Source organism: Phaeobacter sp. CC-HEC084 (assembly GCF_059429255.1).
Map to the genome: position 1 here is coordinate 222,746 of NZ_JCAIJQ010000002.1, position 57,453 is coordinate 280,198.

General features: G+C 59.5%; 49 protein-coding genes and 2 tRNA genes (2 of these 51 only partly in view). 25 read left to right on the top strand and 26 right to left on the bottom strand.

All coding sequences use genetic code 11. The features are described 5' to 3' along the window. The 3 genes from AC5SSZ_RS01505 to AC5SSZ_RS01515 form a co-directional block, all read right to left on the bottom strand. Positions 1 to 299, bottom strand: partial view of an ABC transporter ATP-binding protein gene (locus tag AC5SSZ_RS01505; protein ID WP_495436416.1) — the start only. The gene continues 775 nt to the left of window position 1, outside the view; only the first 299 of its 1,074 coding nucleotides appear in the window; it begins with the start codon at positions 297 to 299; the stop codon falls past the left edge of the window. 9 nt (positions 300 to 308) lie between these two features. Next, positions 309 to 1,385 carry an ABC transporter ATP-binding protein gene (locus AC5SSZ_RS01510; protein ID WP_495436418.1) on the bottom strand — a complete coding sequence of 359 codons (1,077 nt, stop codon included), beginning with the start codon at positions 1,383 to 1,385 and terminating at the stop codon, positions 309 to 311. A 175-nt stretch (positions 1,386 to 1,560) separates the two neighbouring features. Further along, positions 1,561 to 3,294, bottom strand: a complete 1,734-nt coding sequence (locus AC5SSZ_RS01515; protein ID WP_274839877.1) for an ABC transporter substrate-binding protein — start codon at positions 3,292 to 3,294, stop codon at positions 1,561 to 1,563. A gap of 300 nt (positions 3,295 to 3,594) precedes the next feature. On the opposite strand from AC5SSZ_RS01515, the gene AC5SSZ_RS01520 reads away from it, so the two are divergent. From AC5SSZ_RS01520 to AC5SSZ_RS01535, 4 genes are all read left to right on the top strand, one after another. Next, positions 3,595 to 4,737, top strand: coding sequence for a THUMP domain-containing class I SAM-dependent RNA methyltransferase (locus AC5SSZ_RS01520; protein WP_495436422.1), 1,143 nt, complete (start codon positions 3,595 to 3,597; stop codon positions 4,735 to 4,737). 110 nt (positions 4,738 to 4,847) lie between these two features. Further along, positions 4,848 to 5,240: a carboxymuconolactone decarboxylase family protein gene (locus AC5SSZ_RS01525; RefSeq protein WP_369000992.1), complete on the top strand. Its 393-nt coding sequence runs from the start codon at positions 4,848 to 4,850 to the stop codon at positions 5,238 to 5,240. A 71-nt stretch (positions 5,241 to 5,311) separates the two neighbouring features. Further along, positions 5,312 to 6,553 carry a lytic murein transglycosylase gene (locus tag AC5SSZ_RS01530; protein ID WP_495436426.1) on the top strand — a complete coding sequence of 414 codons (1,242 nt, stop codon included), beginning with the start codon at positions 5,312 to 5,314 and terminating at the stop codon, positions 6,551 to 6,553. A 298-nt stretch (positions 6,554 to 6,851) separates the two neighbouring features. After that, a tRNA-Met gene (locus AC5SSZ_RS01535) sits at positions 6,852 to 6,928 on the top strand. A gap of 212 nt (positions 6,929 to 7,140) precedes the next feature. Here AC5SSZ_RS01535 and AC5SSZ_RS01540 read toward each other — a convergent pair. From AC5SSZ_RS01540 to AC5SSZ_RS01565, 6 genes are all read right to left on the bottom strand, one after another. Continuing rightward, the gene (locus AC5SSZ_RS01540) at positions 7,141 to 7,914 is read right to left on the bottom strand and encodes an SH3 domain-containing protein (RefSeq protein ID WP_082996023.1); all 774 of its coding nucleotides are present in this window, start codon (positions 7,912 to 7,914) and stop codon (positions 7,141 to 7,143) included. A gap of 16 nt (positions 7,915 to 7,930) precedes the next feature. After that, a complete protein-coding gene (gene csgH, locus AC5SSZ_RS01545) occupies positions 7,931 to 8,302 on the bottom strand; it encodes a curli-like amyloid fiber formation chaperone CsgH (protein WP_274832729.1) in 372 nt (123 codons plus the stop codon). A gap of 12 nt (positions 8,303 to 8,314) precedes the next feature. After that, positions 8,315 to 8,923, bottom strand: coding sequence for a hypothetical protein (locus AC5SSZ_RS01550; RefSeq protein ID WP_274832730.1), 609 nt, complete (start codon positions 8,921 to 8,923; stop codon positions 8,315 to 8,317). Between the two features lie 57 nt (positions 8,924 to 8,980). Then, positions 8,981 to 9,655, bottom strand: coding sequence for a hypothetical protein (locus AC5SSZ_RS01555; RefSeq protein ID WP_274837371.1), 675 nt, complete (start codon positions 9,653 to 9,655; stop codon positions 8,981 to 8,983). 82 nt (positions 9,656 to 9,737) lie between these two features. After that, a complete protein-coding gene (locus AC5SSZ_RS01560; protein ID WP_495436430.1) occupies positions 9,738 to 10,796 on the bottom strand; it encodes a CsgG/HfaB family protein in 1,059 nt (352 codons plus the stop codon). Positions 10,797 to 10,861: 65 nt separating this feature from the next. Further along, positions 10,862 to 11,317, bottom strand: a complete 456-nt coding sequence (locus AC5SSZ_RS01565) for a curli assembly protein CsgF (protein ID WP_065271213.1) — start codon at positions 11,315 to 11,317, stop codon at positions 10,862 to 10,864. A 682-nt stretch (positions 11,318 to 11,999) separates the two neighbouring features. Here AC5SSZ_RS01565 and AC5SSZ_RS01570 point away from each other — a divergent pair. The 6 genes from AC5SSZ_RS01570 (at position 12,000) to AC5SSZ_RS01595 (ending at position 20,674) form a co-directional block, all read left to right on the top strand. Further along, entirely contained in the window at positions 12,000 to 13,295 is a 1,296-nt protein-coding gene (locus tag AC5SSZ_RS01570) for a hypothetical protein (RefSeq protein ID WP_495436432.1), read from the top strand. A 79-nt stretch (positions 13,296 to 13,374) separates the two neighbouring features. Then, positions 13,375 to 14,811, top strand: a complete 1,437-nt coding sequence (locus AC5SSZ_RS01575; RefSeq protein WP_495436434.1) for a hypothetical protein — start codon at positions 13,375 to 13,377, stop codon at positions 14,809 to 14,811. A gap of 106 nt (positions 14,812 to 14,917) precedes the next feature. Continuing rightward, positions 14,918 to 16,303 (top strand): hypothetical protein, encoded by a 1,386-nt coding sequence (locus AC5SSZ_RS01580; protein ID WP_495436436.1) that lies wholly within the window; start codon positions 14,918 to 14,920, stop codon positions 16,301 to 16,303. A gap of 148 nt (positions 16,304 to 16,451) precedes the next feature. After that, positions 16,452 to 18,005, top strand: a complete 1,554-nt coding sequence (locus AC5SSZ_RS01585; RefSeq protein ID WP_495436438.1) for a beta strand repeat-containing protein — start codon at positions 16,452 to 16,454, stop codon at positions 18,003 to 18,005. Between the two features lie 79 nt (positions 18,006 to 18,084). After that, the gene (locus tag AC5SSZ_RS01590) at positions 18,085 to 19,197 is read left to right on the top strand and encodes a hypothetical protein (protein ID WP_495436441.1); all 1,113 of its coding nucleotides are present in this window, start codon (positions 18,085 to 18,087) and stop codon (positions 19,195 to 19,197) included. Positions 19,198 to 19,282: 85 nt separating this feature from the next. Next, entirely contained in the window at positions 19,283 to 20,674 is a 1,392-nt protein-coding gene (locus AC5SSZ_RS01595) for a hypothetical protein (RefSeq protein WP_495436443.1), read from the top strand. Between the two features lie 380 nt (positions 20,675 to 21,054). Here the strand turns inward: AC5SSZ_RS01595 and AC5SSZ_RS01600 are convergent, their stop codons facing one another. The 5 genes from AC5SSZ_RS01600 to AC5SSZ_RS01620 form a co-directional block, all read right to left on the bottom strand. Further along, complete coding sequence (locus tag AC5SSZ_RS01600) at positions 21,055 to 21,210, bottom strand: hypothetical protein (RefSeq protein ID WP_274839873.1); 156 nt, start codon at positions 21,208 to 21,210, stop codon at positions 21,055 to 21,057. 171 nt (positions 21,211 to 21,381) lie between these two features. Continuing rightward, entirely contained in the window at positions 21,382 to 22,392 is a 1,011-nt protein-coding gene (locus tag AC5SSZ_RS01605; protein WP_065271206.1) for an AraC family transcriptional regulator, read from the bottom strand. Between the two features lie 636 nt (positions 22,393 to 23,028). Beyond that, positions 23,029 to 24,225 carry a UbiH/UbiF family hydroxylase gene (locus tag AC5SSZ_RS01610; RefSeq protein ID WP_065271205.1) on the bottom strand — a complete coding sequence of 399 codons (1,197 nt, stop codon included), beginning with the start codon at positions 24,223 to 24,225 and terminating at the stop codon, positions 23,029 to 23,031. A 74-nt stretch (positions 24,226 to 24,299) separates the two neighbouring features. After that, a complete protein-coding gene (locus AC5SSZ_RS01615; protein ID WP_495436447.1) occupies positions 24,300 to 24,548 on the bottom strand; it encodes a hypothetical protein in 249 nt (82 codons plus the stop codon). A gap of 188 nt (positions 24,549 to 24,736) precedes the next feature. Next, positions 24,737 to 25,381, bottom strand: coding sequence for a pyrimidine 5'-nucleotidase (locus tag AC5SSZ_RS01620; protein WP_495436450.1), 645 nt, complete (start codon positions 25,379 to 25,381; stop codon positions 24,737 to 24,739). A gap of 144 nt (positions 25,382 to 25,525) precedes the next feature. On the opposite strand from AC5SSZ_RS01620, the gene AC5SSZ_RS01625 reads away from it, so the two are divergent. Then, a complete protein-coding gene (locus AC5SSZ_RS01625) occupies positions 25,526 to 26,176 on the top strand; it encodes a GntR family transcriptional regulator (RefSeq protein WP_065273565.1) in 651 nt (216 codons plus the stop codon). A 28-nt stretch (positions 26,177 to 26,204) separates the two neighbouring features. Here the strand turns inward: AC5SSZ_RS01625 and AC5SSZ_RS01630 are convergent, their stop codons facing one another. After that, complete coding sequence (locus AC5SSZ_RS01630) at positions 26,205 to 28,229, bottom strand: glycosyltransferase (protein ID WP_495436452.1); 2,025 nt, start codon at positions 28,227 to 28,229, stop codon at positions 26,205 to 26,207. Between the two features lie 97 nt (positions 28,230 to 28,326). Then, positions 28,327 to 29,490, bottom strand: a complete 1,164-nt coding sequence (carA, locus tag AC5SSZ_RS01635) for a glutamine-hydrolyzing carbamoyl-phosphate synthase small subunit (RefSeq protein ID WP_065271201.1) — start codon at positions 29,488 to 29,490, stop codon at positions 28,327 to 28,329. A 181-nt stretch (positions 29,491 to 29,671) separates the two neighbouring features. Here carA and AC5SSZ_RS01640 point away from each other — a divergent pair, with 181 nt between their 5' ends. Next, positions 29,672 to 30,145 (top strand): GatB/YqeY domain-containing protein, encoded by a 474-nt coding sequence (locus AC5SSZ_RS01640; RefSeq protein WP_065271200.1) that lies wholly within the window; start codon positions 29,672 to 29,674, stop codon positions 30,143 to 30,145. A gap of 78 nt (positions 30,146 to 30,223) precedes the next feature. On the opposite strand, the gene AC5SSZ_RS01645 is transcribed toward AC5SSZ_RS01640, so the two are convergent. The 3 genes from AC5SSZ_RS01645 to AC5SSZ_RS01655 all read right to left on the bottom strand — a co-directional run bounded on the left by AC5SSZ_RS01645 (position 30,224) and on the right by AC5SSZ_RS01655 (position 33,547). Then, on the bottom strand, positions 30,224 to 30,979 hold the full coding sequence (locus AC5SSZ_RS01645; RefSeq protein ID WP_065273564.1) for a prephenate dehydrogenase: 756 nt from the start codon (positions 30,977 to 30,979) through the stop codon (positions 30,224 to 30,226). 209 nt (positions 30,980 to 31,188) lie between these two features. Continuing rightward, the gene (locus AC5SSZ_RS01650) at positions 31,189 to 31,683 is read right to left on the bottom strand and encodes a DUF2244 domain-containing protein (protein WP_495436458.1); all 495 of its coding nucleotides are present in this window, start codon (positions 31,681 to 31,683) and stop codon (positions 31,189 to 31,191) included. 160 nt (positions 31,684 to 31,843) lie between these two features. Continuing rightward, positions 31,844 to 33,547 carry a cytochrome c oxidase subunit I gene (locus AC5SSZ_RS01655; RefSeq protein WP_065271198.1) on the bottom strand — a complete coding sequence of 568 codons (1,704 nt, stop codon included), beginning with the start codon at positions 33,545 to 33,547 and terminating at the stop codon, positions 31,844 to 31,846. Positions 33,548 to 33,787: 240 nt separating this feature from the next. Between AC5SSZ_RS01655 and AC5SSZ_RS01660 the strand changes: the two genes are divergently transcribed. Continuing rightward, positions 33,788 to 34,210 (top strand): HIT family protein, encoded by a 423-nt coding sequence (locus AC5SSZ_RS01660; RefSeq protein WP_495436461.1) that lies wholly within the window; start codon positions 33,788 to 33,790, stop codon positions 34,208 to 34,210. A gap of 363 nt (positions 34,211 to 34,573) precedes the next feature. Here AC5SSZ_RS01660 and lipB read toward each other — a convergent pair whose 3' ends face one another. Then, positions 34,574 to 35,257: a lipoyl(octanoyl) transferase LipB gene (lipB, locus tag AC5SSZ_RS01665; RefSeq protein ID WP_274829651.1), complete on the bottom strand. Its 684-nt coding sequence runs from the start codon at positions 35,255 to 35,257 to the stop codon at positions 34,574 to 34,576. 133 nt (positions 35,258 to 35,390) lie between these two features. On the opposite strand from lipB, the gene AC5SSZ_RS01670 reads away from it, so the two are divergent. From AC5SSZ_RS01670 to AC5SSZ_RS01685, 4 genes are all read left to right on the top strand, one after another. Next, positions 35,391 to 37,022: a peptidoglycan-binding domain-containing protein gene (locus AC5SSZ_RS01670; RefSeq protein ID WP_495436465.1), complete on the top strand. Its 1,632-nt coding sequence runs from the start codon at positions 35,391 to 35,393 to the stop codon at positions 37,020 to 37,022. A gap of 170 nt (positions 37,023 to 37,192) precedes the next feature. Next, positions 37,193 to 37,279: transfer RNA gene (locus AC5SSZ_RS01675), tRNA-Leu, on the top strand. A gap of 298 nt (positions 37,280 to 37,577) precedes the next feature. After that, the gene (locus AC5SSZ_RS01680; protein WP_495436467.1) at positions 37,578 to 38,555 is read left to right on the top strand and encodes an ABC transporter substrate-binding protein; all 978 of its coding nucleotides are present in this window, start codon (positions 37,578 to 37,580) and stop codon (positions 38,553 to 38,555) included. 3 nt (positions 38,556 to 38,558) lie between these two features. Continuing rightward, positions 38,559 to 40,268 (top strand): ABC transporter permease, encoded by a 1,710-nt coding sequence (locus AC5SSZ_RS01685; RefSeq protein ID WP_495436469.1) that lies wholly within the window; start codon positions 38,559 to 38,561, stop codon positions 40,266 to 40,268. A 13-nt stretch (positions 40,269 to 40,281) separates the two neighbouring features. Here AC5SSZ_RS01685 and AC5SSZ_RS01690 read toward each other — a convergent pair whose 3' ends face one another. The 3 genes from AC5SSZ_RS01690 to AC5SSZ_RS01700 all read right to left on the bottom strand — a co-directional run bounded on the left by AC5SSZ_RS01690 (position 40,282) and on the right by AC5SSZ_RS01700 (position 42,677). After that, positions 40,282 to 40,800, bottom strand: coding sequence for an HD domain-containing protein (locus AC5SSZ_RS01690; protein WP_495436471.1), 519 nt, complete (start codon positions 40,798 to 40,800; stop codon positions 40,282 to 40,284). Beyond that, complete coding sequence (locus AC5SSZ_RS01695; protein WP_495436473.1) at positions 40,787 to 41,860, bottom strand: ABC transporter ATP-binding protein; 1,074 nt, start codon at positions 41,858 to 41,860, stop codon at positions 40,787 to 40,789. Before AC5SSZ_RS01695 ends, AC5SSZ_RS01690 begins: the two co-directional genes overlap by 14 nt. A gap of 106 nt (positions 41,861 to 41,966) precedes the next feature. Beyond that, positions 41,967 to 42,677 carry a GntR family transcriptional regulator gene (locus AC5SSZ_RS01700; protein ID WP_368948005.1) on the bottom strand — a complete coding sequence of 237 codons (711 nt, stop codon included), beginning with the start codon at positions 42,675 to 42,677 and terminating at the stop codon, positions 41,967 to 41,969. A gap of 237 nt (positions 42,678 to 42,914) precedes the next feature. Here AC5SSZ_RS01700 and AC5SSZ_RS01705 point away from each other — a divergent pair, with 237 nt between their 5' ends. The 5 genes from AC5SSZ_RS01705 to AC5SSZ_RS01725 all read left to right on the top strand — a co-directional run bounded on the left by AC5SSZ_RS01705 (position 42,915) and on the right by AC5SSZ_RS01725 (position 47,623). Then, positions 42,915 to 43,898: an ABC transporter ATP-binding protein gene (locus tag AC5SSZ_RS01705; protein ID WP_274832752.1), complete on the top strand. Its 984-nt coding sequence runs from the start codon at positions 42,915 to 42,917 to the stop codon at positions 43,896 to 43,898. Between the two features lie 57 nt (positions 43,899 to 43,955). Then, positions 43,956 to 45,221, top strand: a complete 1,266-nt coding sequence (locus AC5SSZ_RS01710; RefSeq protein WP_274829808.1) for an ABC transporter substrate-binding protein — start codon at positions 43,956 to 43,958, stop codon at positions 45,219 to 45,221. A gap of 71 nt (positions 45,222 to 45,292) precedes the next feature. Continuing rightward, the gene (locus tag AC5SSZ_RS01715) at positions 45,293 to 46,141 is read left to right on the top strand and encodes an ABC transporter permease (protein ID WP_495436476.1); all 849 of its coding nucleotides are present in this window, start codon (positions 45,293 to 45,295) and stop codon (positions 46,139 to 46,141) included. A 3-nt stretch (positions 46,142 to 46,144) separates the two neighbouring features. Then, a complete protein-coding gene (locus AC5SSZ_RS01720) occupies positions 46,145 to 46,981 on the top strand; it encodes an ABC transporter permease (protein WP_065271180.1) in 837 nt (278 codons plus the stop codon). Between the two features lie 3 nt (positions 46,982 to 46,984). After that, a complete protein-coding gene (locus AC5SSZ_RS01725) occupies positions 46,985 to 47,623 on the top strand; it encodes an aspartate/glutamate racemase family protein (RefSeq protein WP_495436478.1) in 639 nt (212 codons plus the stop codon). 807 nt (positions 47,624 to 48,430) lie between these two features. Here the strand turns inward: AC5SSZ_RS01725 and AC5SSZ_RS01730 are convergent. Continuing rightward, complete coding sequence (locus tag AC5SSZ_RS01730) at positions 48,431 to 51,544, bottom strand: efflux RND transporter permease subunit (protein ID WP_495436480.1); 3,114 nt, start codon at positions 51,542 to 51,544, stop codon at positions 48,431 to 48,433. A 12-nt stretch (positions 51,545 to 51,556) separates the two neighbouring features. After that, positions 51,557 to 52,705, bottom strand: coding sequence for an efflux RND transporter periplasmic adaptor subunit (locus AC5SSZ_RS01735; RefSeq protein ID WP_495436483.1), 1,149 nt, complete (start codon positions 52,703 to 52,705; stop codon positions 51,557 to 51,559). 1,221 nt (positions 52,706 to 53,926) lie between these two features. On the opposite strand from AC5SSZ_RS01735, the gene AC5SSZ_RS01740 reads away from it, so the two are divergent. Genes AC5SSZ_RS01740 through AC5SSZ_RS01750 form a run of 3 tightly spaced genes read left to right on the top strand, consistent with a single transcriptional unit; the run spans position 53,927 to position 57,086 of the window. Beyond that, on the top strand, positions 53,927 to 55,123 hold the full coding sequence (locus AC5SSZ_RS01740) for an efflux RND transporter periplasmic adaptor subunit (RefSeq protein WP_495436485.1): 1,197 nt from the start codon (positions 53,927 to 53,929) through the stop codon (positions 55,121 to 55,123). Beyond that, positions 55,120 to 55,854 carry an ABC transporter ATP-binding protein gene (locus AC5SSZ_RS01745; protein ID WP_369001016.1) on the top strand — a complete coding sequence of 245 codons (735 nt, stop codon included), beginning with the start codon at positions 55,120 to 55,122 and terminating at the stop codon, positions 55,852 to 55,854. Before AC5SSZ_RS01740 ends, AC5SSZ_RS01745 begins: the two co-directional genes overlap by 4 nt. Further along, positions 55,851 to 57,086, top strand: coding sequence for an ABC transporter permease (locus AC5SSZ_RS01750; RefSeq protein ID WP_495436488.1), 1,236 nt, complete (start codon positions 55,851 to 55,853; stop codon positions 57,084 to 57,086). Before AC5SSZ_RS01745 ends, AC5SSZ_RS01750 begins: the two co-directional genes overlap by 4 nt. A gap of 123 nt (positions 57,087 to 57,209) precedes the next feature. Here the strand turns inward: AC5SSZ_RS01750 and AC5SSZ_RS01755 are convergent, their stop codons facing one another. Then, positions 57,210 to 57,453: the 3' portion of a hypothetical protein gene (locus tag AC5SSZ_RS01755; protein WP_065271174.1), read on the bottom strand. It continues 20 nt past the right edge of the window; the window shows 244 of its 264 coding nt (coding positions 21–264); its start codon lies beyond the right edge, outside the window; its stop codon occupies positions 57,210 to 57,212.

The window sequence follows — 57,453 nt, forward strand, 5'->3', positions numbered from 1 at the left end:
TCGTAAACGGTCATCGTGTCGTAGATCACCGGGAACTGGAACACCTGCGCGATATTGCGCTGGTCGGGGGGCAGTTTGGTGACGTCCTGGCCATCAAACAGGATCTGACCTTCGGAGGGCACCAGAAGCCCTGAGATGATGTTCAGCAGGGTGGATTTACCACAACCCGAGGGGCCAAGCAGCGCATAGGCGCCGCCGTCGGACCAGTCGAGATCGATCTCCTTCAGGGCGTAGTCGGACGCGGAGGTCGGCGCCGGAAGGTAGCTGTGGCGTAGTTTTGAAAGGGTAATTTTTGCCATAGTCTTGCCTCACGCCACGCGGGAGCCATCGGGTGCAAAGAAATAGCACGCGGATGGATCCATATAAAAATCATGCATTTCACCGACCTGGTAGGGGTGAACCCCGGCCGAAAGGGAGACCCAGCTGCCCTGAGTGCTGCCAAGGCCCAGATCGAAATGGGCGCTGCTTTCGGAGCCCGAAAGCTCGGTCACCTGCACGCGTCCGGCGATGCGGACCGTGGCCTGCGTGGTGGCGACGGGCAGCACGTGATAGGGGCGGATTGCGACGGTATAGGTGCCATCCGCCAGATCTGCGGCAGCGCCCTCCAGAACCCAGGTCACATCCGGGGTCAGCCGGGCCATGTTGCCCTGTTTGGTGATTTCGGCGGTGTTGATCGGCGGATCCGAGAACACCCGGGCCGCGGCCACGTTTTGCGGGTCGCGGTAGATCTCTGCTGTGGGGCCGAACTGGGTAACGTGGCCATCGCGCATCAGCGCGGTCTTACCGCCCAGCAGCAACGCCTCTTCGGGTTCCGAGGTGGCATAGACTACAACGGCACCACGTCCGGCGAAAAGCTCTGGTAGCTGGTCGCGCAGTTCTTCGCGCAGTTTGTAATCGAGGTTCGCCAGCGGTTCGTCCAGGAACACCGCCTGGCTTTCCTTGGCAATCGCGCGGGCAAGGGCGCAGCGTTGCTGCTGACCGCCAGAGAGTTCATGCGGGCGCCGGTGCAGCATCGGGCGCAGCTGCAGGATATCCGCGGCGTCTTCTACCCGACCTTCGATTTCGGATTTTGCCATGCCTGCGACCTTCAAGGGGGAGGCGATGTTTTCAAAAACCGTCATGTGCGGGTAGTTGATAAAGAATTGGTGCACCAGGCTAATGTTGCGTTTCTGGGTGTTGAGGCGGGTCACGTCCCGGCCTTCCATCCACACGCTGCCGCTGGCAATCGGGTCCAACCCGGCCATCAGTTTGATCAATGAGGTCTTGCCCGACCCGGTGGCGCCCAGAAGGACGTTGAAGTGACCGCTCTCCAGTATCAGAGACGTGTCTTTTATGTGCTCAATCGCGCCGACGCGCTTGACCACGTTTTTAAGTTCAAGAGCCATCTTGGTTGGTCTTTCCGGAGAATGGGCCCGCTTGCGCTGCGCCGCTGCGGGCGTCGGCGAGAGAGCCAAAGCGCGATCCGCGCTTCCGTGGGGTTTGCAAATGCCCCGAAGCAGGACATGGGCCGCTTCGGGGTGGGTCGGCCGGGCGGAGAGCCGCCCGGCGGGGAGGGAGCCCTTAGTTCTTGGCCCAGCGGGCAACCAGCTCGTCATAGTTGACGGTCTGGCCCTGAGGCTTCTCGTTCTCCAGCTTCGGCTTGGCGCCGCCATTGGCGTACCACCATTCCGCGTCCTTCTCTTCGTTCAGGCGCGGACCACAGCCGCCGTAGATGTTGGCCTGCTCGTCAGCGCGCTGCATCCGGCTCATGGTGATGTCCATTTCCTGAGCAAGACGATCCATCGCTTCCTGCGGCGTGAAGGCGCCGGAGTTTACGTCACCGATCTGCTGCCACCAGATCTGGGCCAGCTTGGGATAGTCCGGAACGTTCACACCGGTCGGCGACCATGCCACGCGGTCGGGCGAACGATAGAATTCCACCAGACCACCGAGTTTCTCGGCACGTTCAGAGAAGCTCTCGTGGTTGACCGAGCTGTCGCGGATGAAGGTGAGACCCACGTGGGATTTCTTCACGTCCACGGTTTTCGACACCACGAACTGAGCGTAGAGCCATGCAGCCTGCGCGCGGTCCAGCGGAGTGGAGTTGAGGAAGGTCCAGGAACCCACGTCCTGATAGCCGACCTTCTGGCCTTCTTCCCAGTAGGGGCCATGCGGAGAGGGCGCCATGCGCCACAGCGGGGTGCCGCTGTCGTCGACGGTGTTGTTGCCTTCGGACTTCGGCTTCACCATGTCTGCGGTGAAGGCGGTGTACCAGAAGATCTGCTGTGCCACGTTGCCTTGGGCCAGGGCGGGCAGGGACTGGTAGAAGTCATAAGACGCCGCACCCGGAGGCGCGTATTTGCGCAGCCATTCGTCCCATTTGCGGATCGCATAGACCGCAGCCGGGCCGTTCGCGGCACCACCGCGGGTGACGCTGGCGCCAACCGGGTTGCAGGTGCCTGCTTCCATGCGGATGCCCCATTCGTCGATCGGCACACCGTTCGGCTCACCTTTGGAGCCTGCGCCCGCCATCGACAGCCAGGCGTCGGTCATCCGCCAGCCAAGGTCAGGCGCGCGTTTGCCGTAGTCCATGTGGCCGTAGATATCGACGCCATCGATGTTCTTCACATCTTCCGAGAAGAATTCAGCGATGTCCTCATAAGCGGACCAGTTAACCGGAACGCCCAGATCGTAGCCGTATTTCTCTTTGAAGGCCGCTTGCAGGTCTTCACGGTCGAACCAGTCTTTGCGGAACCAGTAGAGGTTCGCGAACTGTTGGTCGGGCAGCTGGTACAGATCGCCATCGGGACCGGTGGTGAACTGGGTGCCCATGAAGTCGTCGAGGTCGAGACCGGGGTTGGTCACCGCCTTGAAATCGCCTTCCATCATGTCGCTGAGGTTATAAGCAAGCTGCAGACGCGAGTGGGTGCCGATCAGGTCGGAATCGTTGACGTAGGCGTCATAGAGGTTCCGCTTGGTCTGCATTTGGGTCTGAACCGCCTGAACGACTTCGCCCTCACCAAGGATCTGGTGGTTCACCTTGATGCCGGTGATTTCTTCAAAGGCTTTTGTCAGAACTTCCGATTCATAGCTGTGCGTGGGGATGCCCTCGGACAGCACGTTGATTTCCATGCCCTTGTAAGGCTCTGCCGCCTGAATGAACCACTGCATCTCGGACAGTTGTTCATCCTTGGACAGGGCCGATGGCTGGAATTCTTCATCAATCCATTTTTTGGCAGCTGCCTCATCGGCATATGCTGCTTGGCCCGCAACCACGGCGCAAACCGCTGCTGCGGACAAAAGATACTTCCGCATCTTTCTCCTCCCTAAAGTCAGTAAGGCCAGATGTGCGTTGCTCGCACCTGACTGCTACAGGAGTTTCATAGGGTGCGGCGGATTGTCAAACTAAAAAATTAGTAATGATGTAAGTGCCTGACAATGTTGTGATTAAAGTTGATCTGAGGATACCTGTTTGCAATGCGGGCGCAGCGAAAACCCGCTGCCGCACCGCAGCATCAACCGGATTGGTGGCTCGTGTTGTGGGGATGGCGAGGGCGCTGGGAGAATCGCGTTTTCCCGTCGCGGTGTTCTGAGTTTCCGGCTAAGGAAGGTGCCATGACAGATGAATCCACATTCGAGATCTTTCTGACCGCGGCGCCGGGGCTTGAACAGGCCCTGCTGGCCGAGGCGCGTGAGCTGCAATTTTCCGATCCCCGGGCTGTTCCCGGCGGTGTCACGGTGCAGGGCGGCTGGCCCGAGGTCTGGCGCGCCAACCTGTACCTGCGCGGCGCGGCGCGCGTGCTGGCGCGGATCGGTGCTTTCCGGGCCTTCCACCTTGCGCAACTGGACAAACGCGCACGGAAATTTCCGTGGGCGGATGTACTGCGCGCGGATGTTCCGATCCGCGTCGAGGTGGCGACCAACAAGAAGTCAAAAATCTACCACGCAGGCGCTGCCGCCCAACGGATCGAACGGGCCCTGTCCGAAGAGCTGGGCGCCACAATCATTCCGCCCAATGCCAGTGATGAGATGAGCGGCGCAGGCGTGACGCTGAAATGCCGGATTGAGGACAACCTGTGCCAGTTCAGCGTCGATACTTCGGGCGAGGGGCTTCACAAGCGTGGCCACAAATCGGCCGTGGGCAAGGCGCCGATGCGGGAAAATCTGGCGGCGCTGTTTCTGCGCGAATGCGGGTTCGACGGAAGCCAGACAGTAGTGGACCCGATGTGCGGCTCCGGCACCTTCGTGATCGAGGCCGCCGAGATCGCCATGGGGCTGGCGCCAGGGCGCAGCCGCAGCTTTGCCTTTGAGCAACTTGCGACATTTGATGCGGATGCTTTTGCCGCGATGAAGGCCGCAGTCGTTTCGCAGGAGACCCCGGTGCGGTTCTACGGATCCGACCGGAATGCGGGTGCGGTGGAGATGGCCACTGCCAATGCCGCCCGTGCGGGTGTTGCAGGCTGCACGTCCTTTTCGCAGGCTGCGGTAAGCGATCTGATGCCGCCCGAGGGGGCGCCAGGGCTGGTGATCGTGAACCCGCCTTATGGGGCGCGGATCGGCAACAAGAAACTGCTTTTCGCGCTTTACGGCGCGCTGGGGCAGGTCCTGAAAGAGCGTTTTTCCGGCTGGCAGGTGGGTATCGTGACCAGCGAAACCGGTCTGGCAAAGGCGACCCAACTGCCCTTTTTGCCCTTCGGGGCACCGGTCGCACATGGCGGGTTGAAGATCCGTCTGTTCCGGACTGCTCCGCTGCCATGATCCATCGTTCTGATGTGACAATGCTGGCCATACTGCTGAGATCAGTGGCATCTTGGCTGCGCCGGGCTATCTGAACCCGGCGCCAAATCCTGCATTCACGGAGCCGCAGCATGAGCACATTTGACGAAGATCTGTTTCTCAAGGGGCTTGAGCAGCGCCGCGCCACCCTTGGGGCGGAATATGTAGATGCCAATCTAGCCGCTGCGGATGATTTCAGCCGCCCCTTTCAGGAGGCGATGACTGCCTGGTGCTGGGGGTTCGGCTGGGGCGATGATGTCATCGATGCCAAGACCCGGTCGATGATGAACCTTTCCATGATCGGCGCGCTGGGCAAGATGCAGGAGTGGGAAACTCACTGCAAAGGGGCGCTGAACAATGGTGTCACACAGGATGAACTGCGGGCGATTATTCATGTGATCGGGATTTATTGCGGTGTGCCGCAGGCGCTGGAGTGCTTCCGGGTGGCCCGGCGGGTTCTAGCCGAGGCTAACGCGGAGAGCTGAGGCTCAGCCCTTGTCATGGGCCCCGTGATCGGGTGGGATCAGCAGGATGTTTGTTTCCCGGAAGGTCCCTCATGGTTTTGCGTGCTCTGCTCGTTGTTTTTCTGCTGCTGGGCGGCCTCGGCTCGGCCTTGGCCCAGGATCACGCCGCCATTGAGCGCCAGTTCCAGACCTGGTTGCGGCAGGAGGTCTGGCCGCAGGCTCGGCAGGCGGGTGTCTCGCGTCGCACGTTTAAGGCCGCCTTTGACGGCGTGACACTGAACTGGAAGCTGCCCGATCTGGTGCCCCCTGGCGCCCCGGCCAAGACGCCGAAAACGCAGCGGCAGGCTGAATTCGGCAAACCTGGGAAATACTTCGGGCGTGGCACGGTTGATGGCGCCACGGCGACCGGGCGCCAGATGGCCCGGCGCCACAAGGCAAGTCTGACAAGGGTCGAACGGGAGACCGGCGTGCCCGGGCAGATCATCCTCGCGATCTGGGGGCGGGAAAGCGCCTATGGGCGGGCGGCCATTCCGCATGACGCTTTTCAAGTCCTCGCCACCAAGGGCTTCATGAGCACGCGCGCGGACTATTTCTCGGCCGAGTTGATCGCGGCGCTGCAGATCGCGGAGGCAGGTCACGTGCCGGCCCATGCAATGAAGAGCAGCTGGGCTGGCGCCCTTGGCCAGCCGCAGTTCATGCCCACGAACTTTCTGCAACATGCCGTAGACGGCGACGGCGACGGCCGCGCGGATATCTGGGGGTCAGAGGCCGACACCATCGCCTCAATCGGGACCTATCTGAAGCGGCATGGCTGGCAAACTGGGCGCGACTGGGGGTTTGAGGTTTCAGTTCCGGGCAGCGTCTCTTGCACGCTGGAAGGCCCGGATCAGGGCCGCCTTATTTCCGATTGGGAGGAAATGGGGATCACCCGTGTCTCCGGGCGCCCCTTTCCTGCGCATGAACGCGGTCAGCAGGGGTATCTGTTGATGCCTGCCGGGCGATACGGACCTGCCTTCGTGGTGACGCCAAATTTCTATGTCCTGAAAGACTACAACATGAGCGATCTATACGCCCTGTTCGTGGGGCATGTGGGGGACCGCATCCAGTTCGGTGTCGGCGACTTTCACGCCCGCTGGGGCTCCGTCGGGGGGCTGCTGCGGTCGGATGTAGCCGCCATGCAGCGCGCGCTCATAGGGCAGGGGCATGATGTCGGCGGCGCCGATGGGCTGGCCGGTTACAAGACCCGCCGCTCCATCGGGCGCTGGCAAGAGGCCACGGGGCAGCCCCCGACTTGTTTCCCCGATCCTGCGATGAAGGCGGCGCTTGCGCGGTGACTGCGCCGCTGCTCGGCGCAGTATGCGATTCTGAAAAACGCGGCGATAGCGCGGGGTTTCGCTTCGCAGCGGGTGAGGTAGGGGAGGAGGCGTCCAGTCAGCCTAACGCTCGGGTGCCAAGGCTGCGATGTGTTTCACAGTGCCTGTCTTTGCGGTCATTTTGTTTGGTGGTTTAAGGTGCTGTAAATATTGTAAAATTTTAAGACGGCCCATTTTTTTGACCAGAAAATCCTGCACAGCCGATTTTCCTGCTTGACCCCACCGGCCCCATTCCGTAAATCGCCTCCACACAGCGAGTGGCGGAGTAGCTCAGCTGGTTAGAGCAGCGGAATCATAATCCGCGTGTCGGGGGTTCAAGTCCCTCCTCCGCTACCAAAAACTTCTGCAACGCAAACCACGTTTGCCGCCGTTAGAAGAAAAAATACCCGAAAGCGACATATAGTGCCTGACGCCCGGATCTGATGTTCTGGACGCGTTGTGTTTTGATGCCTGCAGTTTGGCGCCTCTGGCGGCGTGCGGCGCAGTGCAGCGAGGCTGCAGAGGGGCGACCGCATCCTTCTGAGAACACGGTCGCTTGTCTTTAGCTATTATTCTGCTTCACAGCCGTTGACGAAGGTCGCGACAGGCCATTTCTCCTGGCGCAGTGCGGTCTTGCTGACCCAGCCGCTGGCTTCTCCGAAGCGGGCTCGGCACCAGATACCGTCCGAGGCCACAGTGCAGTAATTCACCTTGAGGCATGCGCCCTGCGGCAGTGTACCCACGATCCGCGCATCCCGTCTGGGCTGATCGCGGACATTCAGGTTGACCAGAAGGCCCAGAGAGGCAACGACACCCCCATCTTCGCTCATGACAGGGGCTGCCAGATCGGAACGTTCTGCGCAGTCGCTTGTGTAGCCAAGGTAAATGCAACGGTGTTGGCGCACAGCCTGGCTGAAGGCGGCCTGATAGGCGTCGCCGTTTGGTCGTTCCAGAATGAGGCTGACAAAAGAATCGGAAAGATCGCCTGTGACACGGGATTGGTTACCGCCCAACCGAGCAACGACAACATCCTGCTGAGCGTAGAGGACAAGCTGGTTCTGCTCGATGTCCCAAGCTGAAACGCTGTTCAGCGGCACAACGCAGTTTTGGCTATTGGCGACGGGGCGCAACTGAGACTCCTCAACTACCCCGTGGAGTTCCACCTTGTTTTCCAGGCTGAGCGAACACGGTGTGGAACTGGTCGAGAATGCGGTGTCGAAGACCACCCAGTTCCCGGAAAAAGCTTCAAGCAGCTGTTCTTTTGTTTGAGCAGACGACGGGGGCGCAATCAGCGTTACAAGCGCGGCAAGCGCACCCAGAGAAAGCGATTTGAGCATTACCATTCCTGTTCCTTGGAAATTATGGTCCGAATGTGGACACCGCGGTGGCAATTTCGGCTCCGTCTTGCGTTACGGATAACTCGACCGAGAGCTTGCCGCCGGGCTGTATCGAAAGGGTCGTCTTGCCTATGACATGACGTTCCCCACGGTGTATTCCGATTGCACGGCTTTGTGTCAGGTTGGAGGTTCCGCCAGAGTCGGATTTGACGATTGTCAGAGCAGCCTGCACCTCACCCTCGTCCAGTCCGATCACGCGACCTTCGATTTCCACACCTTGAGCGGTGGGAATGATCGAAATCTCAGCTGCAGCGGATTGCGCTGTGGCGGTGGATGTTCCCGCGGACATCAAAACGGTGCAGGCAAGTCCAAGGGTCGAAAGCAGTCGACGCATGGCGCAGCCAGCCTAGCGCGTCTGCGTGATCAGAACAGTTCCGCCGTTTGAAATGACGGTTGGCCCCGCTCCATTCACCGCTGACAGTCCATTACCAATCTGCGTGTAGGTGACATTTGTCGAATCACCCGCCACAGACAGGCTGAAACTGTTCTGATTGCCGGTCTGAACCAAGGTGCCGGAATTGTTGGAGCCGGACACATCGACATTGCCATCGTTGCCATTGCCGGTCTGCAGAAGGCCCGCGGAGTTATTGATGCCGGTCACGGAGATCTCACCGGTATTCCTGGAGCCGGTTTGGGACAACACGATGGAGGCCAATTCGCCGCCAAAGATGGTCGCGGAATTGCCAAGTGGTGATCCGGTTAAGGCATTGTTTTGACTGAAGTAAACAGTTGCGCCTTCGCCTTCTAGAATGATCTCGCCGCTGTTGTAGGTGCCGTACTGGCTGGCAGGTGACAGCCCGTCTGGAGCACCGGCGACGAGCGAATTCGTTGCGTCACTTTGGTCAATAAATAGCTCGTTGCCCGCGCTCGTGCCGTCGCCCTGCTCAAGATAAACAACGTTTCCACTGCCAGCAGCAGCCATGGAGGTCAGTGAAAGCGCCACGACGACCGTCATAGGGGTAATATCAAGTAAACGTATCAAAGCAAAAACTCCCCAAAAGTTAACAATACGTTACCATGATGATTGGGAGATCGCTACACTATTTCCGTTTCCATGCTGATGAAACACGGCCACATTTGCATGTCCGGTTTGCATGACGAGCGCTGTGTTGCCGGTGCCGGTTATCTGACCAAAGGCCCGGTTATTGGAACCATTCTGCGCAATGGCGAAAAGGTTGTCTGATCCGAGGACAGACAGGTCGATTTGATTGCCGAAGCCTGTTTGCGACAATACGCCCGGCTGAATAGTTGCGGCGGCAAATGCGGGAAGCGCGGGCCAGCTTTGGCCAAATCCGCCGTTGTCATTTCCTGAGATGGTCAGGGTTATCGTATTTTCTGGCTCGACGAGGACCTCCAGGGTATTGGCCGGTTCTGTTCTGAGTGAAACGACATTGTCCTGAGCTGCTGCCGTTTCGGTGCTGAGGCTCAGCGTGAAAGCTGTCAGGCAAATGAAATGTGCAACCAGAGGTGGTTTGAACGGTGTCTTCATTGCATATCCTCCTGTGACGGCGAGGCCTTCGGTCAGCGACCTGGGGCAGGCACAGGAAAGGATAGAATAAGGGCGAGTTTGAGGCGGGCTATAGGCGCTTGAAGGAGGCTTTTTGGATGTTTTTATCTTAAATTTAAACAAATTATTACTGTGAGCATTTGCCTTTGATGGCAGTACAGCAAACAGCGGAGCAGGCATATGCCTGCTCCGCTGTCTGGCCCAGGATCTGAAACGATCCTGTTATTTCAGAAAGTGAAGTGCCTAAGCGGGCAGAACGAGGTTAACCAATGACCTCGCCGTCTGCCGGCGGCGGCGGCGTTACCGGGCCACCTTCATCGACTGCAGGCGGCAACTGACGCACGCTGGGGGCGGGCGGCGTTGGTCGCGGCTTGGGCCGCGTCTGGGTAATCCGAGCGGCAGAGATCGTCACCGGACGCACCGGGGGGAGCGTCTGGCCGAGGTATTCCCCCAGTTTCTCCTGACGGTACTTCGCAATCAGGCGCTGCTGGGATCCCTTGTCCTTGAAGGCCCACAACCCGACCTCGGCCCCTTCGATGATGGTGCCGTAGACGGCCTTTTCGATGGCCTGTTGCAAGGCAATCAAGCGGGGTTCGTTCCCGGTCACGCCGGCTTCGATTTCAAGCAGCTCGTCCAGCGCGATGTAGCGGAACACGCTGCCCCGGATCAGGGAGGAGCCGATTGATTTCTGGGTCACCACGCTGGTGAGGACTTCGCCAGTTTCGGTCGAGACAGCCCGCAGGCTGACGGTCACGGTATCCAGTTGCCACTCGGTATTGCCGCCGATGCCAAGGTATCGTGCACCTGCGCCACCTGTTTGGGTGTTGCTGTCGTATCCCACGATTCCACCCTGCAGGATGATGCCGGAGTGCAGCAGCGGCGCCAATGCATTCGGATCGATCTCTGTCTCACCGCGATACTGCCGACGCATTTCAGTGAGGATCTGGCGCTCCCGGACGAGGTCCTGCAGGCCGGCGCGATCCAGAACTGTGAACCAGCGGCGTTCACCGGCATCCTGTAGTGCTTTGATCAGAACCGCAGAACCGCCCTGGGACACGGCCCGGGACAGTGTCTGGACGAGTTCGCGCTCTTTGTATTGTCCGGTAAGGTCAGGAAAATCGTAAACGGAGACGGATATGCGGCGTGTCGGTTCTGGCAGCGTGCGTAGGCTCATGTTGACCGGTGTCGGCTGCACAATCGTCGGAGCGGTGGTCCCAAAAAATGGCCCAGGTGTCGTGGCGCAGCCAGAGAGAGCAGCGGTTCCAGCCACCACCATGGCACGGAGTAGCACTCGCAGGCCTGCTTCTTTACCAAACACCATGTTTATCCTCGTTCTAATTCGTAGCTGTGGCTGCCCGATCTGCCAGGCAATCAGCAAACCTAATTTTAACTTCCAGTTACCAGTTGCGGGACCACGATTTCTGTCACGGTGCCATCCAGGGAGTCGACAATTGTGAGGCTGATGGAATCTACCGTACGCTCAAAGGTGACTTCGGTGGTTCCGAACGTCACTGTGCCCTGATCGGATGGGTTGCTTCCGAAGATCGCCTCGGTCACCTGGCCCGCGAGAGCGGAAAGCAAGCGACCTTCGAGCTGGCGCACGAACAAATCGGCGTTTGTGGTTCCGGTCGGAGATGTTGTTCCGGTCCCTGTGGTCGAGCTGCTTACTGCATCCCGCGCCGTCGCGTCGCGCTGCGCATTCGCAGTCGACAGCAGGTGGGATGAGTTGAGGGGAGCACCGCCGAAGGACGGGTTGATCGGAGTATAGGTCAACTCTCCAGATACACCGGCTCCCGCAAATAAGAGTGCTGATGCAGTGAAGCCAATGAAGGAATTTTTCATATCAACCACCAATCCTACAAACCTGCCGTGACGCGTCGCTAATTGACCGACTCACGGGTGATAACAACCACGCCGACTGGGTGTCCAGCGCCCATCACCTCTAAAAGCGCAGCAAATAGTGACTTGGCGATGACGAATTGTCCAAGTTGAAATAATTCGCATAAGTGTGTTGCGAATCTGTCACTTGTTGATGATGAAGGCTCGCGTCAGGGTTTTTGCGGGAAATTGGGCAATTCTAACAATGGTTGTGTTGACGTTACGAAAGCGCACGCGTTGCGCTTGGATTCGTTGGTGGGTCCCCCGTGAAATTGACGCTTAATTGAAAACAATCGCCCGGATTTGGGGTGAATGGGTGCGGGGTGCGAACGAGTTCGGTCCGGATTGGCTAAAATTATATAAAAATTTGCGACTTGATTACTGAAAGCTTGATTTAAATCATCTCTTAGGTCTCAATGAGGCGGCAGAATTGTTAGCAGAAAGTTAACGGTGCGTGGGGGCGCACGAGGGGTGAATGGGCAGAGGAATATCTTTCATAGCCACATCTAAATTCTTGGTGCGTGGGCCCTTTTAAACAGTTGGGTCGGGGCATGCCTGCAATTGATGCAGGACGCCCCGCTGGGGCGGTTCCGAAGTCGAAGGCTTCTTTGGCGGAAGAACCTGGTAACGATAATTGGAGACCAAAATGCGAATTTCAAAACGTTTTCTGGTGGCAACGACTGCGTTGACGCTGAGCATGAGCGCGGCAGCCTTTGCAGACAGCAACAAAGCTTACCTCGATCAAATTCAATCCGGGGGCGGCACGGGCACGAACTCTGCGCTGATCGACCAAAGTGGGGGCGAGGGCAATGAGGCGGGCTCTGATAGCCAGAACATCCGCCAGAAGGCAACGAGTAACAAGAATAACACTCTGGATATTGTCCAGAGCGGCGACTACAACGACATTGGCTTGGGCGGCTTCGAACAGAAGGCGGAGAGTGGGCCCAATTCCTCCCTTGGAAACACCGCAACGATTACCCAAAGCTCGTCTTACAACGTTGTTGGTAAGGTCACCCAGTTCAACCGTTTTGGTGGCTCGGCGGGTGAAAACTCTCTGACCATTCTACAAGAGATGGGTGACGGCAACGAAATCACAGAGGTCTTTCAGGACAAACATAAAGGCGCCTCCGGCAACACGGCGGATATCCTGATGTCTGGTGTCGACAACACCATTGCACTGGTCCAGCAGGCCGCAACCGGCGGAATCGTCGGCAACTTTATGGACGTCGATATCACGGGCGACAACAACGGTAACGCTCCACTGAGTGGATTTGCTGCTCTCAGCGGTGCGAACACAAGCGAACTCAAGCAAGGTTTTGCAGACAATAACGGCGGGAACTGGCCAAAAGGCAATAACTCCCTGACACTGAATATTGCTGGTCACAACAACCAATTCGGCGTGACCCAGGAGGGTACGAACAACACCGTTGGCACCCTGTCCATTACCGGCAGCGACAACGAACTGGGTATCAGTCAGGCCGGGAATGCGAATATCGTCGACCTTGCAGTACTGGGCGGCAACTTCAACAACATTGGTATTGCACAACTCGGCACCAACTTTGCCGATGTCAGTATCTCTGGAAGCTCCAACGAAGCGGGGATCCTGCAGGTTGGCTGGAACGGTAACGGTAGCGACGGATTTGGTGTGAAACTCACCATCGACGGTGATTACAATGGCACCGGCTACTTCAGCGGCGCCGCGCAGAGCGTCGGCGGGGCATTCAACGGCGTGATCGGCCAGGGCGGAAGCGACAACCTCTTTGACGCAACGATCACCGGCAATAGCAACATGTTCGCTGGCGGTCAGCTCGGGGATGACAACACCATCCAAGCCACGGTTACCGGGGACACCAACCAGTTTGCTGTTTTGCAGATGGGTGACAGCAACATGGCGAGCCTGGTTCAGACGGGCAACGGCAACAACGCCGGTATTAGCCAGTAATCAATGAGTTATGCGGGGCTGAGACACTACCTTGGCCCCGCGATTTATCAGTTTTTTATTCCGACCTCTGGGGGGAGGTATGATCATGAAACTTATTAAGACGGCTTTTGTAACCTCGACCGCGCTGACCCTTTCGATGGGCACAGCAGCTTTTGCAGACAACAATGCGGCCTATCTGGATCAACAGGGTGACTACAACAACGCCTTGATCATGCAGAACTACGGCGGCAACTCCGGCAACATCGCCGGGAACACGGGCGCCACCAGCATCCTGCAGGATGGCGATGCGAACGACCTCTACGTCAGCCAGCAGGGATCAAACAACCGCGTGGGCAGCGGCACGTTCTTCCAGCGCTCGGATACCAATCTTGGACCAAGCGACCTGGCCAACAAGGCAACGATCACGCAGTTCTCGGACCAGAACACGGTGGAAAAAATCCGCCAGAACGCGATTGGCGCTTCGCTGGCGGCCGGCCCCAACGAAGTCGAGGTCGAACAGGGTACCACCTTGGGCACCGGCGATCTCAACTATATCCGGGACATAGCTCAGGAACGTGGTGCCAATAACTACCTCCTGATCAAGCAGACAGGCGCGTCGAACTACACTTACAGCGCACGCCAGGAAGGCAACGACAATGATGCCAGATTGGTGATTTCCGGGAACGGGAATGGCGTATCAGGATTGTCCCTGCACCCTGATTATGCCGGTGCGGGCGGGAACACCGGTCTGCTGAGCAACAACAACCATGTAGGGGCGTTCCATTGGGCAGCGATCGAACAGCGCGGCACCGGTAACCGGACGGATCTGACGATCAGCGGAAACAACAACCAGTATGCAATTCAGAATGGCCGCTACAGGAACTCTTCGGAAGACAACATGGCTCAGGGCCTGCTGATCAGCGGTAATGACAACCAGTTGGGCATCAGTCAGGTTGGAAGCCGAAACGATGTTTCCCTGTCCACGATTGCAGGGGATTTCAACTCAATCGGCATTGTACAGACCGTGGATGACAACTGGGCGCAGGTGACGATCGAGACATCCTTCAACAAGGCGCGGGTGACCCAGGATGGCAGCCGCAACAACGTGGACCACTGGGTGAACCTCGGTCACAGCCAAACCGCGACGATCGACATTCTTGGCGACGACAACCAGCTGAACAGCCAACAACGCTGGGGCAATGGAAACCAGATGTCCGTAAGCGTAACGGGCAATCGCAACAACGCTGGTGGCACATTGAGCGGCAGTGCCGGCGCTGCATTCGCAGCGGGTGACAGTGTGACCGGCCTGTCGATGTCCGCAGGCTCGCTGTGGCAGCACCTCCACAACAACCAGATGACCATGACCGTTACTGGCGATGATAACCTGTTTGCCGTCTTGCAGCGTGGCAACGGCAACATGCTGAACGGCACGGTGATCGGAGACTACAACCAGGCAGCTGTCGCGCAAAATGGCAACAACAATATCGTCAATTTTGTCCAGAACGGGTCCTACAACAACCTTGGCATCATCCAATAACAACACCCCCCGTCGCGGCAGGTCCGCGACGGGGCAGCGCCCTGCTGCCAGCATGAGCTCAGCGGCGCAAATGACAATTTGTTAACCACTCAAAGGGGAAACGAAAATGGCAAACCTCAAGACGATCCTGGCGGCTTCCACGGCCATGGCTCTGGCCGGTGCGGCCTGGGCAGACAACAACGAAGCCTGGCTCGATCAGTTCGGCAGCAACCATTCGGCGATGATCAACCAGGGGGCAGGCAGCAACAACCAGGCAGGTGCCGATGGCAACTCGGTCACGCAGCGCTCCCTGAACACATCTCTCGGCAATACGCTGACCATCACCCAGAGTGGCGATGACAACGATGTGGGTCTTGGCGTTATCCTGAACCGCAACTCTGGCTTTTTCCAACTCAACCAAAGCGGGCCGGGCAGTACTGCGACCGTCTTGCAGACGTCGAATGGCAACTCCATCGGTACCATCAATCAGGTTGCCCGCACGGCTAGTGCCACCGGCAACAGCCTGACCGTCACCCAGGAAGTGGGCGATGACAACAGCATCGGCGCCATCAGCCAGGACCGCAGCGGAAGCACTGCAGCAGGCAAGATCGGCCATACCGCAACGATCCTTCAGTCCGGTGCGGGCAATGAAATCGGTCTTGCTCGTCAGGGCACCCAGTATGACGCCAGCGCGGGGAACTCCATGTCCCTTGAGCAGACCGGCACCGACAACTATATCGGCAACGCGATCCAGTCGGGCACCAGCAACAGCATGACCGCCGTCTTTGTCGGGACTGACAACGGTGCCGACAACGGTAAGGGGACCACCAGCTTTGGCAGCGGCATTGCGACCTTTGCTGATGATGCAAGTGTGCCGCAGGGCAACCTGACCCAGACCGGCGACAGCAACTTCATCGACATGATGGTGACCGCCGACCGGACCTATTTCGGCATCCAGCAGACCGGTGACCGCAACCGCGTCGATCCGATCACCATCACCGGTACCCGGAACGAGCTGGGCATCCTGCAGCAGGGCAACGACAACCTGGCCTCTGTTTCCGATATCGCCACCTTTGGCAACAACATCGGGATCCGGCAGTTCCAAGATAACAACACCGCGACCGTTTCCTTCGGCACCGGTGTCTTGGGCGGCAACAAGTTCGGCATTCTGCAGGATGGCATGTGGAACACCGCATCGGTCAGCATTTCCGGCGGCGGTGCCAATGGTATCGTGCCCCCCTATGCAAGCTTGGCAGGCCCGGCGGGTCTGGTCGCGGGCACCGCTGGATTTGAGCGCGGCATGATCAAGCAGCTGGGTGACCTGAACGCGGCGACCATCACCGTGGTGGGCTCCGACAACGAGTTCGGCACCCTGCAGGATGGCAACGACAACGTCCTGACCGCCAGCATGACCGGCACCTTCAACGTGTCGGCCATTGCGCAGGTGGGGTCGAACAACGTGGCCAGCACCTCGCAGACCGGCAGCAACAACAACCTTGGTGTTACGCAATAACCGAATGCCCCGTCGCGGGTATTCCGCGACGGGGCTGATTCCTGTTTGCAGTATGGCTCCTGCTGAATTCAGCGAGCAAATTCGGCGCCTTATCTCGAATACGCTGCGCGTAATATGAATCTTTTGATTATTAAATTGAGGACGTAAGATGACAAATCTGAAGACAATTCTGGTGGCATCCACGGCCATGGCTCTGGCCGGTGCGGCCTGGGCCGACAGCAACGAAGCCGCCATTGACCAGAACGGCAGTGGCAACACCGCATTGATTGACCAGAGCACCGGTGCGAACAACGTGGCTGGCACATCGGCAACGTTCACCGACTATGTAAACCAACCTCTTCTGCAGAACGGGGACAACAACGACCTCGACGTTGATCAGTCCGGTGACGGCAACCTCGTGGGCTATAACGGCAACAGCGGCAGCCCGGCTGGCTATGTTAAGCAGCTTGGCGACGATAACGTTGCCGATATCGAACAGACAACCGACGGCAACGCTGTGATCCGGGTGTCTCAGGAGGGCGACGCTGGCACTGGCACGGATGAAAACATCCTGACCATTCTGCAGACAGGTGGCAACAACAACACGATGCGCACCGTGCTCCAGAAGGCGACCGGCGGCGTACCGGATCTGGCTAATACTGCGGATCTGAGCCAGGACGGTACCGGCAACCTGATCAATACCGTTCAGCAGTTCGGCGAAGACAACAGCGTGACCGTGCAGATGACCGGCGATGGCAACGGCACCACCGCGCTTTCGGGAGTCGCGGCTGTGGCCAACAACGCCACCTTCATCCAGCGAGGTCTCGGCAACATGATCAATGTTGACATCGATGCCAACAACACCGGTATCGGGGTGGAGCAGCGCGGTGATGGCAACTCGGTCGGTACGCTGGACATCAACGGCGACTACAACGAGATCGGTATCGCGCAGGGTGGTCCTGCCAACCAGTCCGGCCAATCGGGCAACAACAACGTTGTGGCAATGGGTGTGGTCGACGGCGCCTCCAACATCGTCGGGATCCGTCAGTGGAACGATGACAACATGGCGACGCTGAACATCATCGGCGCCTCGGATGACAACATCGTGGATATCATTCAGGAGGATGCATTCGGAACAGGTGGCGAGGCTATCGTCAACATCGAAGGCAGTGCCAACGGCGGCGACGCCAACGACATCTACATTGAACAACAGGCCTGGGGCTTTGCGGATGTCGGCATCGACGGTGATCGCAACGATATTTCCATTCGCCAGTTCAATGCCGATCAAGCCACCGTTCGCATCGGCGGCATCCCGGAAGGCGATGACAACGTTCTGTCGATCGTGCAGGGCGGGTCCAGCCCCGCCAACCCGAATGTCATGAACGTGTCCATCTTTGGTGACGACAATAACTTGTCTGGCGGCTTCAGCGGCAGCGCGCTCACGGCTGCGGTGGCTGCGACCGGCTATCAAACCTGGAACGATCTGCAGCCGGGCGCATTGAGCCAGCAGGGTAAAGGCAACACGATGACGCTGACAGTCGGCGATGTCCTCAGCGAGGCGAGCGGCAACCTCTTCGCTGCAAGCCAGCATGGTAATGACAACACACTGACCGGTGTCATCAATGGTAACTATAACCAGGCTGTCGTCGCACAGATGGGCAACCTGAACACTGCTGCATTCAGCCAGGCCGGGTCCGGTAACAATACTGGTATCATCCAGTAATTTACTTCCGCCGGGGCGGTTTGCCGCCCCGGCACCTACGAAAGGGGAAGGTGTTCCCCAGAAATAAGGGATCAATTCAATGACGCGCACTGCAAAGTTTCTGGCAGCCTCGACAGCGCTTTCGCTTCTGTCGACCGTAGCATACTCCGGCAGCGGCAACGAAGCGCTACTGAGGCAAGTCGGCAATGCAAACAGCGCGCTTGTCACGCAGTCGGGTGACAACAACAGTGCTTTTGGCTCCGGCGATGGCGGCCTCAACAAGGCAGACATGGTGCAGTCCGGTGATCAGAACGCGCTGGTCATTACCCAATCGGGCGATGGTAATGAGATTGGCATCAGGGGCAGCCTTGTCACCTTTGGCGGCAGCGCCGGTCTGAACCAGACCAACAACAATGCCACCACCGCGGGCAATTTCAACGTGCTGAGCGTCACCCAGTCCACCAACAACAACGCGGTGCAGGGCATTCGCCAGCGCGTCTTTGCCGGGGCAGGGGGCAATAGCATGACGATCACCCAGCAAGGGGGCGATGGCAACCTGATCGGTGATATCAAGCAGTGGCACTACGGAAACTCCGGGGCCAACAGCCAAGGCCAGACGATTGTTATCCGCCAGGATGGTGCCAACAACTGGATACGCGCCGTCTATCAGGATCTGAAGGGTAACGGCAACGAAGGCAACACGATGTATATCGACATCCTGGGCAACAACAACAGCGGCGCCCAGCCGGTCAATTCGGATGCACGTGCCGGTTATAATGGTGGCGGACAGTTTCGCCAGAACGGCTACGGCAACTATATGGATGTGGACATCACCGGTGACTCCAACGGCTATGGGGTGAACCAGGTTGGCGCCCGCAACTCGATCGGCACGCTGGCCATCAACGGCAATGGCAACGCCTTTGGCATTGAACAGGTGGGTGACGACAATACCGTGACCGTCTTCGGTGGGATCAATGGCAACGACAACGATTTCGGGGTCAACCAGGCAGGATCCTCCAACCTAGTGGATGTTGCGCTTTTCGCTGGTGACCTGAACGAGCTGTTGGTCGATCAGGACGGTGCTGACAACGTCTCCTACGTGACCATCGATGGTGACCAGAACGATGGCGACATTACCCAGGGTGGCGGTGGCAGCAATACCGCATCGTTAAGCCAGGTCGGTGACAGCAACGTGGCGACCATCACTCAGTGACGCCGCAGCGTCGGATTGGCGCAAAAAATCAATCAGGCCGGGCGCAAGCGCGCCCGGCCCCTGATCCGTAGGAGCCCGTCGTACAATGCGCATTCTCGTTCTTCTCAGCGTTCTTCTTCCTGTGGCGGCTGCCGCGCAGGACAATCTGGTTTTCATTGATCAGATCGGTTTGGAAAACGAGGCGCTGATCGATCAGGTCGGAAGTGGCAACCAATTGGGCCTTGATACGGATGTCGCGCTGCAGGAGGGTTATTATAACAGCCTGATCGTGACCCAGACGGGGGCGGACAACCAAGTGGGCACCATCGGACGGGGTTTTGAGCAAAGCGGCAATTCGCAGACACCTACGATTTTCAACCAGGTCGACATCACCCAAGGCTCCAACAGCAACCTTGTGGGAGAGGTACTTCAGGCCGCAACCGGGGCCATCCCATCTGGCGCCAACCGCCTGTTCATTCTGCAAGGACAGTCCGGGTCGGGAGATGGCAACCAGATCATCACCGTAATCCAGGAACAGCTGGACGGAATGCCTGGTCAGATTGCCCAGATTGAACAGACCGGCACTGAAAACACTCTGCTGCGGGTCGAGCAGCGGTCCGAAACGGCCGCGCAATTCGCCGAGAACATCATCCGCGCCCGGTTCACCGGATCCTACAACGGTCGCGGTCAGCTGACCGGGCCTGCTTTGCTGTCCCGCGCCCTCGACAACGCGCTCATCCAGCGTATCGGCTACGATAATATGGGTGCAAACGGCAATGAGATGGATCTGACGGTTTCTGGGGATTTCAACCGTTTTGGCATCTTTCAGGGCGGACGCCGCAATTCGGTCGGTTTCGTCACAATCACCGGCGACACAAACGAAGTGGGGCTGCGCCAGGATGGTTTGCAGAATGATATCACCATGTCCACGGTCGCTGGCGATGAAAACCGGGTCGGGGTGGGGCAGATCGGCACGAACCGCGCCTGGGTGGAGCTGACGGGGTTCAGCAATCGGAACGACATTCTCGGGCTGCAGGAAGGCACCAACGATCTGGAGTTCTATGTCGAAGGAACTGGCAATATCGCCTCAGCGGACCAGAACTATTTGTCAGGATTGGGGGGCGGCAATGCCGCGGAATTCCGCATTCTCGGAGACAGCAATTTCCTAGACCTTCTGCAACAGGGGCAAAACACGGCTGTCTTTCTTGTTGAAGGCGACCTGAACAATGCCGCACCTGCAAGCTTCACGGGTGTTGCAGCCAGTGATCCAGGTCTGACGCCGGGTTTCTTCAAGCAACTTGGCTTCGGGAATGATGCCGCGACATCCATCACCGGGGATGCAAACCGCGTTGCCGCGGTACAGGACGGTGATGCGAATGGTTTCACGGTCATCATTGTCGGCAATACGAACCAGGCCGCCGTCGCACAGCGCGGAAACGCGAACGACGCGTGGATTTCTCAAAACGGGACCGGAAATACGGCTGCAATCATCCAATAATCTGGCCCCCCCTTTATCTCTGCCAATATCGTGCACTTGCGGAGCGGAGAGGATGTAAGCGCTTTGCCGCGCTACTGGCCTTGGCGGACGGTTCTGTATGGGGCGCTTCGTCTTGCGCCGCCGAACTGCAACATGGAGTTGGCCAGAAGCGGCTGACGCCCGGGGTCCGTCAGCGGGATGTGACCGCCCCCCTGCGAAATTCCCGCCTGTCAGGTGGCGGGCGTCGGCGGCAAATTCAGGGGGCAGGTAGGGGCTGGACGCGGCGCTCAATTGGGGCAGGCAAAGCCGCGAGGCCCACAGGAGCGGATGAGACGAGAGACGGGCTTCACCGGACGGATCGAGAAAGAATGCTGCTTTCACGGTTGATTTGCGTGACCATGCTATCGTGTTTGAGAGTGACCAAGAAAGGCGAGCTGCCCCTGAAACTGGCCGCCATAGACGCCGGAGGACCGGGGCATCGTAATGGGAAGAAGCACAAGACCGGCCGCCATGGCAGCGGCCAGTGCCAGTGCAAGAAGAGAAGTCATTTCTTTCATTTGCGGTTTCCACTTCCTGGGCTGAATGGTTTTAAAGACGCACTGGCCGTCTGGCGCATGGCGTACTCAAGGTATCGTTACATGTTTTGTACGGTGTTCCGGGGGCGGGGGTCTTGGCAGGTTCTGCCAGCCATATGACCCTATCTGCCAAACCGGGGGGCCACGCTGCAGTTATTGGGTCGCTGCAGCCTGCCGGTATTGGGCAGGTGCCTGGCCAACCCAGCGTTTGAAGGCGCGGCTGAAAGTACTCTGTTCGGAAAATCCGGTGAGGAATGCGATCTCGGCGATCGAGAAGTCGCTTGTGGTCAGCAGTTCATGGGCAAGTTGGGTTTGGGCCTGTTTCAGAGCCTCTCGATAAGTCAGCCCCTCTTCGGACAGGCGGCGGTAGAGAGTGCGTTCGCTCATCCCCATGGCGCGCGCGATGTCGCCCGCTTGCGGCAAGCCATGTTTCAGGGCCTGTGACAGGTGGCGCATCAGATCGGTCATCAGCGGTGGGTTCTTGTGCAAGGCACACATTTCCTCATCCAGATGCCGGATCAGGAAGTCGGACACCGCCTTGTCTCCGAGCCGGACCGGCAGATCCAGCGCGGTGGAGGGCAGGGCAAGGGCGTCCTGGTCGGCGCCGAACCGGACCTCGCAGCCAAAATACTCGGCATAGCGTTCAGGCGTGCCTCGGCAGGGGTGACGAAAGGATGCATAGGAAAACTGGATATCCTGTCCCAACAGGCAGCGGATCTTGTGAGCAAAGCTGGCCAATGCGCATTCATTGCGAAATTGCAGGACGGGATGAGTGACGGAACGCTCTTCGATGATCAGGCGAGCAGGGTCCTGAGTTTCATCAAAAAGATAATCGACAGTGTCGGTCATGAGCCGGAAATAGCGCTCGATAAGGCGCATGGAGCTACGGAGATCAGGTGCCGTCTTGATCGCAAGCCCCAGCACCCCGAGATCGTCCAGCTGGATGGTCTCTGCGTAAGTGGAAATGAGAGCGACCTCATCTTCCTGGGTGCTCCGTATCCAGTCCAGAGCGTTGAAATACTCGGCCTCGGGCATGATCCCATCCGCGCCCGGCCGAAAGCGATAAACAACTTCCCCTTCAGAGAGCAAAGCACCGTCGTCCGACATCGTCAGACCAGCGGCATTGGCCATCGTCGCCACAAATGTCGTTGTTACACTTGGCATTCGACTCTCCCTGTTTGGGAAACGAAGATAATTTATCTTTTGATTTAGGGATAGAGACTTCGGGGTGTCCTTGGTGCCTCCACGGGCGTCGTTGTTGCGCCTGTCGGCTCCATTTGGGTGCCTGACGCGCTTTGGGGCGGTGGCAGCGCCTGCAATTAGGGGCTGGTCCGTCATGATGCGCCTCCTCCCTGATAACCTATGAGTTAACTGATCAGTCAATGATCTGAAGGGTGTACTGATCGGTACGTAAATGTCAATGTGATTCTTTTCTGCTCCGCTTACTTCACAAGTTGGAGAGGGAAAATCTAATGCTTTTCAGCAGCTTAATAACTTGTTTGCAAAACTCACGCGCGCGTGAGTGAAGACGGATCGGTACACCTTTGAGATGAGTTCGGCGGTGCGATCATGAGGCACGGTCGTGGTCAGGGCGCCGTCTAGGCCGATCGCGATAGCGACATGCCGTGGTGCCCAAAGAACCCAGCCAGACGGAGGCTCGCTGAGTAAATGAAAATCGAAGCGTTCTCAGACGCCTGCAACATGGCAGCAGGGCACTGCGACGTTAGCCGCAACGGGAAAGGCCCGCCAACTATGGCAGGCGCGGCATCCACCATGATGCGCCCGAAGTTCTTTGCCTGGTTATTTTACGCCAAGGCCCATCTGCATCAGGGTCCGGCGCACCGGCGCCATTGAATAGAGCGCATTGAGGCCAAAGGCACGTAGATCGCGCAGCGGGCGCGGTGCCAGCATTGAGGTGCGGTTCAACAGGTCGATGCCTTTGACGCGCAGCATGATGTCCTTGTGGCGGGCCTTGTTGTAGGCCTCCAGCATCGCAGCATCGCCCAATCCCTCGGGGCGGGCCTCGGCCAGTTCCAGCAGACAGCGCAGATCACTCAGCGACATGTTCAGCCCTTGGGCGCCGATTGGCGGCACCACGTGGGCCGCCTCTGCCATCAACGCCAACCGCTCGCCGTTCAGCCGCTCAGCCGACTGGCTGATGATCGGCCAGATGGTGCGGCGTGAGGCCAGCGTCAGATCACCCAGCAAGCCACAGCTGCGCCGGGTCATCGCAGCCTCGAACTCTGCCGTCTCCATCTGCAGCAACTCGCTCGCCCGCGGACCGCGTTCCATCCAGACTACGGCTGAGGACGGCAAGCCTTGATAGTCGGGCAGGGGGACCAGGGTGAATGGCCCGCCCGAGCGGTGGATTTCGGTCGAGACGTTTTCATGTGGGACCGGATGGGTCACTGCAAAGGCCAACGCCTTTTGCCCGTATCGGGTGGTCTTGACCGGAATGCCTGCGGCCTCGCGCATCGGGGAATTGCGCCCGTCGCAAGCAAGAACCAGTTTCGCCTTTTGCTGGCTGCCGTCGGTCAGGGTCACGCGGGCTTCATTCAGGCGGGTGAACAGCTGCGTGGTGCCAACGCCGGGGCGGAAATCTACATTCGGTAGATCAGCCAGCGCTGCGACCAGCTCCCGGCGCAACAACCAGTTGGGCAGGTTCCAGCCAAAGGGTTGGTCCGAGATATCGGCGGCGTTGAAATCCCGCACCACTCGCGGTTCGGGGTGCTCTCCACCAGCATCGACGATGCGCATGATCTGGAGGGGGGCGGCGTGACCGGCAAGCCGGGCCCAAAGGCCGCAGCGTTCCAGTAGGTCGCGGGCGGGTTGCAGAACTGCGGTGGTGCGCAGGTCTGAACCATCGACATCGCGTTCGGTGATCGGGGGGGCCGGATCGACGCAGATCACCCGGAATCCTGCAGAGCCAAAAGTGGCGGCGGCCGTCAGTCCGGCAATACCGCCGCCGGAAATCAGGATGTCACAAGTCTGGTCCATGGCTGCCGCCTTTCATCGTCCGTCTGCCCTGAGATATGCCCCAAGGCAGAGGAATGACAAGCGGCATATGGTCCTTATCCGCGCGTGATCAGGATCAAGAGCGTGAACATCACCGGTACAAGGCACAGGGCTGGTATATAAAGACCGGGAACGCCGAACATGACGACCGAGCAACCCCAGAGGCTGACGAAGGTGCCAAGCGCGTAATAGATGTTTTCCTTGGCGCCATAGGCGACCTCTTTGCAGATCCGGCCCAGAAGGGGGATGGCAAACAGCAGCCGCTTCCAGAGAGACAGGCGTTCGGGGAGGGTATAAGCAGTCATATCGCGTTTCCTGTATGTATTACTGCGGCTTCATCTAGGTCAGGAAAGGTGACTGTTGCAGGCGAGATTTCGTCGCAGTCAGCTTACGCGTGGAAAACCGCTCAGCTGAGCCGCAGATTGGCGCAACTCGGCCGCCACCCTGCCGCGCCGGGCGAGCCGGTGCAGTCATTGGACGCGCGATGTCGGCCTTATAAAATGCGGCTCAAAAACCCGGACAGGTCATCGGTGTGGTGATGGATGTGATCGCCGTCTTGCGGGGCTGGCGCGACATGGACAGTGCGCATGCCCATGGCGTGCGGTGCAGCCAGATTGCGTGGATCATCCTCGAACATGGCGGCGCTTTGTGGCGCAATGCCCGCCTTGGCAAACACAGTGTCGAATGCCTGCCGTTCCGGTTTTGGCCGGTAATCGGCATGTTCGACGCCATAGATCCCGTCAAACAGCCCAGCCAGACCGCGCGCTTCGAGAACCCGCTCGGCATAGGGGGCGCTGCCGTTGGTATAGACGATCCGCCGCCCCGGCAGATCCCTGATCCGGGCGGCAAGCTCGGCATCCGGGTCCAGCGGCGCAAAGGAAATGTCGTGCACCGCAACCAGATAGGGATCGGGATCAATGCCGTGCTCTTGCATCAGCCCGGCCAGGGTGGTGCCATGTTCACGCCAGTAGTGTTTGCGCAGACGGTCGGCCTCGGCGTGATCCACGCCCAGTTCGGCCATCACATAATCGGTCATCTTGACCTCGATCTGATCGAACAGCCGCGCCGAGGGCGGATAAAGCGTGTTGTCGAGGTCGAAGACCCAGTGACGGACATGAGAGAAATGTGATTTGACCATGCTCTTCGATTAAGTTGGATGCAGCTGTTTTACAATGCCGCGTGGGCTTTCTGGCCTGCGTGATTTCGGCGCAAATTGAGCAAGAGGCTTGATTGGCCGGGGCCGCACTGTAGAAAAGACCGGATGAAATCCAACGGAAAGATCATGAACCAGCACCGCAGCACCCAGAAAGACGCCTATGCGCTGATCCTTGAGGCCATCGACGTAGGCGTGTACCGGCCCGGCGACCGACTGGTGGAAAGTGATCTGGCCGAACGCTTTGGCGTCTCCCGCACGCCGATCCGCGAAGCCCTGCAACGGCTTGAAACGCAATCGCTGCTGGAGCGGGACGGCAGGTCGCTGATCGTGGCCTCGCTGGATCATAACCAGATGGCCGAGCTCTATGTGGTGCGGCGCGAACTGGAAGGTCTGGCGGCCCGGCTTGCCGCGCAGCACGCCACCGAGGAAGAGATCCGTGTCCTGCAGGAGATGGTGAAGGCCGATGATCAGCTGGTCGATGATCCGACCGAGCTGGCCAAGGCGAACCGGCGCTTTCACGAACAGATCCACCTTGCCTCGCACAACCGCTATCTGGTCCAGCAGCTCAATCTGGTGCACCGGACCATGGCCCTGATGGCAACCACTTCGCTGGCGGCCAAGGGACGCGGCAAGATCGCGCAATCTGAGCATAAGGGTATTGTGGATGCGATCAGCAGGCGCGATGCGGATGCTGCGGCAGATGCCCTGAAAGATCACATTTCTATCGCCTTCATGACCCGTCTGAAACAGGATGCTGGCGACCGCAGCAAAGGCTGAGAGTCAGGTTGCGACTCTTGCAGGCAGGTCAACTCTGTGCGCTGCTGCAGGCCTCGGCCTGTTCTGCGCTCCGTGTCTGTGGGTCATAATAATCGTCCGGCGCGTGGATCCCATGATCGGTCTTGTCCCAGAAAAACGGATGAAAAACCAATTCATAGAGGCCCTTGTAGGCGGCGAGGACTCCCATAGGATAATAGAACAGAAGGCAAGGTGCCCACAGGGCCAGCCATCGCCGACGGGTAACAAAGGCTGCGACAACAGCCGTTATCTGGTTCAGGAGCTCAATAATTACGATGCTTGCGACGGCGAGCGCCAGCCAGCCTCCGGGAACCGTGTCTGCGCTGGGATGAGGCAGCCCTAAGGCGACGAGCCAGAAGCTCCACAGGAATGGCGCGAGCAGAAATTGCCCGACAGAGCACAGAAAGAAGATCTGGAAGCCGATGAACCGCCACCAGCCAAGATCCCGAAGAAGCTGCGCCGGGGATCGCATGTGGACGCAATAGGTTACCATGAAACCTTTGAGCCAGCGTGATCTCTGCTTGATCCAGGGCCAGGGGCGGCAATTGGCCTCTTCATAGGTGGTGGAGGCCAGCATCTTGGTGCGATAGCCCGCTCGGAACAGGCGCACGCCCAGGTCGGCATCCTCGGTCACATTGTGGGCGTCCCAGCCGCCAACCCGGTCCAGAATGTCGCGCCGGATGAACATGGTGGTGCCGCCAAGCGGAACGACCAGTCCCATGCGGGCAATTCCATGCAGGATAATGCGGAACCAGCTGGCGTATTCCAGCGTAAAACAGCGCGCGATCCAGCTGGCGCGAGGATTGTAATAATCCAGGACACCTTGCACACAGGCCAGTTCAGGAGGAGCATGGGCAAAGGCCGCAGCCACCCGGTGCAGCTGATCGGGCTGCGGCGCATCCTCGGCATCCCAGACGCCGATGATTTCACCCTGGCAGTGGTTCAGCGCGTAGTTCAGCGCCCGGGGCTTGGTCTTCAGGTCCGCATAGGCGGGCACCCTGATCACCCGGATCCAATGGGGCAGCCGGGCCTTTTGCACCGCCCGCAGGGTGATGGCGTCATCCTCTTCCAGCACCAGGATAACCTCCATAAGGTGGCGCGGATAGCGCAGTTTCCGGAGCCGGTGCAAAAGCGCGCTGCTGATTTTTGCCTCACGGAACAAGGGCACCAGGACGGAGATGCGGGGCAATTGATCCGGTCGCAAAAGGCTGCGGTGGGGCCGGGGCGGGCGGTAACGCTCTGCAAGAAAGCCTGCGAGACCGATCACCCGAAAGCCAGTAAACAGCAGGAGCAGCGCAAGGGCCAGCGCGCTGAAGGCGCTGAAAACGAACATCGGAACCAGAATGGTCAGGCTCAGCACCATCCCAATCCACACCGCCATTGCCATATGGAGCCTGCCATGGGCGAGGAAGCGGCTGCTCATCTCGGACGGCACGCTGACGCTGGCGTTCCGGACCATCCGGTGCCGCAGGGTGCGCGTCAGAAGGTCCTGCACCTGCACCTTGCGGGCAAGAACCGGGATCACGGTGCCAAAGGCATTGCGCAGTTGTGCCTGAACCCGGTCGGCCTGGCTGAGATCGGCCATGGCCACAACGATGGAATCCCCCAGCCGCATCCAGGGCACGGCAGAGTTTCGCAGCCAGAAGGCCGGGGGCATTTTGTGTAGAAGGTTTGGGTCAGGGCGGGCGTTTGCCAGCTCGACATAGCGGAAAACGTCTGGGGCAGAGGCTTTGTTCCCCTGGGACGTTCGCGCGCCTTTTCCAGAGGATCGCGTGGTCCTTGGCAACATGGACTGCTGGCTGTCTGGCGGGGATTTTCCATGCTGCCGCAGCGTTAGCGCACGGATAGTTGCGTCCGCCGGTGGTCCGGCGCTGGGCGCTGGCGGCTGGCGCGGTTTGATCCTTGCCGGAGGGGCGCCGAAAGCGGAATGGTTCCTACTTTTTTGGTTCTGACGCGCGGTGAAATGAACCTGCGCCTGATGCGCCCGGATGAGCGCGCTTGCTGGAAGTCGCAATCCCGGTGTGTGTTTGCCCATGTCAGATCAACCCCAGATGGAATGTGGGGCTACGGTTGCCGCCCATGGTTAATGGGCGGTTAACAGTGCTGAGCTTGGGGTTTTCCCGGGGGTCTTTTTACGAAGCCTTGCGGGTCGCCATGGCTTCCGCAAAACGTTCGAAAAGGTAAAAACTGTCCTGCGGACCGGGGCTTGCCTCCGGGTGGTGCTGTACAGAATAGACAGGTCGCCCGGTCATGGCGATGCCACAGTTGGAGCCGTCAAAGAGCGAAATGTGGGTCTCTTCCACGCCTTCGGGCAGGGACTGCGCGTCTACTGCGAACCCGTGGTTCATCGAGGTGATCTCAACCTTGCCGGTGGAATGCTCTTTCACCGGGTGGTTTGCACCATGGTGGCCGTGGTTCATCTTGACCGTCTTACCACCCAGCGCCAGCGCCAGCATCTGGTGTCCAAGGCAGATGCCAAAGACGGGCAGATCGGTGGTGTCGAGGATCGTCTTGATCATCGGCACGGCATAGGCGCCGGTGGCCGCCGGATCGCCGGGGCCATTGGACAGGAACACTCCGTCAGGATTATGGGCGAGCACCTCTTCGGCCGTGGCCGTTGCAGGCAGAACGGTCACATCGCAGCCCGCAGAGGCCAAGCAGCGCAGGATGTTGCGCTTGGCGCCATAGTCGACGGCGACGACTTTGTGCTGGGGGGCCTCCTGACGGGTATAGCCTTCGGGCCAGGCCCACCGCATTTCGTCCCAGCGATAGCTTTGGGCGCAGGTGACGTCCTTGGCCAGATCCAGACCTTCCAGACCGGACCAGCCGCGGGCGGCTGCAACCAGTGCTTCCACGTCGAAGTTGCCTTCTGGATCATGCGCCAGTGCCGCATGCGGAGCGCCCTGCTGGCGGATCGCGCGGGTCAGGCGCCGGGTGTCGATGCCGCCGATGGCGATACGGCCGGTGCGGGTCAGCCAGGCTTTCAGCTCTTCGGTGGCGCGCCAGTTGGAGGCCAGCGTCGGATCCCATTTCACCACCATGCCAGCCGCAACCGGATCGCCGGTTTCGTCATCCTCGGGGGTGACGCCGGTGTTGCCGATATGCGGGAAGGTAAAGGTCACGATTTGCCCGGCATAAGACGGGTCGGTCATGATCTCCTGATAGCCGGTCATCGCGGTGTTGAAACACAGCTCGGCCACGGTTCGTCCTGTTGCGCCGAACCCGGTTCCGTAAAAGACGGTTCCATCAGCAAGCGCAAGGCACGCGGTTGGCTTGGACGGTGCGGTATCGGCCATGACACGACTCTCCATGAGGTGAAATTCAAGGGCTTGTAGGGGGTGGTTCAGAGCGGGTCAAGAGCGCTGCGCACAGGCGCGACAAAGCCTGCAGGCAAAGGGCGTCAGAGCGCGCGCTTGAAATGCGGCTTTCAATTGGATAAACGTCCGAATTCCGATGCCATGGGGATGGGTACAGAAAATGGATACGCGTACACGGGTCAATCAGGCCCTGAAGCAGGCCATGAAAGACAAGGCAGCCGAACGGCTGGCAACGCTTCGCCTGATCAATGCCGCGATCAAGGACAAGGAAATCGCCGCGCGCGGTGATGGTGAGGAAGGCAGCATCGGCGATGCTGAAATCCTCGGGATCCTGGGCAAGATGACCAAGCAGCGCAACGAAAGCGCCCGCGCCTATGAAGAGGGCGGTCGTCTGGACCTGGCTGAGCGGGAACTGGCGGAAATTACCATCATCGAAGAATTCCTGCCCAAACAGCTGACCGAAGAAGAGATCCGCAGCGCGGTCAAGAGCGCGGTCAGCGACACCGGTGCGGCCTCGATCCGGGATATGGGCAAGGTCATGGGCGTTCTGAAGTCCAAATACACCGGCCAAGTCGATTTCGGCCTTGTTGGCCCGATGGTCAAGGACGAGCTGTGCTCTGAAGGCGGCTGCTGAGGCAGCTGCCGGAACGGGCACTCGCCATGAAAAATTGAGTGCGAAAAAAAGGCCCGCATCGCTGCGGGCTTTTTGCTTTTATGGCAGTTCGGCATCCAGAGCGCCGACCACGGCCCCGGCCTTGCGCAGGAAATCTTCGCGTACCTTTGCGGCAAAGGGATTGGCTTCTGCAATTGCGGCAAAGACGGCAGGGGGATCCCCCTGAACCATCTGCACCGCTTCGACCAGCCGGTCAAAGCTGGCAGTCGTCATCCGGGCGGGCAGGGGGCCCATGTCGGACAGGGTCCGGGCAATTAGGTGCGTCAGCCCCTGAACGGTGGCGGCCTCAATATCGTGCTGCTCGGCGGTGGTCAGAATCACCTGTAGGCCCAACACCGTTCTGAGAAAGGCCGCCAGGGGCAGGTGAGACCTGCCACGTATGTTGCAAAGGGCAATCTTGTGACCAGCGAGGCCAGCGCGGGCGCTTTGCGGGCCAAAAAGCGGGTGGGTGCCCACGAGGTCGACATGATCCGGCAGGCGGCTTTGCATGATTTGTACCGGCTCCAGCTTGACCGAGCCGACATCCGCGACAATGGCGTCGGGCTGAAGGTATGGGCGGATCTCACTACAGACGCTCCCGATGGTATGAACCGGCACCGCGAGGATCACCAACGGGCAACCAGCGGCCGTGGCCAGATCGCCGGCGCGCTGGTTCGGTCCTGAGATGGCGTCTGGTGGCAGGGCTGGATCGCAAATCACGAGCGGTACATGCGGCGACAGGTGTCGGGCGATCAGCTTACCGAATTGGCCAAAGCCGATCAGGCCAACCGTGTGGATATGAGGCATTGAAGTCATCGAAACGCTCCGGTGGGCCACGAAACCGGAGGAGTGTCTGATGCTGCTGCTGACCGCCGGATCGCGGCGGGTGAACATCAAAACAAGTGTATGCGGCCGCCGTTATGGAAACAGCGGATAATAAACGGTGCTGAAAAGAGGCGTCGTTTTACACATGCAGGCTGAGTAGCCCGCGGACCGGGGAAAGTCAAAACCCGATTTCAGCAGGCTCAGCCCCGCAGTGCCGATTGCAGGTCGTCATAGAGCGCTTTGCGCTCCTCCTCGGACAGGAAGGCGCCGATCTCGACCTCCCGGCCTCCGCCGCGCAGGGTCACGTAGTTGGGCACTGGTCCATCGTAGGCGTGCAGTTGGACTGTGGTCCAATGGCGATTGCAATGCCAGCTTTGATGTCCGCCGCGGGGGCCGGTGCGCTCCAGCCGGGCTTCTTCGGGGCCCAGCGTCAGGACCTCCAGGATCTGCCGGTCGCGTCGGCTGCGGTCCAGCGCCCATTTCATGCCGAAGAGGGTGATCAAAAGAAACGGCAAAAGCCCCCAAAGAACGAAGGATCCAAGCAGCGGCAGCAGGGGCACCGCAATCAGAGCGGCAGTCAGGGCCAGAAACCGCACGTAGCCTTCGACGGGCAGGGATTGATGCGGCCACAGGTGCAACTCACGAGGGGCATCGCCATCTGCGGGGCTGTCGGCGTGGGTCCAGTTGTAGGGCATGAGACGAGCAGGATGTAAGGATTGGATAGAGCTTTGAAGTATGGTCCCGGCGGGCAGGTTTTCAAGGCGCGCTTTGTCGCAAAAGACAAGATTGAATCTACGAAAAAAGGCCCCGGAACATCTGCTCCGGGGCCTTTTGTTTTACTGCGCCATCCACCTTTTAGTGGGAGTGGGAACGATCCCAGTCTTCCTGCTTGGGCAGGATTTCAAAGGTGTGCTCGGGCGGCGGCGAGGGCAGCGTCCACTCAAGCGTATCGGCATATTCGTTCCAGTAGTTGTTCTGGGTGATACGTGCGCCGCGCAGCAGCGAGTAGATCACGACACCGAAGAAGAACACGAAGGATGCGAAGGACAGGAACGCGCCGTAGGACGAGATCTTGTTCCAGTAGGCGAAGCCTTCGGGATAGTCGATGTAACGACGCGGCATGCCCTGACGGCCCAGGAAGTGCTGGGGGAAGAAGGTCAGGTTTGCACCGATGAAGAACATCCAGAAGTGAATCTGAGCGCCGATCTCGGAGTACTGCTTGCCGGTCATCTTGCCGAAGTAGAAGTAGATGCCTGCGAAGATCGCGAAGACAGCACCCAGCGACATCACGTAGTGGAAGTGAGCAACCACATAGTAAGTGTCGTGATAGGCACGGTCCACGGCGGCCTGCGACAGAACCACACCGGTCACACCACCAACGGTGAACAGGAACAGGAAGCCGAAAGCGAACATCATGGGCGCTTTGAACTCGATGGAGCCGCCCCACATGGTTGCGATCCAGGAGAAGACCTTAACCCCGGTGGGAACCGCGATGACCATCGTTGCCAGCATGAAGTAGGCCTGCTGGTTCAGCGACATACCAACGGTGTACATGTGGTGCGCCCAGACGACGAAGCCCAGAACACCGATCGCAATGATCGCCCAGACCATCGGCAGGTAACCGAAGACCGGCTTCTTCGAGAAGGTCGCGATCACGTGGGAAATGATACCAAAGCCCGGCAGGATCACGATGTACACTTCCGGGTGGCCGAAGAACCACAGGATGTGCTGGTACAGGATCGGGTCACCACCGCCTGCGGGGTCAAAGAAGGTAAAGCCGAAGTTACGGTCCATCAGCAGCATGGTGATGGCGCCAGCCAGAACCGGCAGGGACAGCAGGATCAGCCAGGAGGTAACAAAGATCGACCAGGAGAACAGCGGCACCTTGAACAGGGTCATGCCGGGGGCACGCATGTTCAGGAAGGTGGTGATCATGTTGATCGCGCCGAGGATCGACGAGGCACCCGAAACGTGGACGGCGAAGATCGCCAGGTCCATCGAGAAGCCGCCTTCGTTGACCGACAGCGGCGGGTAGAGAACCCAGCCCACGCCAGAACCCATCTGGTCGTTGCCGCCCGGTGCCAGCACCGAGGCAACCGCCAGCGAGGTGCCAGCCACGTAGAGCCAGAAGCTGAGGTTGTTCATCCGCGGGAACGCCATGTCCGGCGCGCCGATCTGCAGCGGCATGAAGTAGTTGCCGAAACCGCCGAACAGTGCCGGGATGACCACGAAGAACATCATCAGGATGCCGTGCGCGGTGATCAGAACGTTCCAGAGGTGTCCGTTCGGGGTACATTCGCCCGGAACAGATGCCGCCATCGTGCTCAAGAAGCCGCTGATGAGACCTTTGTCCAGGTGCTCCATGCACATGTACTGAACGCCGGGGTCCATCAGCTCAAGCCGCATGAACACGGTGAACGCGACGGAAATGAAACCTGCAAGCGCCGAAACGATCAGGTAGAGAATGCCGATATCCTTATGGTTCGTGCTCATGAACCAGCGGGTGAAAAAACCGCGCTCGTCTTCGTGGCCGTGACCATGAATGGCTGCGTCTGCCATTTAAGGTGCCTCCTGTTGCAAAACTTAAGGCCACTGGGAGGGTTTCCGGGCGGCCTAGACTCGATGTTGGTTTTAGAGCGCCCTTAAAGGGCCTTCAATGGCGGAGTTTGATCTGGATCAAGAATAATTGTCGCGGGGGGTGGCTTTTCTGGGGGCATTCCTATCGCGGATCGGCAATGTTAGACCTGCGCCAGCCCGGCGCGCAAAACCGGGAGACCGCCAAGGATGGAGAGACAGCCGATGCCCGCCTATGATTCTGACAATATCTTTGCAAAATTGCTGCGCGGGGAAATCCCCTCGGCGCGGGTTTATGAAGATGATGATACTCTCGCTTTCATGGATATCATGCCCCGGGCAGATGGGCATCTTCTGGTCATCCCGAAAACACCCTGCCGCAACGTTCTGGATGCCAGCCCCGAGCAACTGGCGGCCGTCATGCAGACCGTGCAGAAAATGGGCCACGCGGTGCTCAAGGCTTTTGACGCGGATGGTGTCACCATCCAGCAGTTCAACGAGGCCGCAGGTGGGCAAGAGGTGTTCCACCTGCATTTTCACGTGCTGCCGCGCAAGGAAGGCGACAAGCTGCGCCCGCCGGGCAAAATGGGCGACATGGAGCAGATCCAGGAATACGCGGCCAAGATCCGGGATGCGGTCGCCGGTTGACTGGCTGATGCAATGCTGAACGACATCGCTGCCGCATCTTTTTGAAGGGCGGCGGCGAATATTAAATCGACCGAAAACTGGGCGTTGTTCGGGGGCGGACCGACCGGGTGCTGGTCAGGCGTTTTGCCTCTGTCTAAGATGGCCGTCCATGCCCGCTGCCTGCCTCTGGTTCTTCGGCCAGCCTTCTGGGGGCGGGGACACAACTCATTGGTGGGATTGGGCGGATCTCCATTGCATTGGTCTGCCGATGCGGCTTCCCTGACAGTCAATGTATAAGGTGGCAAAGCGGTCACGTTCTGTGACCGTGTCGACGCCAGACCGGTCCGGGAGCTGCCGGACCGGACATGGAAGGCGATCCTGGGATCAGGCGGAGCAGGATGCTCCGTTGGCGGCGGCCTCTGCCCCGAAGACCTCATCGAAGCTGCGGCGCAGGGCGACATCGACATCGGCCATGGTGACGGGCAGGCCCATATCCACCAGACTTGTGACGCCATGCTCCGTGATGCCGCAGGGCACGATTCCGGTGAAATGCTCCAGATCCGGTTCCACGTTGATCGAAATTCCGTGGAAACTCACCCATTTACGCAGGCGGATCCCGATCGCGGCGATCTTGTCTTCGGCCATTTCTCCCGTCGCGGTGCGCGGCTTGTCCGGGCGTTCGATCCAGACGCCGACACGGCCGCAGCGGATGTGTCCGGTCAGGTTGAATTCTGCCAGGGCGCGGATCACCCAGTCTTCCAGCTGCTGCACAAAACGGCGCACATCATGGCCGCGTTTGCCCACGTCCAGCATCACATAGACAACCCGCTGACCGGGGCCGTGATAAGTATATTGCCCGCCGCGTTTTGACGGGTAGACCGGAAACCGCTCTGGGTCGGTCAGGTCTTCCACCCGCGCCGAGGTTCCGGCGGTGTAAAGGGGCGGATGTTCAAGCAACCAGATGCATTCATCTGCCTCGCCTGCGGCGATGGCTGCGGCCCGCGCCTCCATGAAATCGGTCGCTTCCTGATAATCGACGGGGGTGTCGGATGTGATCCAGTCAACCATTGCAGGGCACCTCTGATGGAGTTTTAGGAAAATGGAAGTCCAATGCTGCAGGAAAAAATCTGCAGAAAATCAGCATTTTCAGGGTATCCTATTTGCAATGATTCTTTTTGTTGTTCAATAGAGGGCCTGTTTCATGTTCCGTACCCCGATCAAGACCGCGCTTGCGGCGACCCTGTTTCTATCTGCCCCTTCTGGCCCCGTTGCTGCTGATAATCTTGGGGCCGCTCTTCTGGGCGGCATTGTCGGCGGCGCCATCGTCAATGAGGTGAACCGCAACAAGAAACGCCGCACCGTCAGCCAAGGCTATTCGGCCACGCGGGCGCACAACCGTGAAACGCAGGCTTCTCTCAACTACTTCGGCTTCCCGGCGGGTACGCCGGATGGCGTCATGGGGCGTCGGTCCCGGACTGCGATCAGCCAGTACCAGGTCCATATGGGTTTTCCGGCAACCGGTCAGCTGACCGCCTATGAACGGGATTTTCTGGTCTCATCTTATAATCGTGCCCAGATCGGTGGTCCGCAGGTAATTAAGGCGATGCAAGGCCCCAACGGCGTGCGCGGCTTGCTGCACACCTGGCGGGATGAGGCCGCAGGCGTGCGCAGCGCCAGCACCGGCTATGCCGGACTGCCGATCGAGGTCAGCGATGCTGTCGACGAAATCGCCGCCTCTGCCGAACCGAGCGCCGAGCAGCTGTTGCAGCGCTCCGGGTTCATGCAGCTGGCGGACATCAACGGCGACGGCAAGAACGATTATCTGATCGACACCTCCGTTTCGGGCAGCTCTTTCTGGTGCGGCGCCTCGCATTGTTCGGTCATGGTCTTTGCCTCGACCCCGCAGGGGTACCAGCGCAACGATTTCATGGCGCGCGGTGTCACGACGGCGAGCTTCTCCTGCCATCAGGGCGTGTGCCGCATGAATGATACGATGCAGGCCTCGGGCCAGGGGGCAGGGCAGGCGGTACCCGCAGCCCCGGCGCCTGCAACACCTCCGGCTGCGTCGCAGCAGGGCGGCACGGTGATGGCATCGGCCGGTGGTCAGGCGCTCGGAGCGATCCCGACCTTCAATGCGCCTTCGCAGGCGGCACAGACGGCCTCTTTGGCCAGTCATTGCAGCAAGGTCAGCCTGCTGACCAATTCGAATGGCGGTTATATGACCGTGTCGACGATGACGGACCCTGACCTCGCGTTGGGCGAGCAGTTCTGCATCGCGCGCTCCTATGCGATGAATTCCGGCGAAGCCATCGTGGCGACCCTGACGAATGTGACCTCGGCGCAGGTCGACAGCCAATGTGATTCCTTTGCCCCGGCGATCCAGCCTTTCCTGGCGCGGCTGAGCTCTGACAACAGTCAGGCCGTCATGGCAGATGTGCAAAAGTTCGTGCTGCAATCCAACATGTCGATTGATCAGCTGGCCAACACGGCGGCCGTCTGCATGTTCTCGGGCTATCGCCGAGACAAGCTGGATATCGCGATGGGATCGGCGCTGATCATGGTCGCCATCGGCAAACGCCCCTATGCCGAGCTGATCGGCCACCACATGTCGCAGGGGTTCGGTGCAGCCAAATCTGTTCCTGCGGCGCAGGATTGGTACGGCGTTGCTGTCACGGCCCTGGAAAATGGCGCCGAAGCGGTCTTCTCGCCCGGCCAGCCGGAGCGCGCTGGTCTGATCAAGGCGGCGGCTGCGCAACTCGGTGGTTCCGGCCAACTGCAACCCGTACCGGCCTCTGGCGCCGCGGCGGCCTTGCCGACATTCTCGAACAACTGATCTCCGATCCCACTGCGGAAAGGGGCAGTCAACCGGGCGATTGCGGGCCAGTTGAAGTCTCGTTTCAGCGGTCACAAATTTTCGAAGAGGCAAGATGTCAATTTCAGCATTTTGCCTCTTCACATCACCAGGCGGCTCGTCTATACGCCCCTACACCAAGCCTAGGCAGTGCGGTCGTGGCGGAATTGGTAGACGCGCAGCGTTGAGGTCGCTGTTCCTTAACCGGAGTGGAAGTTCGAGTCTTCTCGACCGCACCAACTATCTTCCCTAAGTTGATTGATCTGAGCGTTCCCATGTCGAGGAGCGTAATCGCAGCGGGTCGTTTCCTACGTGCAAATCAACCAAGCGGTCTGTTCACCCAATGAGACGGGCGCGGGCGTTGGTTGGCATCTGTGCGCATGCATGGGGCTGGCAGCAATGCAGGCCATCTGATTGGCAGGGCCTTTGGGTTTGCGGAAATAAGCGCGCTGTCGGCTTTTCAGGCCTTCCGTCGGAATGTTGTTACACGGCACTGCTAGCCCGGTGAGCAATCGTAACCACTCTACGGAGACTCACATGCGTTTCGCTCTTTCCGCGCTCGCCGCCGCCTTGCTGTCCACGTCTGCGTTTGCCGCCGATTTGTCGGGCAAGCTGGTTGTCTATACCTCGCAGCCCAACGCCGATGCCCAGCAGACCGTCGATGCATTTCAGGCCAAATACCCCGACATCGAGGTTGAATGGATCCGCGATGGCACCACCAAGATCATGGCCAAACTGCGGGCAGAGTTCGCGGCCGGTGCGCCGCAGCCCGATGTGCTGCTGATCGCCGATATGGTCACCATGGAAGGGCTCGAGGCCGAAGGGCGCCTGATGGCTTATCCCGAAGCGGACACATCCGCTTATGATCCGGCGTTGATGGATCCCGAGGGGCACTATTTCTCCACCAAGCTGATCACCACCGGGATCGTCTACAACACCGGCGCCGAGATGGTGCCGACGTCCTATGCCGACCTCCTGAAGCCCGAAGCCAAGGACAAGCTGGCGATGCCTTCGCCGCTGACCAGTGGCGCCGCGACCATTCACATGGCCGCGATCACCAGCAACCCCGATCTTGGCTGGGACTTTTACGAAGGCCTCGCGGCACAGGGTGCCAACCCCAAGGGCGGCAATGGCGGCACCTACAAGGCCATCGCCGGTGGTGAGAAGCTCTATGGCTTTGTTGTCGATTTCCTTCCGATCCGCAACAAGCTGGCCGGTGCCCCGGTTGAGTTCGTCTTCCCCGAGGAGGGCGTGTCGGCCGTGACCGAACCGGCCGCGATCCTGTCGACTGCCAAGAACCCCGACGCGGCCAAGGCCTTTGTCGACTTCCTGATCTCCGAGGAAGGCCAGCAGATGGCATCGGACATGGGGTATCTGCCCGCGCATCCAGGCATCACCCCGCCGGAAGGTTTTCCGGCGCTGCCCGATATCAAGCTGCTCGAATTTGATCCGGCCAAGGCACTGGCTGAAGACACCGAGAGCAAGATGAAGTTCACCGAGATTTTCGGCGGCTAACCCTTGTCCCGATCGAATTATTTCCGCAGCGGAGAGGGGCTGGCCCTTGCCGCTGCGGTGCTTTTTACCTTGTTGGTTCTGGTCTATCCCCTCAGCCTATTGGCGCGTGTCGGGATAACGCAGGACGGCATGCTCAGCCTTGCGCCGCTGCTGGAGGCCCTTGGGTCCCGCTCGGTCTTGCGCGCCTTCTCCCATTCTCTGGAAAGCGCCTTTTTGTCGTCTATCCTGTCATTGGTCGCTGGGACGGGGATCGCGCTTGTCATGGGGCTGACCGATATCCGCTGGAAGGGGGCGTTCACCTTCCTGCTGCTGATCCCGATGATGGTGCCGCCGCATGTGACCGCGATTGCCTGGATACAAGCGATGGGGCCGTCCTCGCCGATCCTGCGCAGTCTGGGCATGGCGCCGGAACTGGGGGCGACCCATCCGCTCTATTCAAAGGGGGGCCTCGTCTTCCTTCTGGGCGTGCAGCATACGCCACTGGTTTTTTTGGTGGTGCTGGCGGCCCTGCGCAGCCTGCCGCGGGAAATGAGCGACGCCGCACGGATCGCCGGGGCCCGCAGTATGGGGCTGTTGCGGCGGATCATTCTGCCTTTGCTGGCGCCGACGCTGATCGCAGCCTTTGCGCTGGCCTTTGTGTCGTCGCTGGGCAATTTCGGCATTCAGGCGCTGCTGGGCATTCCGGCCCGCTATATCACACTGCCGGTGCTGATCTGGCAGAGGCTTGCAAGCTTCGGACCTTCGGTCCTGACCGATGTTGCGGTGATTGCTTCCCTTTTGGCGGTGCTGGCGGTGACGGTCATTCTCGTTCAGACGCTCTTGCTGCGCCGTACCCGCAACACGCTGATCGGGCCGCCGCAACCGCCACTGCAGATCCGGCTCCGCCGGTTGCGGATCTGGACCGAAGGCGCGCTGGCGGGGCTGGTCTTTGCGACGCTGGTGCTGCCGGTTTCGGCGCTGCTGGCGACCGCTCTGGTGCGCACCTATGGGCTGCCGCTGAATGCAGAGACCATCACGCTGGACAATTTTATCGAGGTTCTGTTCCGGCAGGCCGTCACGGCGCGGGCGTTTCTGAATTCCTCCCTCAGCGCAGGTGTCGCCGCCGTTGTGATTTCCGTGGGCTGCATTTTCGTGGCGCGGTTCATGGCTTCCCGCAGGGGCGCCACGCGGCGTACCGGGATGGGCATCGCTACCCTGGCCGAGATGACCTATGCCATTCCGGGGTTGGTGATCTCGATCGCTTTCATCCTGGCCTTCCTGAAGCCGCTGCCGGTTCTGAACATCGCGCTCTACAACACCCTCGGGATCATCTTTCTTGCGTATCTTTGCGCGTTCTTCTCCGTCGGGTTGAAGCCGGTCAGTGCCGCCTTTGTGCAGCTTGATCCGGCGCTGGAAGAGGCCGCCCGCATCGCTGGGGGCGGCTATATGTTCCGGATGCGCCGCATCTTTGTGCCGCTTATCGCACCGGCAGCGGCCTCCGGCGCGATCCTGGTGTTCCTGACGGCCTATAACGAAGTGACAGTCTCGGCTTTGCTGTGGTCCTCGGGCAATGAAACCATTGGCACCGCGATCTACAATTACGAGGATGGCGGTTACACCACACTGGCGGCGGCTATGGCCAGCATCACGATTGTGGCCACGGTGCTTCTGATGGTGGCGCTGGACCGGCTCGGCAAGAACGCTCCGCGTGGCGTGGTGCCTTGGCGCATCTGACCGGACCCGGGGATCAGTCCAGCAGCGGGGCGAATTCAGCGTCGATGGCTTCGAAAGCCGGAAGGTAGGCTTCTGTAGTGTCCAGAATGGCCGCGTTGCCCGCGTGCCGGACCCGGATGTCGGCAATCCGCGCGGCAAGGATGAGGCTTTCGCCCCTGGGGCCGGAGCGGTTGTCGCAAAAGGTCAGCGCGCGGCTGAGCGCGGTTTCAGTCATTCGGCAGTCCGGGCCGTACATATGCATCAGATCGGGTCTGCTGCGGCTGGCCAGTCCGCGCGCGCCAGAATGATGCAGCACCGCGTCGACGATTTCGCCATCAAACCCATCCTTGCGGGCAGTTTCGGCGCCGTCGACGGGGTGGAACCCGGTTGTGGCCAGAGAGGGTGCGTAGCCGATGTCGTGATAGGTGGCAGCGGCGATCAGGCGACCAGAGAAGGAGCGCCGCGCCTCAATCGCCTGTGCCGTCCTGATCACCTGCTGGATGTGGGCCAGCCGGTCATTGTCCGGCGCGAACCAGTCTTCAGGCCGTCTCATCCAGCTCTCCACGGGTTTGCATTTGCGGCAGCACCCAGGCTCGATCGACGGCGAGCGACAGGAGCTGGCCGATGTGCAGCGCCGTACCATGTGTCAGCGACAACAGCGCGCCCCCGGCGATTTCAACCTCTGCGTCCCATATGCCGCCGCGGTAAAGGATACTGCGGACCGTGCCCTGCAAGCCGTCCTTGCCCGCATCCGGCAGGATTCTGATCCCTTCGGGCCGCAACAAGGCCTGCGCCGGGCCATTCGGGTGGCAGGGCAGGGCGGAGGCAGGGAAGCGATACCCGGCCAGTTCGGCGCTGCCATTCTGATAGGTGACGGGCACCACCGCGCCCTGACCGATGAAACGCGCCACCTCGGGGCAGGCCGGGCGGTCGTAGATCTCTTGCGGGGTGCCGATCTGCAGGAAGCGCCCGTTCTGCATCACCGCCATCCTGTCGGCCAGTGCCATGGCTTCGCGCTGATCATGGGTGATGTAGATGGTGGTGGCCCCCGAAGAGCGGTGGAACCGCAGCAGTTCCTTTTCCATGGTGCCGCGCAGGTGCGGGTCCAGATTGGCAAGCGGTTCGTCCATCAGAACGGTGTTGGCGCCTCCGGCAAGGCAGCGCGCCAGCGCCACCCGTTGCCGTTGACCGCCGGACAGGGCTTCGGGCTTGCGATCTGCCAGCGCTTGCATGGAGACCGTTTCCAGATGCGGCTCGGCCAACCGGGCGGCTTGTTTGCGGGACATGCCCGCGGCTTCCAGCGGAAAGGCAACATTGCCCCGCACCGTCATATGCGGCCAGAGCGCGTAGGACTGAAACACGAAACCGGTGCCGCGCTGTTCCGGTGGCACCATGGTCCCGTCCCCGGCAACCAGATCCCCGTGAAGCCGGATTTCGCCCTGATCCGGGGTTTCCAGTCCGGCGATCAGCCGCAGAAGCGTGCTTTTGCCGCAACCGGACTGGCCGACGATGACAAAGAACTCATGCTGGGCAATGTCGAAGGAAACGCCATCGACGGCGGGTTTGCCCGCGTAGGCCTTGCCAATCGAATTGACCTGTATTCCGCCTGCCATCCGTCGCCTTTCGGGAATCAAGAGTTCACCTGTCCGGGCTACATGGTCGGCTGGGGTAACCGTTTTATGACAGGGCGCGTTTCCATGCCGGATGCGGGGCAGGGGTTCAGCCCTTCAGGATCTCTTTCAGGCTTCCACTCGGCTTGGGCGTCTCGCTGAGGTCGAGCCCCGAAACGATATCGAGCAGATGGCTTTTCATCAGCTCTTCGGCGTCTTGACCGTCCCCCCGCCGGAAGGCATCGACCAGCGCGTGATGGGCGTGCTTTTCACACAGGGCGCTTTGCCGTTTCCAGTACAGCGCGATGATCAGTGAAGAGCGCGCCACCAGCCGCTCGATAAAGCCCGCGATGGTGGATTGATCCGCAATGCGCGAAATCTCGATATGGAAATGCCCCGACAGGCGCAGGGCCTTGCCGACTTCGCCCTCGGCCAGGGCCTCGTGTTCGGCGGCGATATGCGCCTCCAGCCGGGCCACGGCTTCTGGTGTCATGCGCTCTGCTGCCGAATGGGCGGTGCGCGGTTCCAGCAGGGCACGCGCCTCGAAGACTTCGCGGGCCTCGCGCACGGTCGGCTGCGAGACAAAGGCGCCGCGGTTGCGTTTCAGCTCGACCAGTTCCACATGCGACAGCGCCTGAAGCGCGCTGCGCACCACGGTGCGCGAGACATTGTAGATCTCACTCAGCTCATCCTCGCCCAGTTTGGTGCCAGGCAGAAGGCGATGCTCATGGATCGCCTGGCTGAGAGAGGCCACGAGATGGGCCGAGGGGCCGTTCACAGCGGGTTGGATAAAATCGGGTTTGTCTACGAATCGCGTCATGGGGTGCTCCTGCCACAGACATGAGGGCTGGCGGATTCCATGACAAGATGAAGTCATATCGAATACGGCATATGAGATAATTGTATACAATATTGTGCGCAATATTTGACCAAAGCCCGCACAACTGCGGTCAGATTACAGGCAATTGCGATAATCGGCCCTTTCCGTGACCGGTAGGCTTTGCGCAATGCGTCCGGCTTCGGCCTTTCTGGCTGCAACTGAACGCTGGGGACGCAGATGACCGGACACGCTGATCTTGAACTTGTTGCGCTGACCAAACGCTACGGCGGAACCGTTGCGGTCGATGCCATCGCGCATCGATTCAAGGCAGGGGTCTATGCCTGCCTGCTGGGGCCTTCGGGCTGTGGGAAATCCTCGACCCTGCGCATGATCGCCGGGCACGAAACGGTCAGCGATGGATCGATTGTGCTGGCGGGGCGGGATGTTTCACATCTGCCTCCGGCGCAGCGGGGCACGGCGATGATGTTCCAGAACTACGCCTTGTTTCCCCATCTCAGCGTGCGCGACAATGTTTCCTTCAGCCTGCGCATGGCTGGCATTGAGAAACCCACCCGGGACAAGCGCGCCGATGAAATGCTGGAGCTGGTCGAGATGACGGCGCTGGCAGACCGCAAGCCGGACCAGCTATCGGGCGGGCAACAGCAACGTGTCGCGCTGGCCCGTGCCCTGATCACCCGTCCACAGGTGTTGCTGCTGGATGAGCCGCTCTCGGCGCTGGATCCGTTCCTGCGTATCCGCATGCGGGCCGAGCTGAAACGGCTTCAGCGCGAATTGGGCATCAGTTTTATCCATGTCACCCACGGCCAGGACGAGGCGCTGGCGCTAGCGGATGAGATCATCGTCATGAACGATGCCCGCATCGAACAGGCAGGCCCGGCGCGCGATGTCTTCAACCGCCCCAAGACCGCCTTCGTGGCGCGCTTCATGGGCGGGCACAACGTGTTGAACCTGCCGCAGGGCAATATTGCGCTGCGCACGGATGAAATGACGGTTACCGCCGCGCAGGCAGGGCGCATCGACGGGCGGGTCATCGGTATCGAATACCAGGGAACCCATGTCGCGCTGACGGCCGAGGTCGCGGGCGGTCAGGATGTCACGGCGCTGATGCCGGACATGGATTTCCTGCAAACCCCAAAGGAACTGGGAGAGGTCATCGGCCTCGACTGGGAGGACCGGGTCGCGCACCCGCTCTCCGCATGAACAACACAACGCAAATAACGCAAAACGCATAACAGAGAGGGAACGACCATGACGACAATTTCGAAAATTCGCTATAGCCGCCGGGCATTGCTGAAGACGGGTGGCGCGGCGCTCGCGGCCTCTGCGCTTCCGGCGCCAATGGTCTGGGGGCAGGAGAGTAAGAACATCACCCTGCGCCAGTTCGGCACCGGCGTGTCCAACCTCAATGAAGTGGCGACCAAGGTCAAAGAGGACCTCGGCATCACGCTGGAAATGACCGCGCTGGATACCGACAGCGTCACCCAGCGCGCTGCCACCCAGCCGGACAGTTTCGATATTGCTGACATCGAGTATTTCGTCTGCAAGAAGGTCTGGCCGACCGGCAACCTTCAAGCCATGGACGCCTCCAAGATCACCAATTACGACAAGATCGTTGGTATCTTCCGCGACGGTAAACTGACACCCGATAGCGAGATTGCGCAAGGCACCGCACCGCATACTGTCGGCTTCGTCGATGGGCCGGGCGGCACCGATTTCGTCGACAGCGAATCCGGCTGGATGACGCTGATCCCAACGATCTACAACGCCGACACGCTGGGTATCCGTCCTGATCTGATCGGCCGTCCGATCGAAAGCTGGTCCGAACTGCTGAACCCCGAGTTCAAGGGCAAGGCCTCGATCCTCGATATCTCCTCGATCGGCATCATGGATATGGCCATGGTCTGCGAGGCGATGGGCGAAATCAGCTATGGCGACAAGGGCAACATGACCCGCGAAGAGATCGACAAGACCATCGCGATCTTCACCGAAGCAAAGAAGAACGGCCAGTTTCGCGCCTTCTGGAAAACTTTCGACGAAAGCGTCAACCTGATGGCCTCGGGTGAGGTAGTGATCCAGTCGATGTGGTCGCCGGCCATCACGGCAGTTCGTTCGCGCGGGATCGACTGCGTCTATCAGCCCCTCAAAGAAGGCTATCGCAGCTGGGGCGGTGGCATCGGCCTGTCGGCCTCCCTGTCCGGCATGGAGCTGGATGCGGCCTATGAATACATCAACTGGTATCTCAGCGGCTGGGTCGGCGGCTTCCTGATGCGTCAGGGCTATTATTCGGCGGTGCCGGAGACCTCCAAGAACTTCATGTCCGAAAACGAGTGGGGCTACTGGTTCGAAGGCAAGGAAAGCACCGACATCATCACCTCGCCCTTTGGAGACAAGCTGGCCGGAGCGGGCGAAGTGCGCGACGGCGGCTCCTTTTATGACCGCATGGGCGCAGTGGCCTGCTGGAACTCCGTCATGGAGGAAAACCAGTACATGGTCCGCAAGTGGAACGAATTCATCGCGGCCTGACGCAACACCTGCGGGGGCACCTCTGCCCCCGCAACCACTTCCTGCATTTCATCAAGGACCGGACCCCGGATATGAGCAGACAGATCATCGCATGGATCCAGGCCGCGCCGATGGCGTTGGTGCTGCTTGGTTTTCTGGTGGCGCCCATCATCATGATCGTGATCGTCAGCTTTTGGGGCGCGACGGAATATTCGATCTACCCGGCGTTCCAGTTCGACAATTACGAATTCCTGTTCGGATCGCCGGTCACCTACACGGTGTTTTTCAACACCTTCAAATATGCCCTGCTGACCTGGGCGCTGACGCTGGTGATCGGCTTTACCGTTGCCTATTTCCTGGCCTTCGAGGTGCGCAGCCTGAAATGGCAGATCGGACTGTTCCTGCTCTGCACGATCCCGTTCTGGACCTCGAACATCATCCGGATGATCAGCTGGATTCCCTTCCTGGGCCGCAACGGGCTGGCCAATTCGGCGCTGATCAGCTGGGGCGTCATAGACGAGCCGTTGGAGTGGCTGCTGTTCAGTGATTTCAGCGTCGTTCTGGCCTTTGTGCACCTTTACACCCTGTTCATGGTGGTGCCGATCTTCAATTCGATGATGCGCATCGACCGCTCCCTGCTGGAGGCCGCCCGCGATTGCGGTGCCAACGGTCTGCAGACCCTGTGGACGGTGATCGTGCCCCTGTGCAAACCCGGGATCATGATCGGGACGATCTTTGTCTCAACCCTGGTGATGGGAGACTTCATCACCGTGCGGTTCATGTCCGGATCGCAACGCGCCAACGTCGGGCGGTTGATCTCGAATGACATCAGCCTGCTGCAATACCCCTCGGCCTCGGCGACGGCAGTGGTGCTGCTGTGCACCGTTCTGATCGTGATCGCGCTGCTCTTGCGGCTGGTCGATATTCGCAAGGAGCTTTGATCGATGGAAACGCGCAGCCGGTCCTTTTACATCCTCGCCGCCTTTTTCGGTCTCTTCGTGCTCTTCCTCTACGGGCCAATCCTGACCATTGGCATCCTCAGCTTTCAAGGGCCGCAAGGGGGGCTGACATTCCCGATGAACGGCGTGTCGCTGTATTGGTTCCGCGATCTGTTTCAGGAACAAGCCGTCGGCGATATCTGGGGGAGCTTCCGCCGCTCATTTGCGCTGGGGCTGATGGTCATGGTGACCACCGTTGTGGTCTCGGTCCTGGGTGGACTTGCCTTTCGCAAGCGTTTTGCGGGCTCCGGGCTGCTGTTCTATCTCGCCGTCACTTCGCTGGTGATCCCGTCGATCCTGGTGTCCCTTGGGGTCGGGTTGATCTTCAACCAGCTGGGGCTGCCGGTGCATTGGGCGAGTTCTGGCTATGGCAGCCAGCTGACCTGGACGCTGCCCTTTGGCCTGTTGATTATGTTCGCCGTCTTCAACCGTTTCGACAAAAGCTATGAGGAAGCCGCCCGCGATCTCGGTGCCACCGCCTGGCAGACCTTTGCCCATGTCGTCCTGCCGATCATCGCGCCGTCTTTGCTGGGGGTGGCCCTGTTCGGCTTCACGCTCAGCTATGACGAGTTTGCCCGCACCCTGATGACGGCGGGCAGCTACAACACCCTGCCGCTGGAAATCTTTGGCATGACCACCAATGTGACCACCCCGGTGATCTTTGCTCTTGGCACGCTGACCACTGGGTTTTCGCTGGTGGTGATCGGGGTCTTCTTCCTGACCGTCTGGCTGATGGCGCGCAAGAAGGATCGCGGATCCGATGCGGGCAAGGGGATGGTCTGAGCGATGCCGGTGATCGTGATCAATCCCAACAGCACCGAAGCCATGACCGCCAGCATTCTGGCCGCCGCCCGCCATACCGCGCCGGATATCCGGTTCGAAGGCTGGACCTCGGTCGGTGGACCGCCCGCCATCGAAGGCCCCGAGGATGGCGCACGGGCAGTGCCGCCGCTGCTGGAGTTGGTCCGCAAGGCCTCGGATGCGGGCGCGCGGGCCATCGTGATCGCCTGTTTCGATGATACCGGACTGGAGGAAGCCCGGCAGCTTGCCACCTGTCCGGTGCTCGGGATCGGGCAGGCCAGCTATGTCATGGCCGAGCTGATCGGCGGGCCGACAGCGGTGATCACCACGGTGCAGGCTGCCGTGCCGGTGATCGAGGCCAATATCGACGCGCAGGGGCATGCCTCGCATATCGGTACGATCCGGGCAGCCAACGTCCCGGTGCTGCTGCTAGAAGATAGCCCCGCTGAAGCCGCAGCAGCTTTCGCCGCTGCCGCCCATCAGCTTCCGCCCGATACCGTAAATGTAATCATCGGATGCGCCGGCGCGGTGTCGGTTACCGGCCATCTGGGCGATCTCCCGGGACTGACCGTTATTGACGGCGTGACTGCGGCAGCGAAGCTCAGCCGCGCGTTGGTCGGTTGAGCTGTGCGGTGCGGGCGGCTAGCCTTGAAAATCTATATAGCTTTCGCAGATGAGTTCAGCCGGTACATGGTTTGCCGCCTTTCTCTCTAAGCTCTGTATTCTGTCATCTGACCTGGGCCCCCAATTTCCTCCACCTCATGGAAAGCCCTTGGGGTCGGTTTGATGGCCTTTTGCGGCCAGTGTGTCCATCGTTCTTTTCTCAGAAAACTCACACGGGGCGTACTGGACGCAATACTGACGGTAACCTATGAGCGCCAATATGTTCCATCATGTGGTGGGGGCATGGAAGGAAAAGTATTGAAAAACCGGAGCTTATGTTAACTTCCAGTGACGATTGATGCTATGCTGCGGCTATCTGCATTGGCAGGGCTGTGTTCGTTTCTGTTAATAGCTGGCGTGGTTGCCAAACTGAGATCTTGGCGTGTGTGGGGCGCCCTAGCGCTCGGCATTATCGTGTGGGTTTCAGTTGCTTCGGTTCCTGTTTCAACATCCCGCGAGAAATTGCGATCTGAATTTCTCGAAAAGGTAAGCAAGTCAGGAAAGATTCTGTCGCATCTAAATTCCTCGGTACGCCGGGGGCTGGTGAACGGTTGACGCTCTCGCCTGGGCTGGAATTCACCGAAGTTGGCGGAGTTGATGCCTCGACTTCTCAAGGTCGGAAAGCTGCGGAAGATTTAGCACGGAGGTTTCATGTTCCGAACGGCTTTGTTGTTGGCATCACAGAAGGAGGGAGCATCCACCCCATCAGCAAAATCCAGCGTCACTCTCAATCAGCTCGGACCATCGCGGGCTTCACAACCCTTGATTTCAATTGGCATTCGCTTCGCGCAGTTCGCGATGCAACCGTGCCTCCTCCTCGGCCTTGGGGGTCGAGAACCGCGCCAGCAGCAAATAGGCCGCCGGGGTCAGAAAAAGCGTCGACAAGGTTGCGAGCCCCAAACCACCGACGATCACCCACCCCAAGGCTTCGCGCGCCTCGGCGCCCGCCCCGGTTGAGAAAATCAGCGGTATCCCCCCGAGAACCGTTGACGTCATGGTCATCATGACCGGACGCAGGCGTATGGTCGAGGCATCATAGATTGCTTGATGTACATCCGCACCGCGATCCCGCAACTGGTTCGCGAACTCGACGATCAGGATGCCGTTCTTGGCCATAATCCCGACTAACATGACAAGGCCGATCTGACTGTAAACGTTGAGGCTGAGCCCGGTCAGGGCAAGGGCAAAAGCAGCACAAGCCAGACCGAAGGGCACGGTCGACATGACGACGATGGCGGAAATGAAGCTTTCGAATTGCGCAGCAAGGACCAAAAGAACGACGATGATCGCAAAGCCGAAAATAATGCCAATCCCCGAGTTCGTCTGATCCAGCGTCGCGGCCTCGGCCAGCGGAACGACACTGTTGTTTTCGGTGATTAGATCCGCCGCCAGATCCTGCACCTGGACAAAGGCATCGCCCAGCGCAAGCTCCGGCGTCAGGCTGGCCGCGATCTCGACCGAGCGGTTCTTTCCTTCGCGGCTGAGTTCCGGAGCAACGGCGCGTTCCTCAAGCCGGACAAAGGACGACAGGGGAACCATCTGGCCATCGGACGCACGTACAAAGATGCTTTCCAGATCACCAGGATCATCAACCGGCATCGAGGTCGAGAGCATCTGGATATCATAGCTGGTGTCATCGATGAAAACCGACCCCACGCTTCGCCCGTCCAGAACGGCCCGCAAGGCATCCCCCAACCCGGAGATTTCGACGCCAAGGTCCGATGCCCGTGCGCGGTCGATTTCGATAAAGAGCTGTGGCTGCGTCGTTTCATACTCAAGCCGAACCCTGCCAAAGTCGGGATTTTGCTGCATCCGCTGGACCAGTTGCTCGGCCACGCCCGCCAGCTGGTCATAGTTGTCGCCCGTGATCGCAAACGCCAAGCCGCGTCCGGCGCCGCGAATTCCCAAGGAATTGCGCTGGATTACGAAGACCCGAACTCCGATGATCGAAGACAGCCCCCGGTTAATGTCGTTGACGATGTCCTGCTGACCGCGGCTGCGCGCCTCCCATGGTGCAAGCGTGGCAACCATGAACCCCCGATTGTCGGCGCTATAGCCCGTAATCGAGAAGACATTGCGCAGCTCGCCGGTTTCGCGAAGGGGAGACAGCGAGCGCTCGATCTCGTTCATTTTTGCCATGGTATAATCGAGCGACACCCCCTGAGGTGCCGTGATGGACATCAGCACAAGCGATCTGTCTTCAGGCGGGGTCAGCTCCTGTTTGATACCAGAGCCAACCATAAGCGCAGTTGCCGCGAACAGCAGCGACGCCAGAACCACAATGGCCGGAGCGCCCAAGGCCATCCGCAATGTGGCTCCGTATAGCGCTGCGAGCCGGTTGCCCAGCCAGGTGATCGGTCCGCGCCCGCTGTTATTCAGCTGCACGCCATCCAGCAGGCGGCTGGCCATCACCGGGCACAGTGTCAGCGCCACAACCGATGACAGCGTCACGGACATCGCCAGTGTAAAGCCGAACTCGCGGAAAAGCCCCCCGGCCTGTCCGGGAAGGAACGACAGGGGCACGAAAACAGCCGCGAGGGTGGCCGTCGTGGTGATTACGGCAAAGAACACCTCCTGAACCCCCAGAACGGCAGCCGCGCGGGCGCCCATCCCCTCGGCGCGCCGCCGCACGATGTTTTCCAGAACCACGATGGCATCATCCACCACCATGCCCGTTGCCAGAACAAGCGCCAGAAGCGTCAGGATGTTGACTGAGAACCCCACCAAATAGATCCCGGCCAGCGTTCCGACCAATGCGACGGGAAGTGTCAGTGCAGGAATGAGGGTGGCTCGGAAGCTGCGCAGGAAGAGAAAGATCACGGCAACAACAATTGCGATAGCCAGACCCAGCGTCTTGAGCACCTCCTCGATCGAGCCATTGATGAACACCGCATCATCAGAGGTGATGAATATATCCACGCCTATCGGCAGGGTTTCATTCAACTCTGCAACCACCTGATGCACGGCTGCCGAGATTTCCAGCGTATTGCTGGTTGCCTGACGGATCACCCCGATGCCGAGCCCTGTCTGGCCATTGGCGCGCAGGATGGTTTCATTCGGCGCGGGGCCAAGGGTAACGCGTGCCACATCCCCCAGTTTGACATTGTCGCGGATTTCCAAGGCTTCAAAGGCTTCGGGTGTCGAAACAGAAGCCGTTGTGCGGACATTGATCGACTGGCGCGTACCGCTCAGATCGCCCGCCGGAGCATCATAGGCCACATCCGCAAGCGCACGGCGCAAATCCGCAAGGCTGAGCCCCCGGCTGGCAAGCTCCCATTGGTCGATATCAACCCGGAATATCGGATCGCGATCCCCATAGATCTGCAAATCGGCAACGCCCGGTATCGAAATCAACCGGTCTTCCACCCGGTCATGCACGATTTGTGTCAGTTCCTGTGGCGAGCGGCTGTCCGAGGTCACCGCCACACGGACCACAGGCTGCGCGTTGGCGTCGGCCTTTACGATGCCGGGGGTCTCGGCATCCTCTGGCAGGGTATTAGCGATCCGGCTGACCGCATCACGGGCATCCGTCGCGGCAACATCCAGATCTACACTATCCTCAAATTCCAGCGTGACCCGGCTGCGGCCATAGCGAGATTGCGACGAGATCGTCCTGATCCCCGAAACCCGCCCAACCGCGCCTTCAATCCGGCTTGTGACCTCCTGATCAACGGTTTCCGATGACGCGCCCGGGAAATAGGTCGTCACCGTCACCACGGGGCGGTCCACATCCGGCAATTCGCGGATCTCGACCCCGAACAAGCCAGCCACTCCGGCAATCACAATCAGCGCGTTGAGCACAAAGGCCAGTACCGGCCGTTTAACGAACAAGACGGTGCCCGTGCCATGCTGCCCATGCAGAGTCTCGCCAAGTATACTCACGACGATACTCCCTTAACCGTTGGTCTCAGATGGTTCTGTGCCCTCGACAGCTTCAACCTCAGCCCCCGGCCGGATATTCTGAACGCCTTCGACGATGATGGCATCCCCGGCATTCAGCGCGCCTTCGACCAGGACAGAGCCACTGTTGCGCTGCAATATCTTCACAGCGACCCGTTGTGCCTTGCTGTCTTCGATCTTCCACAGGAAAGGCCCGTCCGAAGACCATTGCACCGATAGCGGATCCACTGCCAAGGCCATTTCGCCGGGAAACGAAAGCGCGACCGAGAACGCCATCCCAGCCCTGAGCGTATCGCCCTCGTTTTCAAGCTGCCCCTGAACCCGCAAGGTGCGGCTGTGCCGGTCGACGATATTGTCGATCGCGTTGATCTTCCCGACAAGCTGCTGATCCGGGTTCGCCAGGGGAACGACCTGCATCGGCATGCCAAGCGACAATTGGCTGATCGCCCGTTCAGGCACCCGGAAATCGATCAGGATATGCGAGCGGTCCGTGATCACCGTCAGGACATCCTGCACGGAAATGCGGTCGCCAACCTCGATCTCCGACAGACCAGCCCATCCCGAGATCGGCGCGACGATGGTTCGCTGTGCAAGGTCAAACCGGGCCTGCTCCAATGCCAGTTCCGCCGAGCGCAGTTCCAGTTCAGCCTCGCGGAAACGCACAGCTGTTACCGCGCCGGTTTTCTGCAACTGCTTGAGCCGGTCGACATCCTCCTTTGCAGCCTCCACCTGCAATCGCGCCCGCTCGACTGCGATCTTTTCGGCTGCGTCTTCAAGGTGGTAAAGCTCATCCCCCTTGCTCACATAACCGCCGGCCACAAACCCCGTCGACACGATGCGCCCCGTCGCTTCGGCGCGCACGGTAACGGATCGAATGGCCCGCCCGTCCCCAATCGCGCGCACCTGGTCATTCATCGGTTGTTGCGAAACCTCTCCCGCAACCACGCGAACCGGCCCGCGCGGACCACGTTTCGCAGCCGGTTCTGACGCTTCGTCCGAGGGAAGGGGCGCAACCTGTTCAATGATATCCAGCACGCCCCAGCGTTCGAGCAAGGGGCGCGACGCAGGCACATAGGCAGCCCAAAGATACAGAGCCCCGCACACAAGGAGCGCTCCCGCAAAAAGTTGCTTGATGAGCTTCATGGAGTTTCCTGCACTGAGTGAACTGGGGCGGTTGTCGCCACAAATTGCGTTGTGTGTATCATCGTAAAAACTGCCTACAAAAAACATGCAACTGCAAGCAAATTCTAGCCGTCCCGAAGCCTACCGGTGTCGAGATGTTGCTTGTTTTTGCACAACAAAATGCACACCACAGTATCATACTGAAAATGCGCAAACTATGCAGCTCATCAGGCTGAGTTCGTCGGTTCTGCTTCAAGCAGACGTAGCGTGGAGAATTACTTTTCAAGAGCTAACGCGGATAGGGATCAAACACCGGGCCAGGGCGCGCTGAGCGGTTCGCCAGATCGGGCTCGAAGCGGCCATTTTCCACGATCAACGTCAACGTCGGCTGTGCACGCTCATGCCTCCCTGTGTGCCCTGCAGGTCAAACTTTTTAAAGCCGGTTTTTGCGCCTAACAAACCCGGGCGCAGTGAACACTTCCTTGAGTTGTGCCGTGCCCATTCCGTCACACTTTGCGCTTGGGGGTAATAGCTTTGCTCAGTCACACCGATCTCTCTGACCGCATCGATGCGTGGTATTCCTTGCCGAAACTTCACGAAAAATTCGTCAGGTTTCGGTTTCTTCGCACGTCTTGCTGTTGTTGGGCGATGGACTTGAGGGGGGCAGTGCATTTTAAATTGGAGAACGGTGCCTTTCTCATTGCCACCTTCCTGTAACTGCCGTTTACACCGATGGGCCAGAGCGAAGGATGAGGCCGTTACGTGAACGCCTTCCAAATTGAAGGAACCCCGGCCGGACATCGTGACTTTTTATGGGGTCTAGGCCGTGTTTATCCAGACAAGGGGGGACTGGAGATCGCCCAGCGCAGATATTGGACTTTGCCAAGTCGGGTCCTGCAGAGAGTTAGGGCAGGAATGGCCGAACCAAACCGGCCATTTAGTTTCTCGCCTAATACTGCGTTGCAGCCCATTGGAGCTGCCATTCGTGCATCGTGCAGTATTTTCGTGGAGCGGGTGACGATCGCGTGGTGTGTTTGCTGCGCGCCTTAGCCCAGTCCGCGCTCCAATAAAAATTGAAATTTCTGCGAAAAAATGGCACCATCGGCCATCATGCTCAGGTTCCTTACCGTTTTGCTGGTGGCAGGAGCAACATTCGCGTACCTCGCATCGGATCTCAGCGCTCCTTCTGCAAAGCCCACATATGTGACCGCCCCTGTGGAATTTGGACGGCTGGAGGAAACTGTGTCTTCGACCGGTACTGTGGATGCCCTTTTTACGGTGGATATCAGCTCGCAGGTCTCCGGGCGGATTACCAAAGTCACTGCAGATTTTAATGACAGCGTAGAGAGCGGCCAGCCGCTGGCGCAGATTGACCGACAGGGATTTGAAGCGCGGGTCGCCGAGGCTGAAGCTGCTGTCAGCATTGCCTTGTCCGCAGTTGAGGTTCGCAAAGCGGCGTTGAGGCGGTCGAAAGTTGAAATCGACGCGATTGGATTGGAGCGGAGTGTTCATCAGGCTCGGGTGGATAAGGCCAAGGCAGAGTGGCTCTTGGCACAGTCCAATCTTGATCGAAAAGAAGGGTTGCACCGTTCTGGGACCGTTTCAGAGGCGGACATCGACAATGAGCGCACATCAGTGCTGACTGCATCCGCCGCCCTGCGGGAGGCCGAAGCCCTGATGGCCGTCAACGAGCAGAGGATTGAGACCGCGCGCGCTGATTTTGCGAGAAACCAAGCCGAACTCGCGGGTGCGCGTGCAAATGTTCCACAGCGGCAGGCCGCGTTAAAGCTGGCTGAGGTTGAACTGGAGCGCACCACCATACGCGCGCCGATAGATGGGGTGATCATCAACCGCAGCATCGAGGAAGGGCAGACCGTTGCGGCGGCTCTGGAGGCGCCGACCCTGTTTACGATCGCCAAGGCTCTCCGGAATATGGTGGTCTATGTCAGCGTGGATGAAACCGATATTGGCCGTATCCGCATCGGACAGGCGGCTGGGTTCACTGTCGATGCTTTCCCGGATCGGATGTTTTCAGGTGTTGTGACCGAAATCAGAAAATCCGCCAAGGTGATCCAGAACATTGTGACCTATACCGTCGTCCTTGAGACTGAAAACCCCGAAGAATTGCTTCTTCCTGGGATGACAGCATTTGTCAAAATAACGATCAAAAGGTCTGAACCTGGGCTCAAAGTTCCGACCAACGCACTGAGTTACACCCCAAGCACCTATTCGGGAACATCTGAAACGACTGCGGTGATCTGGCGATTGGATGACCTCGGCAAGCCTGAGCCGATGGCGGTCGTGCCGTTGGACAGCGATGCAAGCCATACGCTTATTGCTTCGGAGGAGATCGAAGAAGGCGATCTTGTTATCGGTGCCGAGATTGAACATCCGCATGAACGGTCGCTGTTTGGGAATTGGATCGGAGCGAGGCTGTGACCACGCTGATCAAAGCAGCGCATCTTGGGCGGAGCTATAGCAGCGGCGGAACATCCATCGATGCTTTGAAGAACTGTTCCATCTCGGTCACCGCGGGGGAATTCGTGGCCATCATGGGCCCGTCCGGGTCCGGGAAAACCACCTTGATGAATCTGCTCGGTCTGCTTGACCGGCAAGACGCCGGGACGCTCGACATTCTGGGGCGCCGGGCCAGCGGTCTGACGGACGCACGCAGGGCTGAAATCAGGAACAGGATCTTTGGGTTTGTGTTTCAGTCGTACAACCTACTGCCGCGTCATTCTGCGGTCGAGAATGTCGAACTGCCGATGATCTACGCCAGTATCCGGGCCGGGGAGCGCCGAAGGCGGGCAGTGAAGGCGCTGGAGGATGTGGGGTTGGCTAAACGGCAGGGCCATTATCCGCACCAGCTTTCTGGCGGAGAGCAGCAGCGTGTTGCCATTGCGCGGGCCCTGGTGAACCAACCGCGCCTGATCTTGGCTGATGAGCCAACGGGGGCCTTGGACAGTCAAAAGGGCCGACAGATCCTCGCCCTGTTCCAGACAATCAACCGTGCAGGTCACGCTGTTGTGGTTGTGACGCATGACGAACGGGTCGCCCGGCATGCGCAACGCATCCTGCGGATGGCAGATGGTGAGATCATCTCGGATGAAACCGTGCCAAACCGTCTTTGGGCTGCGGATGCTGCATCAGAGGTTCTGGTGCTGAGATGATCGTGCTGGAAAGTTTCAAAGTGGCTCTGCGGGCGCTTCAGGCGAACCTGCTTCGCAGTTTCCTGACCATGCTTGGCGTCATTGTCGGTGTGGCTTCGGTTGTCTCTATGGTCGCATTTGCAGCCGGGGCGCAGCGACAGATTTCGGAGCAGATCAAAACGCTGGGCGCGAATGTTCTGATGATCGAACCGCCCAGAAACAGCCGTGGAGCGGGGCAGGCCGGCCGCGGTGCGGTCTCGCGGCTGACAGAGGAGGACGCGGAGGCCATTGCGGCCAATATTGCTCAGATCGCTTTGACCGCTCCTGCGCTTCGCGGCAACGTGCTTGCGGTTCATAAAAACCGGAACACTTGGACAACGGTGAACGGCACCACCTCCAGCTATTTCGCAATTCGTGAATGGCCCTTGAAACAGGGGCGCTATTTTTCCCAGCAAGAACAATCCGGAGCGGGAAAAGTTGCGGTGCTGGGGCAATTGACGGCCGAGCAGCTTTTTGGCGACACGGACCCGATTGGGCAGGTGATACGCGTACTGTCGGTTCCCTTTGAAGTGATTGGTGTGCTGTCAGTAAAGGGCACCTCGGGTTGGGGGCGAGCGCAGGATCAGGTTGTTTTTGTACCTATCCGCACAGCAAAGCAAAGGCTGATCGGCAGCTCCAACGCGGTTCACCGGAATTCAGTTGAGTACATTCTCGCAAAAGCGGTCTCTTCCTCTGCGGTCCCGGTGGCAGAAAAGAGAATGACGGCTCTCCTGCGGCAAAGGCACAGGATTGGTTCGGGGGCGGCCAACGACTTTCTGGTTTCGGACCCGGCCTCAATGATGGCGGCTGAAAATGCCGTAAAGAGAGCGTTAGGCTGGCTGTTGTCGGGCATTGCATCGGTATCGCTGATCGTGGGGGGGATCGGCATCATGAATATCATGCTGGTGTCAGTGACAGAGCGCACCCGCGAAATCGGCTTGAGGATCGCAATTGGTGCCAGCCCAGGGCATGTGCAGCTGCAATTTCTGATGGAGGCTGTCTTGCTCTGTGTCTTCGGTGGGGCGATTGGATTGGCGATCGGTGCATCTGCTGCAGTATTGGTGGGGCAATTGGCTGGCTGGCCGGTCTTTTTGAGCCCTCTGTCCGTCATTGGCGGGGTGGCGGTTTCAGCAGTGGTCGGTTTGATATTTGGTTATTTTCCGGCACGCAAAGCATCCAAAATGGATCCGGTCGCAGCCTTGAAATTTGAGTAGGCACCAAACTACGCAGGGTGGGCGCGCTGCATGGAGCAACGGGAGCGGCCGAAGGCAACCCAGCCGCCGGATACAGCAAGAGCCCCCAAAGGGGCTCTTGTTCAAAAGGCTCAAACGTAAATGTCAGCTGGGTTGGCCCACATTGCACTGATCACCGACTTCGGTGCCTGGAGTTTTGCCGTTGCCAAACGGATCGTTGTTGGGACCCGGGTCTTTGGCTGTGGTCCGGAAAACGGACCCTGGCGGAACGCACAAAGCTTTACGGCCATTAGTTTTGGTTCCGTCAGGATAGGCGTTTGCATTGGGTTGGCCGCCGGTATCTGCAAATGCCATGCTTGAGGTGCCAAGTGCCAGTGCCCCGGCCGCA

Bases quoted from the DNA above. Each gene is read 5' to 3' on its own strand.
- AC5SSZ_RS01565 (WP_065271213.1), bottom strand. From the start codon at position 11,317: ATGAAAAATTCCTTCATTGGCTTCACTGCATCAGCACTCTTATTTGCG.
- AC5SSZ_RS01630 (WP_495436452.1), bottom strand. From the start codon at position 28,229: ATGGGCAAACACACACCGGGATTGCGACTTCCAGCAAGCGCGCTCATC.
- AC5SSZ_RS01570 (WP_495436432.1), top strand. From the start codon at position 12,000: ATGCGAATTTCAAAACGTTTTCTGGTGGCAACGACTGCGTTGACGCTG.
- AC5SSZ_RS01705 (WP_274832752.1), top strand. From the start codon at position 42,915: ATGACCGGACACGCTGATCTTGAACTTGTTGCGCTGACCAAACGCTAC.
- carA (WP_065271201.1), bottom strand. From the start codon at position 29,490: ATGGCCGATACCGCACCGTCCAAGCCAACCGCGTGCCTTGCGCTTGCT.
- AC5SSZ_RS01750 (WP_495436488.1), top strand. From the start codon at position 55,851: ATGATCGTGCTGGAAAGTTTCAAAGTGGCTCTGCGGGCGCTTCAGGCG.
- AC5SSZ_RS01655 (WP_065271198.1), bottom strand. From the start codon at position 33,547: ATGGCAGACGCAGCCATTCATGGTCACGGCCACGAAGACGAGCGCGGT.
- AC5SSZ_RS01620 (WP_495436450.1), bottom strand. From the start codon at position 25,381: ATGGTCAAATCACATTTCTCTCATGTCCGTCACTGGGTCTTCGACCTC.
- AC5SSZ_RS01720 (WP_065271180.1), top strand. From the start codon at position 46,145: ATGGAAACGCGCAGCCGGTCCTTTTACATCCTCGCCGCCTTTTTCGGT.
- AC5SSZ_RS01585 (WP_495436438.1), top strand. From the start codon at position 16,452: ATGACAAATCTGAAGACAATTCTGGTGGCATCCACGGCCATGGCTCTG.
- AC5SSZ_RS01660 (WP_495436461.1), top strand. From the start codon at position 33,788: ATGCCCGCCTATGATTCTGACAATATCTTTGCAAAATTGCTGCGCGGG.
- AC5SSZ_RS01515 (WP_274839877.1), bottom strand. From the start codon at position 3,294: ATGCGGAAGTATCTTTTGTCCGCAGCAGCGGTTTGCGCCGTGGTTGCG.
- AC5SSZ_RS01735 (WP_495436483.1), bottom strand. From the start codon at position 52,705: ATGAAGCTCATCAAGCAACTTTTTGCGGGAGCGCTCCTTGTGTGCGGG.
- AC5SSZ_RS01695 (WP_495436473.1), bottom strand. From the start codon at position 41,860: ATGGCAGGCGGAATACAGGTCAATTCGATTGGCAAGGCCTACGCGGGC.
- AC5SSZ_RS01530 (WP_495436426.1), top strand. From the start codon at position 5,312: ATGGTTTTGCGTGCTCTGCTCGTTGTTTTTCTGCTGCTGGGCGGCCTC.
- AC5SSZ_RS01520 (WP_495436422.1), top strand. From the start codon at position 3,595: ATGACAGATGAATCCACATTCGAGATCTTTCTGACCGCGGCGCCGGGG.
- AC5SSZ_RS01670 (WP_495436465.1), top strand. From the start codon at position 35,391: ATGTTCCGTACCCCGATCAAGACCGCGCTTGCGGCGACCCTGTTTCTA.
- AC5SSZ_RS01595 (WP_495436443.1), top strand. From the start codon at position 19,283: ATGCGCATTCTCGTTCTTCTCAGCGTTCTTCTTCCTGTGGCGGCTGCC.
- AC5SSZ_RS01690 (WP_495436471.1), bottom strand. From the start codon at position 40,800: ATGAGACGGCCTGAAGACTGGTTCGCGCCGGACAATGACCGGCTGGCC.
- AC5SSZ_RS01645 (WP_065273564.1), bottom strand. From the start codon at position 30,979: ATGACTTCAATGCCTCATATCCACACGGTTGGCCTGATCGGCTTTGGC.
- csgH (WP_274832729.1), bottom strand. From the start codon at position 8,302: ATGCGTCGACTGCTTTCGACCCTTGGACTTGCCTGCACCGTTTTGATG.
- AC5SSZ_RS01575 (WP_495436434.1), top strand. From the start codon at position 13,375: ATGATCATGAAACTTATTAAGACGGCTTTTGTAACCTCGACCGCGCTG.
- AC5SSZ_RS01715 (WP_495436476.1), top strand. From the start codon at position 45,293: ATGAGCAGACAGATCATCGCATGGATCCAGGCCGCGCCGATGGCGTTG.
- AC5SSZ_RS01590 (WP_495436441.1), top strand. From the start codon at position 18,085: ATGACGCGCACTGCAAAGTTTCTGGCAGCCTCGACAGCGCTTTCGCTT.
- AC5SSZ_RS01555 (WP_274837371.1), bottom strand. From the start codon at position 9,655: ATGCCTGCTCCGCTGTTTGCTGTACTGCCATCAAAGGCAAATGCTCAC.
- AC5SSZ_RS01550 (WP_274832730.1), bottom strand. From the start codon at position 8,923: ATGACGGTCGTCGTGGCGCTTTCACTGACCTCCATGGCTGCTGCTGGC.
- AC5SSZ_RS01725 (WP_495436478.1), top strand. From the start codon at position 46,985: ATGCCGGTGATCGTGATCAATCCCAACAGCACCGAAGCCATGACCGCC.
- AC5SSZ_RS01600 (WP_274839873.1), bottom strand. From the start codon at position 21,210: ATGAAAGAAATGACTTCTCTTCTTGCACTGGCACTGGCCGCTGCCATG.
- AC5SSZ_RS01625 (WP_065273565.1), top strand. From the start codon at position 25,526: ATGAACCAGCACCGCAGCACCCAGAAAGACGCCTATGCGCTGATCCTT.
- AC5SSZ_RS01700 (WP_368948005.1), bottom strand. From the start codon at position 42,677: ATGACGCGATTCGTAGACAAACCCGATTTTATCCAACCCGCTGTGAAC.
- AC5SSZ_RS01680 (WP_495436467.1), top strand. From the start codon at position 37,578: ATGCGTTTCGCTCTTTCCGCGCTCGCCGCCGCCTTGCTGTCCACGTCT.
- AC5SSZ_RS01615 (WP_495436447.1), bottom strand. From the start codon at position 24,548: ATGACTGCTTATACCCTCCCCGAACGCCTGTCTCTCTGGAAGCGGCTG.
- lipB (WP_274829651.1), bottom strand. From the start codon at position 35,257: ATGGTTGACTGGATCACATCCGACACCCCCGTCGATTATCAGGAAGCG.
- AC5SSZ_RS01540 (WP_082996023.1), bottom strand. From the start codon at position 7,914: ATGGTAATGCTCAAATCGCTTTCTCTGGGTGCGCTTGCCGCGCTTGTA.
- AC5SSZ_RS01580 (WP_495436436.1), top strand. From the start codon at position 14,918: ATGGCAAACCTCAAGACGATCCTGGCGGCTTCCACGGCCATGGCTCTG.
- AC5SSZ_RS01610 (WP_065271205.1), bottom strand. From the start codon at position 24,225: ATGGACCAGACTTGTGACATCCTGATTTCCGGCGGCGGTATTGCCGGA.
- AC5SSZ_RS01510 (WP_495436418.1), bottom strand. From the start codon at position 1,385: ATGGCTCTTGAACTTAAAAACGTGGTCAAGCGCGTCGGCGCGATTGAG.
- AC5SSZ_RS01560 (WP_495436430.1), bottom strand. From the start codon at position 10,796: ATGGTGTTTGGTAAAGAAGCAGGCCTGCGAGTGCTACTCCGTGCCATG.
- AC5SSZ_RS01650 (WP_495436458.1), bottom strand. From the start codon at position 31,683: ATGCCCTACAACTGGACCCACGCCGACAGCCCCGCAGATGGCGATGCC.
- AC5SSZ_RS01525 (WP_369000992.1), top strand. From the start codon at position 4,848: ATGAGCACATTTGACGAAGATCTGTTTCTCAAGGGGCTTGAGCAGCGC.
- AC5SSZ_RS01605 (WP_065271206.1), bottom strand. From the start codon at position 22,392: ATGCCAAGTGTAACAACGACATTTGTGGCGACGATGGCCAATGCCGCT.
- AC5SSZ_RS01640 (WP_065271200.1), top strand. From the start codon at position 29,672: ATGGATACGCGTACACGGGTCAATCAGGCCCTGAAGCAGGCCATGAAA.